Annotated in this window: 56 protein-coding genes and 1 pseudogene (2 of these 57 only partly in view); 31 read left to right on the top strand and 26 right to left on the bottom strand. The window is 71.8% G+C overall.

Going from position 1 to position 55,781, the window contains the following annotated elements; genetic code table 11:
- Positions 1-928, top strand: the 3' portion of a protein-coding gene (locus tag AB0M93_RS16645) for a GGDEF domain-containing protein (protein WP_364274055.1). Its footprint begins 377 nt before the window's first position; only the last 928 of its 1,305 coding nucleotides appear in the window; its start codon lies beyond the left edge, outside the window; the stop codon is at positions 926-928.
- Here the strand turns inward: AB0M93_RS16645 and AB0M93_RS16640 are convergent.
- The 4 genes from AB0M93_RS16640 to AB0M93_RS16625 form a co-directional block, all read right to left on the bottom strand.
- On the bottom strand, positions 925-2,619 hold the full coding sequence (locus AB0M93_RS16640) for a DUF262 domain-containing HNH endonuclease family protein (RefSeq protein ID WP_364274053.1): 1,695 nt from the start codon (positions 2,617-2,619) through the stop codon (positions 925-927). The genes AB0M93_RS16645 and AB0M93_RS16640 overlap by 4 nt on opposite strands.
- 92 nt (positions 2,620-2,711) lie before the next feature.
- Entirely contained in the window at positions 2,712-5,027 is a 2,316-nt protein-coding gene (locus tag AB0M93_RS16635) for a [protein-PII] uridylyltransferase (RefSeq protein ID WP_364274050.1), read from the bottom strand.
- 10 nt (positions 5,028-5,037) lie between these two features.
- Positions 5,038-5,376 (bottom strand): P-II family nitrogen regulator, encoded by a 339-nt coding sequence (locus tag AB0M93_RS16630; RefSeq protein WP_086855863.1) that lies wholly within the window; start codon positions 5,374-5,376, stop codon positions 5,038-5,040.
- Positions 5,373-6,758: an ammonium transporter gene (locus AB0M93_RS16625; protein WP_364274047.1), complete on the bottom strand. Its 1,386-nt coding sequence runs from the start codon at positions 6,756-6,758 to the stop codon at positions 5,373-5,375. The genes AB0M93_RS16630 and AB0M93_RS16625 overlap by 4 nt, the downstream gene beginning before the upstream one ends.
- 173 nt (positions 6,759-6,931) lie before the next feature.
- Between AB0M93_RS16625 and AB0M93_RS16620 the strand changes: the two genes are divergently transcribed.
- Both AB0M93_RS16620 and AB0M93_RS16615 read left to right on the top strand, forming a co-directional pair.
- The gene (locus tag AB0M93_RS16620; protein WP_364274045.1) at positions 6,932-7,780 is read left to right on the top strand and encodes a putative RNA methyltransferase; all 849 of its coding nucleotides are present in this window, start codon (positions 6,932-6,934) and stop codon (positions 7,778-7,780) included.
- Between the two features lie 18 nt (positions 7,781-7,798).
- A complete protein-coding gene (locus AB0M93_RS16615) occupies positions 7,799-8,425 on the top strand; it encodes a (2Fe-2S)-binding protein (protein WP_364274042.1) in 627 nt (208 codons plus the stop codon).
- Here the strand turns inward: AB0M93_RS16615 and AB0M93_RS16610 are convergent.
- Together AB0M93_RS16610 and AB0M93_RS16605 are read right to left on the bottom strand one after the other, a co-directional pair.
- On the bottom strand, positions 8,422-9,276 hold the full coding sequence (locus tag AB0M93_RS16610; RefSeq protein ID WP_364274040.1) for a sigma-70 family RNA polymerase sigma factor: 855 nt from the start codon (positions 9,274-9,276) through the stop codon (positions 8,422-8,424). The genes AB0M93_RS16615 and AB0M93_RS16610 overlap by 4 nt on opposite strands.
- Positions 9,277-9,358: 82 nt before the next feature.
- Positions 9,359-10,267: a LysR family transcriptional regulator gene (locus AB0M93_RS16605; RefSeq protein WP_364274369.1), complete on the bottom strand. Its 909-nt coding sequence runs from the start codon at positions 10,265-10,267 to the stop codon at positions 9,359-9,361.
- Between the two features lie 71 nt (positions 10,268-10,338).
- On the opposite strand from AB0M93_RS16605, the gene AB0M93_RS16600 reads away from it, so the two are divergent.
- Complete coding sequence (locus AB0M93_RS16600; protein ID WP_364274037.1) at positions 10,339-11,190, top strand: SDR family NAD(P)-dependent oxidoreductase; 852 nt, start codon at positions 10,339-10,341, stop codon at positions 11,188-11,190.
- A 4-nt stretch (positions 11,191-11,194) separates the two neighbouring features.
- Here AB0M93_RS16600 and AB0M93_RS16595 read toward each other — a convergent pair whose 3' ends face one another.
- The gene (locus AB0M93_RS16595) at positions 11,195-11,632 is read right to left on the bottom strand and encodes a VOC family protein (protein WP_364274035.1); all 438 of its coding nucleotides are present in this window, start codon (positions 11,630-11,632) and stop codon (positions 11,195-11,197) included.
- Positions 11,633-11,742: 110 nt separating this feature from the next.
- On the opposite strand from AB0M93_RS16595, the gene AB0M93_RS16590 reads away from it, so the two are divergent.
- The 7 genes and pseudogenes from AB0M93_RS16590 (at position 11,743) to AB0M93_RS16560 (ending at position 17,667) form a co-directional block, all read left to right on the top strand.
- Entirely contained in the window at positions 11,743-12,099 is a 357-nt protein-coding gene (locus AB0M93_RS16590; protein WP_364274032.1) for a hypothetical protein, read from the top strand.
- The gene (locus AB0M93_RS16585; protein WP_364274029.1) at positions 12,096-13,415 is read left to right on the top strand and encodes a caspase family protein; all 1,320 of its coding nucleotides are present in this window, start codon (positions 12,096-12,098) and stop codon (positions 13,413-13,415) included. Before AB0M93_RS16590 ends, AB0M93_RS16585 begins: the two co-directional genes overlap by 4 nt.
- On the top strand, positions 13,408-14,784 hold the full coding sequence (locus AB0M93_RS16580) for a Clp protease N-terminal domain-containing protein (RefSeq protein ID WP_364274026.1): 1,377 nt from the start codon (positions 13,408-13,410) through the stop codon (positions 14,782-14,784). The genes AB0M93_RS16585 and AB0M93_RS16580 overlap by 8 nt, the downstream gene beginning before the upstream one ends.
- A 56-nt stretch (positions 14,785-14,840) precedes the next feature.
- Positions 14,841-16,127: an O-acetylhomoserine aminocarboxypropyltransferase/cysteine synthase family protein gene (locus AB0M93_RS16575; protein WP_364274024.1), complete on the top strand. Its 1,287-nt coding sequence runs from the start codon at positions 14,841-14,843 to the stop codon at positions 16,125-16,127.
- Positions 16,124-16,600 carry a CoA-binding protein gene (locus tag AB0M93_RS16570; protein ID WP_364274021.1) on the top strand — a complete coding sequence of 159 codons (477 nt, stop codon included), beginning with the start codon at positions 16,124-16,126 and terminating at the stop codon, positions 16,598-16,600. The genes AB0M93_RS16575 and AB0M93_RS16570 overlap by 4 nt, the downstream gene beginning before the upstream one ends.
- A gap of 48 nt (positions 16,601-16,648) precedes the next feature.
- A pseudogene (locus AB0M93_RS16565) lies at positions 16,649-17,391 on the top strand (MBL fold metallo-hydrolase).
- Positions 17,392-17,490: 99 nt separating this feature from the next.
- Entirely contained in the window at positions 17,491-17,667 is a 177-nt protein-coding gene (locus AB0M93_RS16560; RefSeq protein WP_364274020.1) for a hypothetical protein, read from the top strand.
- Here the strand turns inward: AB0M93_RS16560 and alc are convergent.
- Both alc and allB read right to left on the bottom strand, forming a co-directional pair.
- Positions 17,664-18,677 (bottom strand): allantoicase, encoded by a 1,014-nt coding sequence (gene alc / locus AB0M93_RS16555; protein ID WP_364274017.1) that lies wholly within the window; start codon positions 18,675-18,677, stop codon positions 17,664-17,666. The two genes, AB0M93_RS16560 and alc, sit on opposite strands and share 4 nt — an antisense overlap.
- A gap of 2 nt (positions 18,678-18,679) precedes the next feature.
- A complete protein-coding gene (gene allB / locus AB0M93_RS16550; protein WP_364274014.1) occupies positions 18,680-20,008 on the bottom strand; it encodes an allantoinase AllB in 1,329 nt (442 codons plus the stop codon).
- 128 nt (positions 20,009-20,136) lie between these two features.
- Between allB and AB0M93_RS16545 the strand changes: the two genes are divergently transcribed.
- The 6 genes from AB0M93_RS16545 (at position 20,137) to AB0M93_RS16520 (ending at position 24,627) form a co-directional block, all read left to right on the top strand.
- Positions 20,137-20,613 (top strand): helix-turn-helix domain-containing protein, encoded by a 477-nt coding sequence (locus tag AB0M93_RS16545; RefSeq protein ID WP_364274011.1) that lies wholly within the window; start codon positions 20,137-20,139, stop codon positions 20,611-20,613.
- Between the two features lie 55 nt (positions 20,614-20,668).
- Entirely contained in the window at positions 20,669-21,118 is a 450-nt protein-coding gene (locus AB0M93_RS16540) for a 2-oxo-4-hydroxy-4-carboxy-5-ureidoimidazoline decarboxylase (RefSeq protein ID WP_364274008.1), read from the top strand.
- Positions 21,115-21,432: a hydroxyisourate hydrolase gene (gene uraH / locus AB0M93_RS16535; RefSeq protein WP_364274006.1), complete on the top strand. Its 318-nt coding sequence runs from the start codon at positions 21,115-21,117 to the stop codon at positions 21,430-21,432. The genes AB0M93_RS16540 and uraH overlap by 4 nt, the downstream gene beginning before the upstream one ends.
- Before the next feature lie 2 nt (positions 21,433-21,434).
- Entirely contained in the window at positions 21,435-22,316 is an 882-nt protein-coding gene (pucL, locus tag AB0M93_RS16530; protein WP_364274004.1) for a factor-independent urate hydroxylase, read from the top strand.
- Positions 22,317-22,367: 51 nt separating this feature from the next.
- Positions 22,368-22,928 (top strand): TetR/AcrR family transcriptional regulator, encoded by a 561-nt coding sequence (locus tag AB0M93_RS16525; protein WP_364274367.1) that lies wholly within the window; start codon positions 22,368-22,370, stop codon positions 22,926-22,928.
- A 124-nt stretch (positions 22,929-23,052) separates the two neighbouring features.
- Positions 23,053-24,627: a ricin-type beta-trefoil lectin domain protein gene (locus tag AB0M93_RS16520; protein ID WP_364274001.1), complete on the top strand. Its 1,575-nt coding sequence runs from the start codon at positions 23,053-23,055 to the stop codon at positions 24,625-24,627.
- 1 nt (position 24,628) lies between these two features.
- Here AB0M93_RS16520 and pucD read toward each other — a convergent pair whose 3' ends face one another.
- From pucD to AB0M93_RS16500, 4 genes are read right to left on the bottom strand one after another with little or no spacing between them, the layout of a single operon-like run.
- Positions 24,629-26,887 (bottom strand): xanthine dehydrogenase subunit D, encoded by a 2,259-nt coding sequence (pucD, locus tag AB0M93_RS16515; protein ID WP_364273999.1) that lies wholly within the window; start codon positions 26,885-26,887, stop codon positions 24,629-24,631.
- Positions 26,884-28,224, bottom strand: a complete 1,341-nt coding sequence (locus AB0M93_RS16510) for an 8-oxoguanine deaminase (protein WP_364273996.1) — start codon at positions 28,222-28,224, stop codon at positions 26,884-26,886. The genes pucD and AB0M93_RS16510 overlap by 4 nt, the downstream gene beginning before the upstream one ends.
- Complete coding sequence (locus tag AB0M93_RS16505) at positions 28,221-28,703, bottom strand: (2Fe-2S)-binding protein (RefSeq protein WP_364273993.1); 483 nt, start codon at positions 28,701-28,703, stop codon at positions 28,221-28,223. Before AB0M93_RS16505 ends, AB0M93_RS16510 begins: the two co-directional genes overlap by 4 nt.
- Positions 28,694-29,557 carry an FAD binding domain-containing protein gene (locus AB0M93_RS16500; protein ID WP_364273990.1) on the bottom strand — a complete coding sequence of 288 codons (864 nt, stop codon included), beginning with the start codon at positions 29,555-29,557 and terminating at the stop codon, positions 28,694-28,696. Before AB0M93_RS16500 ends, AB0M93_RS16505 begins: the two co-directional genes overlap by 10 nt.
- 123 nt (positions 29,558-29,680) lie before the next feature.
- On the opposite strand from AB0M93_RS16500, the gene AB0M93_RS16495 reads away from it, so the two are divergent.
- From AB0M93_RS16495 to AB0M93_RS16485, 3 genes are read left to right on the top strand one after another with little or no spacing between them, the layout of a single operon-like run.
- Positions 29,681-31,015 carry a PucR family transcriptional regulator ligand-binding domain-containing protein gene (locus AB0M93_RS16495; RefSeq protein WP_364273987.1) on the top strand — a complete coding sequence of 445 codons (1,335 nt, stop codon included), beginning with the start codon at positions 29,681-29,683 and terminating at the stop codon, positions 31,013-31,015.
- Positions 31,016-31,019: 4 nt separating this feature from the next.
- On the top strand, positions 31,020-31,508 hold the full coding sequence (locus tag AB0M93_RS16490; RefSeq protein ID WP_364273984.1) for a MarR family transcriptional regulator: 489 nt from the start codon (positions 31,020-31,022) through the stop codon (positions 31,506-31,508).
- A 24-nt stretch (positions 31,509-31,532) separates the two neighbouring features.
- Positions 31,533-32,618, top strand: a complete 1,086-nt coding sequence (locus AB0M93_RS16485; protein WP_364273981.1) for a DUF2786 domain-containing protein — start codon at positions 31,533-31,535, stop codon at positions 32,616-32,618.
- Here the strand turns inward: AB0M93_RS16485 and AB0M93_RS16480 are convergent, their stop codons facing one another.
- Positions 32,619-32,840: a hypothetical protein gene (locus AB0M93_RS16480; RefSeq protein ID WP_364273978.1), complete on the bottom strand. Its 222-nt coding sequence runs from the start codon at positions 32,838-32,840 to the stop codon at positions 32,619-32,621. It abuts the gene before it with no gap.
- 312 nt (positions 32,841-33,152) lie between these two features.
- On the opposite strand from AB0M93_RS16480, the gene AB0M93_RS16475 reads away from it, so the two are divergent.
- Positions 33,153-33,494 carry a hypothetical protein gene (locus AB0M93_RS16475; protein WP_364273976.1) on the top strand — a complete coding sequence of 114 codons (342 nt, stop codon included), beginning with the start codon at positions 33,153-33,155 and terminating at the stop codon, positions 33,492-33,494.
- A gap of 59 nt (positions 33,495-33,553) precedes the next feature.
- Here AB0M93_RS16475 and AB0M93_RS16470 read toward each other — a convergent pair whose 3' ends face one another.
- Both AB0M93_RS16470 and aceB read right to left on the bottom strand, forming a co-directional pair.
- Positions 33,554-34,741, bottom strand: coding sequence for an aldolase (locus tag AB0M93_RS16470; protein ID WP_364273973.1), 1,188 nt, complete (start codon positions 34,739-34,741; stop codon positions 33,554-33,556).
- Entirely contained in the window at positions 34,742-36,319 is a 1,578-nt protein-coding gene (gene aceB / locus AB0M93_RS16465) for a malate synthase A (protein WP_364273970.1), read from the bottom strand.
- A 112-nt stretch (positions 36,320-36,431) separates the two neighbouring features.
- Between aceB and AB0M93_RS16460 the strand changes: the two genes are divergently transcribed.
- Positions 36,432-37,208 carry an IclR family transcriptional regulator gene (locus tag AB0M93_RS16460; RefSeq protein WP_364251433.1) on the top strand — a complete coding sequence of 259 codons (777 nt, stop codon included), beginning with the start codon at positions 36,432-36,434 and terminating at the stop codon, positions 37,206-37,208.
- A gap of 73 nt (positions 37,209-37,281) precedes the next feature.
- The gene (locus AB0M93_RS16455) at positions 37,282-37,581 is read left to right on the top strand and encodes a hypothetical protein (RefSeq protein WP_364273967.1); all 300 of its coding nucleotides are present in this window, start codon (positions 37,282-37,284) and stop codon (positions 37,579-37,581) included.
- Between the two features lies 1 nt (position 37,582).
- Here AB0M93_RS16455 and AB0M93_RS16450 read toward each other — a convergent pair whose 3' ends face one another.
- Positions 37,583-38,083 (bottom strand): GNAT family protein, encoded by a 501-nt coding sequence (locus tag AB0M93_RS16450; RefSeq protein WP_364273964.1) that lies wholly within the window; start codon positions 38,081-38,083, stop codon positions 37,583-37,585.
- A gap of 136 nt (positions 38,084-38,219) precedes the next feature.
- On the opposite strand from AB0M93_RS16450, the gene AB0M93_RS16445 reads away from it, so the two are divergent.
- A complete protein-coding gene (locus tag AB0M93_RS16445; RefSeq protein WP_364273961.1) occupies positions 38,220-38,693 on the top strand; it encodes a hypothetical protein in 474 nt (157 codons plus the stop codon).
- A 62-nt stretch (positions 38,694-38,755) separates the two neighbouring features.
- The gene (locus tag AB0M93_RS16440; RefSeq protein ID WP_364273958.1) at positions 38,756-39,562 is read left to right on the top strand and encodes a hypothetical protein; all 807 of its coding nucleotides are present in this window, start codon (positions 38,756-38,758) and stop codon (positions 39,560-39,562) included.
- Here AB0M93_RS16440 and ftsY read toward each other — a convergent pair.
- Positions 39,559-40,848: a signal recognition particle-docking protein FtsY gene (ftsY, locus tag AB0M93_RS16435; RefSeq protein ID WP_364273955.1), complete on the bottom strand. Its 1,290-nt coding sequence runs from the start codon at positions 40,846-40,848 to the stop codon at positions 39,559-39,561. The two genes, AB0M93_RS16440 and ftsY, sit on opposite strands and share 4 nt — an antisense overlap.
- 139 nt (positions 40,849-40,987) lie before the next feature.
- On the opposite strand from ftsY, the gene AB0M93_RS16430 reads away from it, so the two are divergent.
- The 4 genes from AB0M93_RS16430 (at position 40,988) to AB0M93_RS16415 (ending at position 44,640) form a co-directional block, all read left to right on the top strand.
- Positions 40,988-42,196 (top strand): anhydro-N-acetylmuramic acid kinase, encoded by a 1,209-nt coding sequence (locus AB0M93_RS16430; RefSeq protein ID WP_364273952.1) that lies wholly within the window; start codon positions 40,988-40,990, stop codon positions 42,194-42,196.
- A 15-nt stretch (positions 42,197-42,211) separates the two neighbouring features.
- Positions 42,212-43,777, top strand: a complete 1,566-nt coding sequence (locus tag AB0M93_RS16425; RefSeq protein ID WP_364273949.1) for a sodium:solute symporter — start codon at positions 42,212-42,214, stop codon at positions 43,775-43,777.
- Positions 43,778-43,860: 83 nt separating this feature from the next.
- Positions 43,861-44,361, top strand: coding sequence for a DUF3455 domain-containing protein (locus AB0M93_RS16420; protein ID WP_364273946.1), 501 nt, complete (start codon positions 43,861-43,863; stop codon positions 44,359-44,361).
- A 54-nt stretch (positions 44,362-44,415) separates the two neighbouring features.
- Positions 44,416-44,640: a hypothetical protein gene (locus tag AB0M93_RS16415; protein ID WP_364273943.1), complete on the top strand. Its 225-nt coding sequence runs from the start codon at positions 44,416-44,418 to the stop codon at positions 44,638-44,640.
- A 6-nt stretch (positions 44,641-44,646) separates the two neighbouring features.
- Here the strand turns inward: AB0M93_RS16415 and smc are convergent, their stop codons facing one another.
- Together smc and AB0M93_RS16405 are read right to left on the bottom strand one after the other, a co-directional pair.
- The gene (smc, locus tag AB0M93_RS16410; protein ID WP_364273940.1) at positions 44,647-48,249 is read right to left on the bottom strand and encodes a chromosome segregation protein SMC; all 3,603 of its coding nucleotides are present in this window, start codon (positions 48,247-48,249) and stop codon (positions 44,647-44,649) included.
- A 169-nt stretch (positions 48,250-48,418) separates the two neighbouring features.
- A complete protein-coding gene (locus tag AB0M93_RS16405) occupies positions 48,419-48,706 on the bottom strand; it encodes an acylphosphatase (protein WP_364273937.1) in 288 nt (95 codons plus the stop codon).
- Between the two features lie 175 nt (positions 48,707-48,881).
- Here AB0M93_RS16405 and AB0M93_RS16400 point away from each other — a divergent pair, with 175 nt between their 5' ends.
- Positions 48,882-49,484, top strand: a complete 603-nt coding sequence (locus AB0M93_RS16400; protein ID WP_364273934.1) for a hypothetical protein — start codon at positions 48,882-48,884, stop codon at positions 49,482-49,484.
- 45 nt (positions 49,485-49,529) lie between these two features.
- Here the strand turns inward: AB0M93_RS16400 and AB0M93_RS16395 are convergent, their stop codons facing one another.
- The gene (locus AB0M93_RS16395) at positions 49,530-50,171 is read right to left on the bottom strand and encodes a helix-turn-helix domain-containing protein (RefSeq protein ID WP_364273931.1); all 642 of its coding nucleotides are present in this window, start codon (positions 50,169-50,171) and stop codon (positions 49,530-49,532) included.
- A gap of 65 nt (positions 50,172-50,236) precedes the next feature.
- Between AB0M93_RS16395 and AB0M93_RS16390 the strand changes: the two genes are divergently transcribed.
- A complete protein-coding gene (locus AB0M93_RS16390; RefSeq protein WP_364273929.1) occupies positions 50,237-51,376 on the top strand; it encodes an acyl-CoA dehydrogenase family protein in 1,140 nt (379 codons plus the stop codon).
- Here the strand turns inward: AB0M93_RS16390 and AB0M93_RS16385 are convergent.
- The 5 genes in view from AB0M93_RS16385 to kdpB are tightly spaced (at most 21 nt apart) and all read right to left on the bottom strand, a layout consistent with a single transcriptional unit that may run on beyond the window.
- Positions 51,373-51,591 carry a hypothetical protein gene (locus tag AB0M93_RS16385; RefSeq protein ID WP_364273926.1) on the bottom strand — a complete coding sequence of 73 codons (219 nt, stop codon included), beginning with the start codon at positions 51,589-51,591 and terminating at the stop codon, positions 51,373-51,375. The genes AB0M93_RS16390 and AB0M93_RS16385 overlap by 4 nt on opposite strands.
- Before the next feature lie 21 nt (positions 51,592-51,612).
- On the bottom strand, positions 51,613-52,311 hold the full coding sequence (locus AB0M93_RS16380) for a response regulator (RefSeq protein WP_103350156.1): 699 nt from the start codon (positions 52,309-52,311) through the stop codon (positions 51,613-51,615).
- On the bottom strand, positions 52,308-54,854 hold the full coding sequence (locus tag AB0M93_RS16375) for a DUF4118 domain-containing protein (protein ID WP_364273923.1): 2,547 nt from the start codon (positions 54,852-54,854) through the stop codon (positions 52,308-52,310). Before AB0M93_RS16375 ends, AB0M93_RS16380 begins: the two co-directional genes overlap by 4 nt.
- A gap of 4 nt (positions 54,855-54,858) precedes the next feature.
- Complete coding sequence (locus tag AB0M93_RS16370; RefSeq protein ID WP_364273920.1) at positions 54,859-55,449, bottom strand: potassium-transporting ATPase subunit C; 591 nt, start codon at positions 55,447-55,449, stop codon at positions 54,859-54,861.
- Positions 55,450-55,453: 4 nt separating this feature from the next.
- Positions 55,454-55,781, bottom strand: partial view of a potassium-transporting ATPase subunit KdpB gene (gene kdpB / locus AB0M93_RS16365; protein ID WP_364273917.1) — the final stretch only. The gene runs 1,718 nt beyond the window's last position; only the last 328 of its 2,046 coding nucleotides appear in the window; its start codon lies beyond the right edge, outside the window — the gene reads right to left on this strand; the stop codon is at positions 55,454-55,456.

Below are 55,781 nucleotides of genomic sequence, written 5' to 3'. Positions count from 1 at the left end.
GCGGAGCCTCGCGCGGATCAAGCGCGTGCCGCCGTTCCGGATCGCTCTCAACGCGACGCTGGTCGTCGTCACCTGCTACTCCGCCGACCTGGTGCTCGCGTGGACGGGGATCGGGGACATGCCCGCCGCGCTGACGGCGGGCTGGCGCGGCGTCACCGCGATCGCGCTTGCGGCGGGAACGTACTTCCTGGTCGCCGCAATCACGATCCTCCCGGCGCTGACCATCACGACCCGCTCGGTGAAGGCGTTCTTCGGCGGCCTGGGCGACAACCTCCTCGAGGTCGCGACGCTCTGCCTGGGCATGCTGACGGCACTGACGCTGGCGACGCTGCCCGCGCTCGCCGTCGCGATCGTGCCGCCGCTGCTGGTGCTGCACCGGGCGGTGCTGATCAAGCAGCTGGAGATCGCCGCGACGACCGACGAGAAGACCGGCCTGTTCAACACGACCGGCTGGCACCTGCTCGCCTCACGCGAGCTGGCGAGGGCGCAACGCAGCTCGCGGAGCACGTTCGGCGTGCTGATGATCGACCTGGACCACTTCAAGCTGATCAACGACCAGCACGGCCACCTGGCGGGCGACACGGTCCTGCGCGCGGTCGCGGCGACGATCAAGAGCGCGGTCCGCGACTACGACTCGGTCGGCCGCTTCGGCGGCGAGGAGTTCGTGGTCCTGCTCCCGGACATCGGCCCGGCGGCGGTCCTGGCGGTGGCCGAGCGCATCCGCTCGGCGATCGAGGCGCTGAAGGTCGAATACGAGGACGGCATCGACATCCGGATGATCGCGAACCTGTCGGCCTCGATCGGCGTGGCAACCTACCCGGACGGCGGAACGGCCGTCGACCGCCTGCTGCAGGCCGCGGACAAGGCCCTGTACCGGGCCAAGGACGCGGGCCGCAACCAGGTGGTCGACGGCACGGCGACCGCTTAGGAGGCCGCCGCCTCCAGCCGCCAGAGGTCACCGAGCACCTTCAGCAAGGTCTCCTGCCGCTCCTCGAGGACGGCCGGGGTCCAGACGTCGCTCGCGGCCACCTGGGAAGTCAGCACGAACGGCGCCCAGCTGGTCTTCTCGAAGTACTTGGTTTTCTTCGCCTCGAACTCGAGATTGCTCGCCGCGGAGTTCTTCCTCTTCGAGAGCAGAACCAAGTTCGCCAGGCGATGCACCCAGTAGGCCCGCTCCTGCGCGGTGAACTCCGTGGTCCACCCGCTGCCCGCTGCCGGGTTCTGCGGCAGGACGTGCTCGACGCTGATCGACGGGTAATCGTCGTAGCTCGCCCCGCCATCCGACAACGCCGAGTCCAGACGTTGAAGCACGTAGAGCCGGACGCGAAGCACCGTGTAGATCTCGGCGTCCAGCTTGCCGAGAGTCTCGTTCTGCTCGGCGGCGGACAGTTGCAGCGGCGACTCCGCCGAGTAAAGATCGCGGTCGTTCTCCATCCAGTCGAGCACGCGTCCGTAGCGCTCGATCCGGCGGGTGATGTCCACACGGCGGATGAGCATGCTGCCGGCGAGCCGTTCGAGGTCGGTCAGGAACCGGAGAAGAGACGCCGAATCGGCCGTCGGACGGCTGAAGCAGCTGATTGCCGGCGGGATCCAGTCGGTGTTGCCCAGCTGGTTCAGCCAGCCCAGCAGCCGGTTGATCGCTTTGGCGTCCGGTCCCCCGGCGTAGCTGGCCCGCGTGACCACCTCGAAGGCATCCGAGAAGGGGACGAGCACGTCGTCGATGAACTTCTTGCCGTCAGGAACCTTTTGCAGCACAGAGGCCCGGAACTCCTTGAGGATCGACTCTCGGGCTTTGGTCTTCGCGTACACCATCCGGATGTGGGAGAAGAGGTCGCCGAAGCCGTCGCGTCGGAGATCGTTCTCCTCCTGCTCCCACTTGGTGGTGTAAGCCTCCTTGTCGGCTTCCGGGATCTTGCCGATGATCTCCGACTTCAGGATGTCGGTGTGGGTGAGATCCAGGCCGCGTTCGTTCAGGACCGAGAAGATCCGGTACGCGGACTCGAAGTCGGCGGTCGTCACGACAACGAGGTAAGTGTTGCGGTAGATGAACGAGACCAGTCGCTCGCGGTCTGTGCCCGGTAAGGCGCTCACTCGTGACTTGAGCAGCAGCGCGTTCTCGAGCAGCCGGAGCTGGCTGTCGGGGGTCACGTTTTGCAGAGCCGGCAACTCGTCGTTGCCCGAACGCTCCTGGATGTACTTCTCGAAGAACCCTTGGTCCTGGTCCCGCAGCCGGAGCCGCGGCTGATCGGCGGTGCCCTTGACTAGGTCGCCCTGTTGGAAGATGCGTTTCTCGAGCGATGCGGCGAAGCCCGGCGAGACGTATGCGCGGAGGATGCCCAGGAGAATCGTCAAAGTCGTGAGGCGTTGTTGTCCGTCGACCACCTCCGACAGCGGTTGCTTCTCCGCCTTGACGAGGACGATGCTCCCCAAGAAGTAGGGATCCGATTCCGCGATCGAGTCCTTGGCCCGGGAGGCGGCGAGGAGATCGTCGAACATCTCTCCTGTCTGCTCCGTCGTCCAAGCGTAGGGACGCTGGTAGGGAGGGATGGTGAACTGGTAGGCGTCGTCGAAGATCTCCTCGACGGCGTGCTCCGCTGCTTGGATTTTGGTCCCGGCCATGTGCATGAACTCGCCGGAAGAGGATCACTTGTTACAGCAGTTACCGCATCGTTCGAAGCCGCGGGAGCGGCCCCGCGGCTTCGAACGATCACCTAGGAAGCCGCCGCCAGGACGGCCTGCTCCACCTCTCGGCGCCAGCCCGGCTCGATGCGGCCGCTCCGGGGTGTCACCGCGAACGAGTCCACCACCGCGCCGCCCAGTGTTGATGCCTTGGCCCAGCGGACCTCCGCATCGCACCTGCGCAATGCGCCCGCCACGCGGAACAGCAAGCCGATGCGGTCGGCTGCGCGTAGTTCCAGGACCACCGTGTCCGGGCCCGTTGTCTCGTCGTCGAACCACAAGACCTTCGGGGCCACCGGGGCCATGGCTGGTGTGCCGTAGTCGCGTTCCTTGGCCGCCAGGCGCTGGGTCAGGGGCAGTGTTCCCGCCACCGCTCGGGCGAACTGCTCTCGCAACAGCGTCGCGTCCGGCAGGGAGCCGAACTTCGGGGAGGCCGTGAACAGGCCCGCGCGGCCGCCGTTGTGGCCGCGCAACACCGCCGAGTGAACCTCCAGGGAGTTCAGGGCCAGCACTCCCGCCGCCGGGGCCAGCAGCTCCGCCCGGGCCGGGACCGCCAGCAGGACCGTGACCACCTTGCCGTGCGAGCTGATCCGGATCTCGCCCGTGCCCGACGCCACCGCCGCAGCGACGAGCTCGCGTTGTTCGTCGTCCATCGGTGATGGGGCCGTGAAACCCTTGCCCCGCAGCACTTCCTCGCAGCCGGAGACGAGCTCGGCCAGCAGGCGTGCCTTCCAGTCCGTCCAGACGCCGGGGCCGGTGGCCAGCGAGTCGGCCTGGGTCAGTGCGTGCAGGAGCTCGACCAGGACGATGTCGCTGTCCAAGGTCTTCACCACCCGCGCCACCGTGGCCGGCTCGCTGATGTCGCGCCGCGTTGCCGTGTGGGCCAGCAAAAGATGATGACGCACCATCGCCGACACCGTCGCCGCGTCGGCCGGGGTGAGGCCCAGCCTGGTCGCGACCTGGGCGGAGATCTTCGCGCCCAGCTCCGAATGGTCGGCGTCGCGGCCCTTGCCGATGTCGTGCAGCAGCGCGCCGATCAGCAGCAGGTCCGGCCGCGGGACCGTGGTCGTCAGCTTCGCCGCCTCGACGCAGGTGCGGACCAGGTGGCGGTCGACCGTCCACTGGTGCACCGGCGAGCGCGGCGGCAGGTCGCGGACCGCGCCCCACTCCGGGAACAGCCGGGACCACAGGCCGGTGCGGTCGAGCGACTCGACCGCGTCGACCAGGCCCTCGCCCGCACCCAGCAGCTCCACCAGCGCGTTCAACGCCTCGGCCGGCCACGGCGTGCGCAGCTCCGGTGCCGACTCGGCCAGTGCCTTGAGCGTGCCGAGCGCGATCGGCTTGCCCGTGCGGGCCGACGCCGCGGCGACCCGCAGCAGCAGCGCCGGGTCCTTCGCCGGGACGGCGTCGCGGGCCAGCGCGACCTCGTTCCCGTGCAGCACCACGTTTTCCGCCAGCGGCGTCCGCGCGGGACGCCGTCCGAACCGGGCCCGCGGTGGCTCCACAGTGGACCGCAGCGCGACGTCCAGCGCGTACGCGATCGTGCGGCCCGCTCCGGACAGCTTGCGGGCCAGCGTGAACCGGTCGCCGAAGCCCAGCTCGGCGGCGACCAGCTCGGCTTCCGGCGCGGACAGGATGTCCCGTTCACGCCGGATCTCGCGCCGCAGCTCGGTGCGGACGTCGAGCAGGAGCCCCTTGGCTTCCAGGAGTTCCTCGCCCGGACGCGCGGTGAGCTGCGCCGCCGCGAGGGCTTCCAGGACGGCGAAGTCGCGCAGGCCGCCCCGGCCGTGCTTGAGGTCGGGTTCGGCGGACTGCGCGATCTCGCCGCTGCGGGCCCAGCGCTGCCGGACCGACGCCGTCATGTCCGGGATCTGCTTGCGCGCGGTGCGGCGCCACTGGTCCCGCGCCGCGGACACCAGGCGGCCGCTCAGCTCGGCGTCCCCGGCGAGGTGCCGGGCGTCGAGCAGGCCCATGGCCACGCGCAGGTCCTCCGAAGCGACCTTCAGCGCTTCGCCGGGCGTGCGAACCGAGTGGTCGAGCCCGACTTTCGCGTCCCACAAGGGATACCAGAGCGCGTCCGCGATCTCGCCGACGCCGCTGTTGCCGTTGTGCACCAGCAGCAGGTCGAGATCGGAGAACGGCACCAGCTCCCGTCGGCCGAGCCCGCCCACGGCGACCAGCGCGACACCCGGTTCCGCGGTGTCGACGCCGGCCGCCGAGGCTCCCCTGCCCAGCCAGAACTCGTAGAGGTCGACCAGGGCCGCCCGCAGTGCGGACGACCCCAGCCTCCCGTGCCTGCCCTCGAGCAAACGCTCGGTGGCCTTGACCAGTTCGCCCCCGTCGGCCATCCCAGACGCCTTATAGAGCGTCCGTGCCGCGCTCGCCGGTCCGTACCCGGATGACCGTCTCGACCGGCGTCACCCACAGCTTGCCGTCGCCGATCTTGCCGGTGTGCGCCGCCGTGGTGATGGCCTCGAGGACCTTCTCCACGTTGGTGTCGTCGGTGACGACCTCGATCTTCAGCTTGGCCACGAAGTCCACCGAGTACTCGGCACCGCGGTAGACCTCGGTGTGGCCCTTCTGCCGCCCGTAGCCCTGGACTTCGCTGACCGTCATGCCCAGCACGCCCAGCTGCTCCAGCGCGGAGCGGACGTCGTCGAGCGTGAACGGCTTCACAATCGCCGTGATGAGCTTCATGCCTTGCTCTCCTCGAGTTTCGCGGCCGGGGTGGACTTGACCGGGATGGTGTTCGGGTGGCCGAGGCCACCGCCCGTCCCGGTGAAGTCGTAGGCGCTCTCCGCGTGCTGGGCTTCGTCGATGCCGCCGACCTCGTCCTCGGTGCTGACGCGGAAGCCGCCGGCCTTCTTGATCACGAAGCCGATGATGAAGGACAGCACGAAGGAGTACGCGAGCACCGCACCGGCGGCCGCGGCCTGGCGACCCAGCTGGGTGAACCCGCCGCCGTAGAACAGGCCGTCCGCGCCGAGCGAGTTGACGCTCGTGGTGCCGAAGAAGCCGATCAGCAGCGTGCCGACGATGCCGCCGACCAGGTGGACGCCGACGACGTCGAGCGAGTCGTCGAAGCCGAACTTGAACTTGAGCGAGATGGCGAGCGCGCAGACCGCACCGGCGATCAGGCCGATCGCGATGGCGCCGAGCGGGCTCACGAAGCCACACGCCGGGGTGATGGCGACCAGGCCGGCGACCGCGCCGGAAGCCGCGCCGAGCGTGGTCGGCTTGCCGAACTTGATCTGCTCGATCAGCAGCCAGCCCAGCACCGCTGCGGCAGTGGCGACGGTGGTGTTGGTGAACGCGACGGCGGCGAGGTCGTTGGCGGCCAGCGCGGAACCGGCGTTGAAGCCGTACCAGCCGAACCACAGCAGCGACGCGCCGAGCAGCACGAACGGCACGTTGTGCGGGCGGCCGGTGTCCTTCGGCCAGCCCTTGCGCTTGCCGAGCACGATCGCCAGCGCGAGACCCGCGGCACCGGCGTTGATGTGGACCGCGGTGCCACCGGCGAAGTCGAGCGCCTTGAGGTTGTTGGCGATCCAGCCGCCGACGGCGTTTTCGCCGATGAAGCCGTTGAACGAGAACACCCAGTGCGCGACCGGGAAGTACACGACCGTCACCCAGATGACGACGAACAGCGTCCAGCCCCAGAACTTCGCGCGGTCGGCGATGGCGCCGGAGATCAGCGCGGGCGTGATGATCGCGAACATCAGCTGGAACATCACGAAGGCGAGGACGGGCAGGCCGTCCGAGCCGGGCCAGGCGACCGCCGGCGAAGTGTCGGTGGCGGCGACCGCGAAGCCGGCGAGCTTCCCGAAGGTGTTTTCGAGGCCGGCGAAGTGGAAGTTGCCGAGGAAACCTCCGAAGGCGTCATCGCCGAAGGACATCGAGAAGCCGTACAGGGCCCACAGCACCCCCACGACGGCCAGCGCGATGAAGTTCATCATCAGCATGTTCAGGACGCTCTTCGCGCGGACCATGCCGCCATAGAAGAACGCCAGTCCTGGGGTCATGAGCATGACCAGCGCGGCGCTGGCCAATACCCACGCGGTGTCTCCTGCGTTCAGCACATCGTCCTCCCGTGCCCTGGGTTGGTGCGATGGCAGTTTTGGCGCGCGGTGTTTCACGGGGCGGCTCGCGAGGTTTCGCCCGCGTGAACTGTCCGCGCCCGGTTGTTACGGCCAGGTTTCCCGACCCCCCGGGTGCGGTGTCCGGTTGTGAAACGTCATGGTCGAATATCCCCATGACACCGGCCGACCACGGGAATGACCCACTGCCACCCCCGGTCGTCGCGGCACTGCGGTGTTCGGTGTGCGGCGACCCGATCGGAGCAGCGGGTCGCACGCTGCGTTGCGGGAACCGCCACTCTTTCGATCTAGCGCGCCAGGGTTACGTGAACCTGTTGCACGCGCGAATTCCGGCCGGGACGGCCGACACCGCACCGATGGTCGCGGCCCGCGCCGGCTTCCTCGCGTCGGGTGCCTACGCACCGCTGGCGGACGAGCTGGCCCGCGTGTGCGCCGAGGCGGACGGCTTGGTGATCGACGCGGGTGCGGGCACCGGTTACTACCTGGCGCGGGTGCTGGAGGAGTCGGCGGCGTTCGGTCTCGCGCTCGACGTCTCGGCGGTCGCGCTGCGGCGCGCGGCACGCGCTCACCCGCGGCTGGGTGCGGCGGTGTGGAACCTCTGGGAGCCGTGGCCGGTCGGCGACGGGGTGGCCTCGGCCGTGCTCAACGTCTTCGCGCCGCGCAACGGGCCGGAGTTCCACCGCGTGCTGCGCCCCGGCGGCCTGCTGGTGGTCGCGGCCCCGGCACCGGACCACCTGCGCGAGCTGGGCGATCTCGTCCTGGCCGTCGACGAGCGCAAGGACGAGCGCCTGGACGCCACCCTCGGCGAGTACTTCACGCGCACGGACCGCACGGAGATCCGGCGCGCGGTGGAGCTGACGCCACAGCAGGTCCGCCAGGCGGTCGAGATGGGCCCGGCGGCGTTCCACCTGGACCGGGACGGCCGCCGGGAACGGCTGGACGCGCTGAGCGAGCCGCAGGTCGTCACGGTGTCGTTCACGGTCTCGGCGTACCGGCGGCGCTGAGTCTGGGAGGGTGAAGGGGTGAAGCCCGACTGGACCGCGTCCGCGACCCGGCTCGCGGACCCGGAGTGGGTGCGGACCCGCATCGGCGGCGCGGCCAAGCTGTACGGCTGCGCGCGGCCCGAAGTGCTCGGCACGATCTGGTGGTACTCGCTGTCGTCGGTGCTGGTCGCGCCGGCGGTCGAAGGCCTGGTGGCCGGGAAGCCGGTCGATCCGTCGCTGGACGCGGTGGAACTCGACCTCGTCGCCGACGGGCGGTTCCTCGGCGCCCGGTCCACCCGCCCGCTCGCCGGCGGCCTCCCCGAGCTGGGCGCCGCCCTCACCGGCGCCCTCGGGACCGCGATCACGACCATCGCCGCGGTGAGCGGGGCTCGGGAGCGCGCGCTCGGCGCCATCGCCACCGACTCGATCGGCAACCGGCTGCTGTGGACACCCGATCCGGAGCGTGCGATGGCTCTCGCCGAACCCCTGGTCGCCGCGATCGACCTGGGCCTGCCGAAGCCGCGCTTCGTCCGCGTCGGACGCACTCCCGCCGTACGGCGTGCTTCGTGCTGCCTGATCTACGAAGCCGGCAACCCGAAGTGCGCGAGCTGTCCGCGTCAGACGCCCGAAGAGCGCGACGCACGCCTTCGCGCGGCCCTGGGTTAGAGGACCGTCAGCTCCAGCGCGGCGAGCCGCTCCGGGTCGGCGATGACCTCGATCCCGGTGATCCGGTCGCCGTCGACGCGGAACGCCAGGACGACCGCCGGCCGCCCCTCGCGCGCCATGAGCAGCCCGGGTGCGCCGTCGACCAGCACGAGTTCGCTCGCACGGGCCCGCTCGGACGCCAGGATCGCGCCCCGGCGGACACTCTCGACGCCGCGCAGCTCGATCGGCGCCGCGCTCGGGCCGACGAACCGGTCGGCGTGCAGCACCACGTCCGGGTCGAGCAGGGCGAGCAGCGCCTCGAAGTCGCCGCCGCGGGAGGCCGCCAGGAACGCTTCGACGACCTTGCGCCGCCGGGGCAGGTCCGCGTCCACCGCGGCGCCGCCCTTCACGCGGCGGCGGGCGCGGCTGGCCAGCTGGCGGGTGGCGGCCGGGGTCTTGCCGATCACCGGCGCGATCTCGTCGAACGGCACCGCGAACATGTCGTGCAGCACGAACGCCACCCGCTCGGCCGGGCCCAGCGCGTCGAGCACCACCAGCAGCGCCAGCCCGACCGTGTCGGCCAGCTCGGCCTCCTGCCCCGGGTCGCGGCGGTCGTCGTCCGGCTCGGGCTGCCCGTCCAGGGGCTCTTCGCGGTGGTTGCGGCGGGTCCGCAGCAGGGAGAGGCAGACGCGGGCGACCACGGTCGTCAGCCAGGCGGGGACGTTGTCGATCTCCCCGGCGCCGGTGCGGTGGAACCGCAGCCACGCCTCCTGGACCGCGTCGTCGGCTTCGGCCGCCGAGCCCAGCATCCGGTAGGCGACCGCCCGCAGCCGCGGCCGCTCCTGCTCGAACCGCTCGGTCAGCACGTCCACTGTGTCCTGTTCCTTCCGCCGGGGGTCGTAGCAGTAGACCCCGCCGGAGCCAGCGATGTGACCGGAACCGGGGTGATCCCCGTCATCCCGCCGCGGTGCGGCGCAGGACGTCGGCGAGCAGCGCCGCGGGTTCGGTCAGCGGTCCCGGGAGCCGCGCGAGCACCACCCGCCGCCGCTCCGCCGGCCCGCCGCGCACCGTCACCACCCGCACGCCGGGCGGGACGGCGTCCGCCAGCGACGCCGGCAACGTGGTCAACCCGCAGCCCGCGGCGACGAGGCTCAGCTTGGCCAGCCAGTCGCGGGCGGTGTGGGCGATCTCCGGTCGTTCGTCGAGCCCGGGCCACACGCCCATCAGCGTGTCCGCCCCCGCCTGCGGCCCGGCGATCCAGCGCTGCCCGCGCAGGTCGGCGACGTCGACCGGGCCGGCGCCGGCCAGCGGGTGCCCCGCGGGCACCGCGAGGCAGAGGCTGCGCTCGGCCAGCGTCTCCAGGCGCAACGCCGGCGTCTCGGCGTCCGGCGGCCGGAACGGCGGGACCGAGCCGAGCACGGCGAGGTCGATCGTGCCCGCGCGCAGCGCCCGGACGAGCACCGGCGTCGTGCCTTCCCGGGTGACGACGGTGACGCCCGCGTGCGTGCGCCGCAGTTCGGCGACCGCGCGCGGCACCAGCACCGCGCCCGCGCTGGGGTACCAGCCCAGGCGCACCGTCCCGGCGTCGGCGGGCAGGCCGGCCAGCTCGCGCCCGGCGGCGTCGATCTCGTCGAGCACCGCGACGGCGTGCCGCAGCACGATGGTCCCGGCGGCGGTGAGGCGCACGCCGTCGGGCCGTCGCTCCAGCACGGGTGTCCGGGCCACCCGTTCGAGGGACGCGATCTGCCGCGACACCGCGGACTGCGTGTAGCCCAGCGCCGCCGCGGCCGCGGTGAGGGTGCCGCGTTCGGCGACCTCGCGGAACACGCGCAGGGCGACCAGGGAGACGTCACCGAAGTCCATGACGTTCACGCATACCAGGGATGCCGGATTCTCGCTTTCCGCATGGCCGCGGCAGACCTAGCGTGGCCGGTATGACACGTATCGCCGTGGTGACCGGGGCCAACCAGGGCCTCGGCTTCGCCCTCGTCCGCGGCCTCGCCGCCCGGCTCGCTCCGGAAGACCTCGTCCTGCTCACCGGCCGCGACGCTGGGCGGGTGGCTTCGGCCGCCTCCGCCGTCGCCGCCGATCCGGCGACGCGCAGCCGGGTCGAGGGCCGCGTCCTCGACGTCTCCGACGCGGATGCCGTCGCCCGCTTCGCCGAGCCGGCCGACATCGTGCTTTCGAACGCCGTCGGCCCGCTCGACCCGGACCGCCCGCAGGCCGAGCAGGCCGACGTGTTCCTCGACGTCGCCAACGGCGGCACCCACGCGGTGCTGCGGTCCTTCGGGCCGGTCCTGCGGCCGGGCGGGCGGCTGCTGGTCGTGGCCAGCTCGCTCGGCACCCTCGGCCACCTGCCCGAGCCGCTGCGGCCGCGCTTCGACGACGTCTCGCTGGACGACGTCGAGAAGGCGGTCGAGGACTGGCGCGCGGCGATCCACGACGGCACGGCCGCCGCGCAGGGCTGGCCGGAGTGGATCAACGTGCCGTCCAAGGTGGCCCAGGTCGCGGCGGTCCGCGCGGTGGCAGCCCGGCGGAGGGACGCGGACCTCGCGGACGGCACCCTGGTGGCGGCGGTCTGCCCCGGCCTGGTCGACACGCGGGCGTCGCGGCCGTGGTTCAGCGACTTCAGCCAGGCCCAGACCCCGGACGAGGCGGCGCGGAAGGTGCTGGACCTGGTGTTCGCGGACGCTGACCCGGCGACCTACGGCGAGCTGGTCCGGTTCGGGCAGGTGCTGCCGTGGCGAAGCGGCAGCCCGCGCCGGTACGAGGACCTGATCGGCTGACCTTTCAGAGCACGCAGAACTCGTTGCCCTCGGGATCGGCCATCACGAAGTGGTCGGGGCGGCCGTCCAGCTCGTCCTGCCGCAGGACCGTCGCGCCCGCGGCGGTGAGCCGGGCGACCGCTTCGACCACCCGCTCCCAGCGCGTCTCCCACGGCACTTCGCGGCCGCCGCCGGCCTGGACGTCCAGGTGGAGGCGGTTCTTCGCGACCTTTCCTTCGGGCACCTTGAGGAAGCTCAGGCTGGGCAGCACGCCTTCCGGATCGGTCAGATAGGCGCCGTCGTCCCACTCCGGCTCGGGGATGCCGTGCCGGGTGAACCACGCTTCCCAGCTCGCGAACCCCGCCGGCGGCGGGCGCTCGATGTAGCCGAGGGCCACCGACCAGAACCTCGCCAGCGCGCGGGGTTCCGCGCAGTCGATCGTCACGCTCCAGCGCACCGTCACGGACTGGAGCGTAGCCGCGAAAGGCGACGGGCACCGCCCGTAACAAGACGGAATGTCCGTACGACATCCCCGGCACGTTGCACCGGCCGAGAGGGTGGGCGAGCATTCGCATGGACATCGCCGTTTCCGTGGACGACCCAGCGCTCCAGGAGTCGTTGTTCGACTGGCTGCGCGGCGACCCCGAGCTCAGACCTGCGGTGAAGAACCGCCACGCGGCCCCAAAGCCGGGCGAACTCGGGACGATCGCCGACGCGATCATGATTTCGGTCGGCAGCGGCGGCGCCCTGACCGTGCTCGCCTCCGCGTTGAAGGCCTGGGTCCAGCGGCCCCGCGGCAAGCACGTCGTCCTCCGGGTAAGCCGCGGGGAAAACGGTGAGCAGACCACGGAGATCGAGGCCGACCGGGTCGGCTCGGAGGACATCGAAGCGATCCTCGACCGCTTGTTCCGGGAGGGCGAATCGGCATGACGTCCGGTGTCCGGGACGAATCGCGCGTTGTCCTCATCGGCACGTCCCAATACACCGACGAGCGCCTTCCGCCCATTCCCGTCGTCGAACAGTGCTTGCACGACATGCGGGACGTCTTCACGGATCCGGACCACGGCCTCGTCCCGGCCGAGCACTGCACGGTCTTGCTCGACGAACCGGACATCGCCCAGCTGGGACGGCGGATCCGCGAGGCGATGGCGGGCGCGACGGGTCTCCTGGTCGTCTACTTCGTCGGCCACGGCATCATCGGCCGCCGGCACGAGCTGTACCTGGGCCTGCCCGACAGCGATCTCGAGCACCCCACGTTCGGGTCTCTGTCCTACGACGCCCTGCGCGACCAGATCCTGGACAGCCCGGCGCGCACGAAAGTCGTCATCCTGGACTCTTGCTACTCGGGCCGGGCTATGGGAGAGACGCTCGCGGACCCGGTCGGAGCGGTCGTCGGCCAGCTCGACATCGACGGCACCTACCTGATGACGTCCGCCCAGCGTGACCAAGTCGCCTTGGTGCTCGACGGGGAGCCGCACACCGCCTTCACCGGCCGGCTGCTGCGGGTGTTGAAGACGGGGATCCCGGAAGCGGGTGAATACCTGACGGTCGACGACGTCTACCAGCACCTGTCGGCCTTGATGACGGCCGCCGGCCTGCCCAGGCCGCAGAAGCGCGGGAGCCAGAACTCGGGCCGGTTCCGGATCGCGCGCAACCACGCCATCTCGGCCGAGAGCGAAGAGGACCTCGACAAACGAATAGCCGACATCGTCTGGCGAGGCCTGACCTGGAGCTGGGCAAGACAGCTGACCGATCTGCAGAACGTCCTTGCTCGCCAGCAGGCGATTCTCGGCGACCGACACGTGAAGGCTTGGCGTACCGAGCAGCTCATCGCACACGCGATCGGGGAAGCTGGTGACCCGGCGGAGGCGGTCGAACGGCTTCGAAAGCTCCTCGCCCGGCAGTCCGCCGAACTCGGGGACGAGCACGCCGACACGCTGCGGTCGCGGCGCCTTCTCGCGGTGAACCTCGGTGAGTCCGGGTTGCGTGAGGAAGCGATCTTGCTGCTTCGTGCGCTTGTGCCCGACGTCCGCCGCATCTTGGGCTATCTCGACCCGGCGGGTTGGCGGGCTCAGCACGTCCTCGCCGTCAACCTCGCCCTCACCGGCGAGACCGAGGAGAGTGCCGCTCTCATGAAGGAGTTGCTGGTGGCTCAAAAGAAGCACGCGGGAGAAGACGCATCGCAGGGCGCACGAGTACAGCGCGACCTGGCGCTCCTCTCACAGGAGGTCGCCGAACATGTTTGAACGCTTCACCGATCGAGCGCGGCGAGTCGTCGTCCTGGCCGAGCAGGAGGCCAGGACGCTGAACCACAACTACATCGGAACCGAGCACATCCTCCTCGGTTTGTCACACGAAGGTCTCGGTGTCGCCGCTCGATCGCTGGAGTCCGAGGGCGTGACCCTCGGGGCTATTCGCCGCCAGATCGAGGAGCTGGTCGGGCCGGGCACCAAGGCACCGAAGGCACGTATCCCTTTTACCTCAGGCACGAAAAAGGTGCTGGATCAGTCGTTGGAGGAAGCCGCTCGGCTCGGCGACGACTATGTCGGAACGGAACACCTCCTGCTGGGCTTGCTCGGCGAAAGCGACGGTGTTGTCGCCGACGTACTCGTCCGGCTGAAGGTCCCTCGGGAGCGGCTGCAAGGCCGTGTTCAGAGCTGGTTGCGACACCCGAAAGCACCAGCCCCCCAACAGAGTCGGCCGCGTGCCGAAACCGACGCCGCACCGACACCGGGTCAGCCGTCACCGCTGGACCGACTGGGCCGCAATCTTATCAAGCTCGCCCGGGAAGGTGCGCTGGATCCCACGGTGGGAAGAACCAAGGAGATCGACCGACTCGTCCAGGTTCTCTCCCGCCGGACGCGACACAACCCGGTTCTGGTCGGCGAACACGGCGTCGGCAAAACTGCGGTATTCGACGGGCTGGCCCGGCGGATCGCCGCCGGTACGGTACCGGACCGACTCAGAGGAAACGAGGTGCACGCCCTCGATCACGGTGGCCGTGAGGGCAGCGAGCGCCTGCGCGAGGCACTGGCCGAAGTCCGGGCCCGCGACGACGTGATCCTGCTGCTCGACGACATCTCGGACCTGCTGCACGGCAACCACGCCGAGACTCTGAGCGCGGCAGTTCTTCGGGGCGATGTCCTCGTCGGGTGCACCGCCACCCCGGAGAGCTATCGCCGCGTCATTGCCGAAAGCCCAGCACTGACGCAGTTCTTCCAGCCGATCCAAGTGACCGAGATGTCCGCCGAAGCGGCGATCGAGGTGCTGCGCGTCATGCGCAGCAGGCTCGCCGACCACCACCATCTCGTCATCGAGGACGAAGTTTTGACCAAGGCCGTCGAGCTGGCGTCGCGGTACGACCGGCAGCACCACCTACCGAGGAGCGCCATCGATCTCATCGACGAGGCCTGCGCCCGAACCGCCGGATCGCCGAACCTGGGCGAGGCGGATCTCAGCCGCACCATGCAGGACCTGCGCAACGAGTGGAAGGTCGAAGCAGAGCTCCTGGGCAGGATCGAACCGACCTACCGCGGGCGATCGGTGCGGCCGGCGCCGGAGGCGTTTCTGAAGATCTACGGCGGGGTCGACACCGAAATCTGGCGGATCGGCTGAGCCCACCCGCTGGAACCGATGGCGACGCCGCGGGGCCGCGGTTACCGTGGGCTCCGATGAGTGAACGCAGCTGGGGCTTCCGGACCCGCGCCCTGCACGCGGGCGGTACCCCCGACCCGGCCACCGGTGCGCGGGCCGTGCCGATCTACCAGACCACGAGCTTCGTCTTCGAGGACGCGGCCGATGCGGCGAACCTGTTCGCGCTGCAGAAGTACGGGAACGTCTACAGCCGGATCGGGAATCCGACCGTGGCCGCCTTCGAAGAGCGGATCGCCAGTCTCGAAGGGGCCATCGGCGGGGTCGCCGCCGCCAGCGGGCAGGCCGCCGAGTTCCTCACCTTCAGCTCGCTCACCGAGGCCGGTGATCACATCGTGTCCGCGAGCGGCCTCTACGGCGGGACCGTCACCCAGCTCACCGGCACGCTTCGGCGCTTCGGCGTCGAGACGACCTTCGTCAGCGGGGGCATCGACGACTACGCCGCCGCGATCACCGACCGGACCCGGCTGCTCTACACCGAGGTCGTCGGCAACCCCGGCGGCGGCATCGCCGACCTCGCCGCGCTGGCGGACCTGGCGCACGCCCACGACATCCCGCTGGTCGTCGACGCCACGCTGGCGACGCCGTACCTGTGCCGCCCGATCGAGCACGGCGCCGACATCGTGCTGCACTCGGCGACGAAGTTCCTCGGCGGCCACGGGACCACGCTCGGCGGGATCGTCGTCGAGTCGGGGAAGTTCGACTGGGGCAACGGGAAGTTCCCGCGGATGACCGAGACCGTCGACAGCTACGGCGGCCTGAAGTACTGGGAGAACTTCGGCGAGTACGCCTTCTGCACCCGGCTGCGCGCCGAGCAGCTGCGGGACATCGGCGCGGTCCTGTCGCCGCACTCGGCTTTCCTGCTGCTGCAAGGGGTCGAGACACTCCCCCAGCGGATGGACGCGCACGTCGCCAACGCCCAGGCGGTCGCCGAGTACCTCCAAGCCGACCCGCGCGTGGCCTGGGTGTCCTACGCAGGGCTGCCGTCGCACCCGCACCACGAGCTGGCGCGGAAGTACCTGCCCGCGGGGCCGGGTGCGGTGTTCTCCTTCGGCATCGACGGCGGCCGCGCCGCGGGCGAGAAGTTCGTCGACTCCGTGGAACTGCTGTCGCACCTGGCGAACGTCGGGGACGCGCGGACGCTCGTCATCCACCCCGCGTCGACCACGCACGCCCAGCTCTCGGAGGCGCAGCTGGCGGCCGCCGGCGTCGGGCCCGACCTGATCCGGCTGTCGGTCGGCCTGGAGGACGTCGACGACATCCTCTGGGACCTCGACCAGGCGCTGGGCAAGGCGGTGGCCGGGTGACGCACGACGTCGGCGCCGTCGAACGGCGCGCGATCCTGAACCGGACGAAGACGGTGACGCTGGTCGGCGCGTCGGCCAACCCGGCGCGGCCCAGCTACTTCGTCGCGACCTACCTGCTCTCGTCGACGCGCTACGAGGTCAACTTCGTGAACCCGCGCCTGGACACGCTGTTCGGGAAGCCGGTGTACGCGTCGTTGAAGGACGTCCCGGGCTCACCGGACCTGGTCAGCGTGTTCCGCAGGCACGACGACCTGCCGCAGGTGGCCGAGGAGGTCATCGACGCCGGCGCGCGGACGCTGTGGCTGCAACTCGGGTTGTGGCACGAGCCGGTGGCCGACCGGGCGCGGGCAGCGGGGCTGGACGTCGTGATGAACCGGTGCGTCAAGATCGAGCACGCGCGGTTCGCCGGCGGGCTGCACCTGGCCGGGTTCAACACCGGCGTGATCAGCTCGCGGCGGCCGTCGGCGCCCTGAGCCCACGGGAAGAGAACGGCCGTTCCCGCTGTTGGCCCCGGTATGACGATGGGGATCACGTTCTCCGGCGGCCCGACCGCCCTCCTGGAACTGGGCGGCGTCCGGCTGCTCACCGACCCGACGTTCGACGCACCGGGCGACCACCCGGTCGGCGAGCGCGTGCTCGTCAAGACCGAGGAATCGGCGTTGACCGAAGAGGCGATCGGGGCGGTGGACGCCGTGCTGCTGTCCCACGACCAGCACCCCGACAACCTGGACGACCGCGGCCGCGCGTACCTCGCGACGGTGCCGCTGACGCTGGTCACGCCCAGCGGGCGGAACGGCTCGGCGGGACCGCCCGCGGCCTGGCGCCGTGGGAATCGACGCAGGTCGGGCCGCTGACCGTCACAGCGGTTCCGGCGTTGCACGGACCGGAGGGCGCTTCGCGGCTCACCGGGGACGTCACGGGCTTCGTGCTGACCGGGGACGACCTGCCGACGGTGTACGTCAGCGGGGACAACGCGTCGGTGGAGCTGGTCCGGGAGATCGCGGCGCGGTTCCGCGTCGACATCGCGGTGCTGTTCGCCGGGGCGGCCCGGACGAAGTTCTTCGACGGCGCTCCCCTGACGCTGACCAGCGTGGACGCGGTCGAGGCGGCGAAGGTGCTGGGCGCGGCGAAGGTGGTCCCGCTGCACTTCCGGGGCTGGCAGCACTTCAGCGAGGGGCCGGACGTGCTGCGGAAAGAGTTCGACGCGGCCGGGCTGGCCGACCGGCTCGTGCTGCTCGAGCCCGGGGAGCGCGCGAAGGTCTGACGCCCGGTCGTGAGTGGCAAGGCGAGTTCTAACTCGCCTTGCCACTCACGAGCCGGGGGACAGCGCGGGTCCGGTGCAAGGCCGTGAGAGGCTGGCGGCATGGCCAAGCCGACCCCGCTGCAGTTCCGGAACATCCTCGTCGCCGTCCTCGCGGCGGCGGGCTTCGTCTGGAGCGTCGTGGCCGGCCTGCCGTGGTGGGTGAGCGCGATCGTCGGCTGCGCCTGCGTCCTGTCGCTCGCCTCCGCTTACCTCAACCGGCCCGGCGCGAACGGCTAGCGCGTCTTCGCGAACCTCGCCTTGAGGTTCGTGCGGCCCGCCTCCGTCAGGCGGCCGAACAGCCGCAGCCGGGCCAGGCCGCCGTCCGGGTAGATGTCGAGGCGCGCCTCCGACACCTCCGGGCCGTCCGGGACCGCGAACCGGTGGCGGGTGTCCGGCTGCAGCCGCGTCTTCGGCAGCAACGGAACCCACTCGCCGTACGTGTCGCGGCCGCTCACCGACGCCCAGCCCGGGGCGTTGCCCTTGAGGTTGCTCGTGTCCAGCTCCACGAACCGGACGATCCCGGCGCCCGCCAGGCGCAGCGTCACCCAGTCGTTGCCGTCGTCGCGGCGGCGGGCCGTCTCCCACCCCTCCGCCTGGTGCGCCGCCAGCCCCGGCGACAGGATGTTGTTCGGCGACGAGTAGAACCGGTTGCTGCAGCCCGTGACGATCGCGCCGTTCTCCAGGGCCGCCAGGTCGAGCGCGTCCAGGTCGAGCAGGGCCGGGTCCGGGATCGGCGCGCCGTGCACGCGCAGGCGCGCCACGCCGCCGTCCGGGTGCTGTGTCAGCCGGACGTGCGTGTACCGCCGCGATCCGTTGACCGCGTAGAAGTTCTCCGTGTGACCCGAAGCCGGGGCACGGTCGACCAGGACGTCCCAGTCCGCCGCAGCCACCTCCGCCGCCGACGGGTAGCCCGGCAGCGACGTCGCCTCGACCGAGACGAACGGCGGGTAGTTGCCCTTGAAGAACGCCGTGTCGACGATGACGCCGGTGATGGTGCCGGCCAGGCCGAGCCGGACGATGGCCTGGTCGTCGCCCGGTTCGCGGTGGCGGCGGGTCTCCCAGCCGTCGTAGACCTGGCCCTTCGGGCCGAACGTCTCGGCCCGGTGTGCCGGCACCCACGGGTTGACGAGGTTCTCCTTCTCGGCGAACAGCTCGTCGGTCGCCCACATCACCGTGCCGCCGAAGCGGCGGGACGCCAGGTCGGGCAGTTCTGTCCACTCCGGACGGTCGGACACCAGAGCCTCCATTTTCAGCAGTTCCCCCGGGTCAGCAGCGCGCCGCGCGGCTCGTCGCCGGTGATTTCGGTGCCCCGCAGCCACGTCGATCGCACGACGCCGGCGAGCGGGCGCCGGTCGTAGGCGCTGACCGGGTTGCGGTGCTTCAGTTTCGCGACGTCGACCACGAACGCCTCGTCCGGCGCGAACACGCAGAAGTCGGCGTCGTAGCCCACCGCGAGGTGCCCCTTGCGGCGCATCCCGGCCTGCGCGGCCGGGCGCTCGGCCATCCAGCGCACGACGTCGGCGAGCGCGAACCCGCGCTGCCGCGCCTGCGTCCAGATCGCCGGCAGCCCCAGCTGCAGGCTGGAAATCCCGCCCCACGCCTGGCCGAAGTCGCCGCTGTCGAAGCGTTTCAGCTCCGGCGTGCACGGCGAGTGGTCGCTGACGATCGTGTCGATGACGCCGTCGGCGAGGCCCTGCCAGAGCTGTTCGCGGTTGGCCGCCTCGCGGATCGGCGGGCAGCACTTGAACTGCGTTGCGCCGTCGCGGATTTCCTCGGCGACGAAGCTGAGGTAGTGCGGGCAGGTTTCCGCCGACAGCCGGACGCCGTCGCGGCGCGCCGCGGCGATCAGCGGCAGTGCGTCCGAAGAGGACAGGTGCAGGATGTGGGCCCGGGCCGAGTTGCGGCGGGCCGCCTCGATGACGTGCGAGATCGCCAGGTTCTCGGCCTGGCGCGGCCGCGACTGCAGGAAGTCGACATAGCGACCGCCGTGCGGCTCGGGTGCTTCGTCGATCTCGTGGGCGTCCTCGGCGTGGACGATCATCAGTGCGTCGAAGGAACTCAGCTCCCGCAACGCTTCGTCGAGCCCGGCCGGGTCGAGCGGCGGGAATTCGTCGACACCGGAGTGCAGCAGGAAGCACTTGAAGCCGAACACCCCGGCGTCGTGCAGGCCGCGCAGCTCCCCCACGTTGCCCGGGATGGCACCGCCCCAGAAGCCGACGTCGACGTGCACCCGGCCGGCCGCCGCCTTGCGCTTGACCTCCAGGGCCGCGACGTCGACGGTCGGTGGCAGGCTGTTCAGCGGCATGTCCACGATCGTGGTCACCCCGCCCGCCGCGGCCGCGCGGGTCGCCGTCTCGAAGCCCTCCCACTCGGCGCGGCCGGGGTCGTTGACGTGGACGTGCGTGTCGACCAGCCCGGGCAGCAGCACGACGTCGTCGCCGAGGTCGAGGACGCGATCGCCGGGCAACTCGACGCCGCCGGGTTCGACCGCGACGATCCGCCCGCCGTCGATGCCGACGGTGGCCGGAACTTCACCGTCGGCCGTCACGGCCCGGGCGGCACGCACCACAAGATCCATCCGAAACCCTTCGTCGGGAGGAATGACACCGCCGATTTCACAGACCGGAAAGACGGTTTCGCACAACGACAGTAACCACGGCCCGCGCCGCTCGTCAACGACGGCCGTGGCGCGTTACGGTCATCCTTGTGCGGCTAGAAGCGGAGTTCACCAGCGAACCGTTCCACGGCGAGGGTTCGCCGCCCGAACACGCCGTCGCCGCCCGCGATGCCGCCGAGGAAGCCGGGCTGGACACCGATTTCGGCCCGCTCGGCACCCTCGCCCGCGGCGAGGCGAAGGAGTTGCTCGAAGCGCTCCCGGCGATCGCGAAGGCGGCCCTGGACGGCGGCGCCACGCGGGTCACGCTGCAGCTGCGGCGGGCCGACGACCCGGGCAGCGCGCCCGTCGTCGAGCTGAACGACGCGCTGGCCCGGCTGATCGCCGACGTCGAGCGGGAACTGGGCGCCAAGCTGGGCGAACTCGACCGCGGGGGCAAGCAGCGCGCGGTGCGGCTGCTGCGCGAACGCGGGGCCTTCGGCCTGCGGAAATCGGTCTCGTCGGTGGCCGACGCACTGGGCGTCACGCGGTTCACCGTCTACAACTACCTCAACCGGGAAGCCGACTGACCAGCGCTTTCAACAAAATGTTGACGGAACTCGGGCGCCGACGTACGGTCAGCCCGTGCTGCTCACCGAGTTCAACACCACCGACGTCCGGCCGCTGCTGACGGAGTGCCTCGCCGTGCCGCGGTGGGTCGACGCCGTGCTGGCCGGGCGCCCGTACGCCGATCTCGACGCGTTGAAGGCGGCCGCCGACCTGCCGCTGAGCAGCGACGAGATCCGGCAGGCGATGGCCGCGCACCCCCGGATCGGCGAAAAGCCGGCGGGCGGCTGGGCGCGCTCCGAACAGTCCGGTGTGGACAATCCGGACGCGTTCGCCGCCGCGAACGCCGAGTACGAAGCCAAGTTCGGCCACGTCTACCTGGTCTGCGCGAGCGGCCGCAGCGGCGCCGAACTGCTGACGATCCTGCGCGAACGGCTGCACAACGACCCGGCCACCGAACTCGCCGTCGCCGGCCGCGAGCTGCTGAAGATCGCCGAACTCCGACTCGCGAAAGCGGTGACCGCGTGAGCCTCGTGACCACCCACGTCCTCGACACGGCGAAGGGACGCCCCGCAGCGGGGATCGCCGTCCGCTTCGAGACCGCCGGGGGGAAGCCGATCGCCGAAGGCCGCACCGACGACGACGGCCGCATCCGCGAACTCGGCCCGGAAACCCTGGAGCCGGGCGCCTACCGGCTGATCTTCGACACCGGCGCCTACCTGGGCCCGGACGCCTTCTTCCCGGAGGTCGCGCTGACGTTCCGGATTTCCGACGGCACCGCGCACCACCACGTGCCGCTCCTGCTCAGCCCGTTCGCCTATTCGACCTACCGAGGGAGCTGACCGTGGCCATCACCCTGGGCCCCAACCAGTACGGCAAGGCGGAGGTCCGCCTGGTGACGGTGCGCCGCGAAGGCTCCGTGCACCACCTGAAGGACCTCACCGTGTCGACGTCGCTGCGCGGCGAGCTGGCCGCGACGCACCTGACCGGCGACAACGCCGGCGTGCTGGCGACCGACACGCAGAAGAACACCGTGTACGCCTTCGCGAAGGAGGCGCCGGTCGGCGAGATCGAAGACTTCGGCCTGCGCCTGGCCCGGCACTTCACCGGTACGCAGGACAACATCACCGGTGCGCGGATCAAGATCGACGAGCACGGCTGGGACCGCATCCCGGTCGGCGGCGAGCCGCACGACCACGCGTTCAGCCGGTCCGGCGACGAGCGGCGCACCACCGCCGTGACGGTCCGGGACGGCCGCGCGTGGGTCGTGTCCGGCATCGACGGCCTGACGCTGCTGAAGTCGACCGGTTCGGAGTTCCACGGCTTCCCGCGCGACCAGTACACGACGCTGGCGGAGACCGACGACCGGATCCTCGCCACGGCCGTCACGGCGCGGTGGCGCTACCAGGGCGAGGGCCATGACTGGGCCGGAAGCCACCGCGAAATCCGGCGGGTGATGCTGGAGACGTTCGCGACGAAGCACAGCCTTTCGCTGCAGCAGACGCTGTACGCGATGGGTGAGGCGGTGCTCGAGGCGCGTCCGGAGGTGGCCGAGGTGCGGTTGTCGCTGCCGAACAAGCACCACTTCCTGGTGGACCTGAGCCCGTTCGGGCTGAAGAACGACAACGAGGTGTTCTACGCGGCGGACCGGCCGTACGGGCTGATCGAGGGCACGATCCTGCGCGACGACGCCGAGGACCCCGGGCCCGCCTGGGACATCCACTGAGTTGATAGAACGCTCTATCATCGAGGGGTGGCAGGGACCAAGGAACGCATCATGGCCGCCGGCGCCGAGCTCTTCCGGCGCAACGGCTACGCCGGCACCGGGCTGAAGCAGATCGTCTCCGAGGCCGGCGCCCCCTTCGGCTCCCTGTACCACTTCTTCCCCGGCGGCAAGGAACAGCTCGGCGAGGAGGTCATCCGCACCTCCGGGCTGGCCTACATCCAGCTGTTCGACCTCTTCATCGCGCCCGCACCGGACGTGATCAGCGGCATCGAAGCCTTCTTCGCCGCCGGGATCGCCACCCTGGAAACCACGGACTACGTCGAGGGCTGCCCGATCGCCACCGTCGCGCTCGAGGTCGCCGCCACCAACGAACCGCTGCGGCAGGCCACGGCCGACGTCTTCACCGCCTGGATCGACGCCGGTACCGAGAAGTTCGCGCGCTTCGGGCTCAGCCGGGACGACGCGCGGACGCTCACCATCACCGCCGTCAACAACCTCGAAGGCGCCTTCGTGCTCTGCCGCTCGCTGCGGGACACCGAGGCGATGGCCGTCGCCGGGGCCGCGACCGTCGACGTCGCGCGGCGACTCCTCCAGGAGCGCACACAACTTTAGTCGGATATCCAACACGAATCACCAAAGTGGCGCTTGACCGCGCAGCATCCGACACGGAAGCTGCTCAGTGGTCAAACAATGGTCTAGTCCTCCTGCCTCACACCGCCGTCCGGTTGGAGCCGCCATGCGCCGATTCCTCGCCGTCCTCGCCGCCGCCGTCACGACCGCCGCGATCTTCAGCCCGCCCGCCCAGGCCCTCGAAAACGGCCTCGCCCGCACGCCGCCGATGGGCTGGAACACCTGGAACACCTTCGAGTGCAACATCAACGAAACCCTCGTCAAGCAGACCACCGACCTGATGGTCAGCTCCGGGATGCGCGACCGCGGCTACACCTACGTCAACCTCGACGACTGCTGGATGACCCGCAGCCGTGACGCCGCCGGCAACCTCGTCGCCGATTCCGCGAAGTTCCCCAGCGGCCTCAAGGCGCTCGGCGACTACATCCACGCGCGCGGCATGAAGTTCGGCATCTACGAAAGCGCGGGCACCGAGACCTGCCAGCACTACCCGGGCAGCCTCGGCCACGAACAGGCCGACGCGAACCTGTTCGCGAACTGGGGCGTCGACTACCTCAAGTACGACAACTGCGGCAGCCCGGCCGGCGAAACCCAGCAGGACTACGTCCGCCGCTACTCCGCGATGCGCGACGCGCTCAAGGCCGCCGGCCGCCCGATCGCCTACAGCATCTGCGAATGGGGCAACTTCAGCCCGTCGACCTGGGCACCCGACGTCGGCAACCTGTGGCGCACCACCGGCGACATCACCAACAACTGGGGCAGCATCGACTCGATCTACCACCAGAACGTCGGGCTCGCGGCCGCCGCGAAGCCGGGGGCCTGGAACGACCCGGACATGCTCGAGGTCGGCGACGGCATGGACTTCCAAGAGGACCGCGCGCACTTCACGCTGTGGGCGGCGATGGCCGCGCCGCTGATCGCCGGCGCCGACCTGCGCTCCGCCAGTGTCGCCACCTTCTCGACGTACCTGAACTCCGACGTCATCGCCGTCGACCAGGACGCCCTCGGCAAGCAGGCCCGGCGGATCGCGACCGGGAACGGGCTGGACGTCCTCGCGAAACCGCTCCAGAACGGCGACGTCGCCGTGGTGCTGCTCAACGAGAACAGCACCACGAAGACCGTCTCGACGACGGCCGCCGCGGCCGGGCTGCCCGCCGCGTCGAGCTACCGGCTGACCAACCTGTGGTCGAAGGAGCTCACCACGAGCACGGGCACGATCAGCGCCGCCGTCCCGTCGCACAGCACCGTGATCTACCGCGTCAAGGCGAACGCGTCCGGCACCAGTATCGGCGCCACCCAGCCGATCCAGGGGGCGTCCTCGAGCCGCTGCATCGACATCAACGGCACCGCCCCCACGCCCGGCCCCCAGGTCGACATCTGGGACTGCGACGGCGGCGGCAACCAGGACTGGACGTTCACCGCCGCCGGTGAGCTGAAGGCGGACGGGCTCTGCCTGGACGCCAGCGGCGGCACCAGCGCGGCCGGGACCAAGCTCGTCGCGTGGACCTGCCACGGCGGCGCGAACCAGAAGTTCAAGCTGGAGGCCGACGGCTCGATCACCCAGGCGGGGCTGTGCGTCGACGTCACCGGCGGCGACAAGCCCGCCGGCAACGTCAACGGCGTCCAGCTCGAACTGTGGAACTGCAACGACGACGCCAACCAGAACTGGCAGCTCAGGTAGCTCAGGTGCCGGTCAGGTGCTCCGGCCGCACCGGGACGCGGGTGAGCGCGAGCCCGGTCGCGGCCCGGATCGCGGCCACGATCGCCGGGGTCGACGAGATCGTCGGCGGCTCCCCCACCCCGCGCAGGCCGTAGGGCGCGTGCGGGTCCGGGCGCTCCAGGACGTCGATGCGCATCGGCGGCATGTCCAGGACCGTCGGGATCAGGTAGTCGGTGAAGGAGGGGTTCCGGATCTTCCCGCCGGAGGTCTGGATCTCCTCCATCACCGCGAGCCCCAGCCCCTGCGCCGAGCCGCCCTGGATCTGGCCCAGCACGGCCTGGGGGTTCAGTGCCTTGCCGACGTCCTGGGCGCAGTCCAGGGCGACCACCTTGACCAGGCCGAGCTCGGTGTCGACGTCGACGACGGCCCGGTGCGCGGCGAAGGCGTACTGCACGTGCGCGGTCCCCTGTCCCGTCTCCGGGTCCAGCGCGGTCGTCGGCCGGTGCCGCCACTCCGCGGTTTCGTCGTAGACGTCGTCGCCGAGGACGTCCGCGAGGTCGGCGACCACCTGGCCGTCGGCCGCGACGAGCTTGCCGCCGGCCACGCGCACCCGCTGGTCGAACCGCGACAGCAGCCGCGCCCGCACCGCGGCGCACGCGGCCTGCACCGCACCGCCGGTGACGTAGGTCTGGCGCGACGCCGACGTCGAGCCGCCGTTGCCGATCGAGGTGTCCATCGGCAGCACCGTCACCTGGTCGACGCCCAGTTCGGTGCGGACGATCTGCTGCATGATCGTCACCAGGCCCTGGCCGACCTCGCAGGCCGCGGTGTGCACGGTCGCGGCCGGTTCCCCGCCGACGAGCTGCAGCCGCACCCGCGCGGTCGAGTAGTCGTCGAAGCCCTCGGAGAAGCAGACGTTCTTGATCCCGACGGCGTACCCGACGCCGCGGACGACGCCTTCGCCGTGCGTCGTGTTGGAGACACCGCCCGGCATGTGCCGCAGGTCGAACGGCCGCTCCGGCGGCAGCGGCATCTCCCGGACGCGGGTCAGCAGTTCCGCGACCGGCGCTTCCGCGTCGACGACCTGGCCGGTCGGCATCAGGTCGCCTTCGCTCATCGCGTTGCGGACGCGGACCTCCACCGGGTCCAGGCCGCACGCCTCGGCGAGCTTGTCCATCTGGGACTCGTAGCCGAACGCCGCCTGCACCGCGCCAAAGCCGCGCATGGCGCCGCACGGCGGGTTGTTGGTGTAGGTGCCCCAGCAGTCCACCGCCACACTGTCCACTTTGTACGGTCCGACGCCGAGGGTCGCGGCGTTCGCGACCACCGCACCGGTCGAGGACGCGTACGCGCCGCCGTCGAGGAAGAGCCGCGTCTTCACGTACACGAGCCGGCCGTCGCGCGTGGCGCCGTGCTCGTAGTACATCTTCGCCGGGTGGCGGTGCACGTGGCCGTAGAAGGACTCTTCGCGGTTGTAGACCATCTTCACCGGCTTGCCGGTGTGCAGCGCCAGCAGGCACGCGTGCACCTGCATCGACAGGTCTTCGCGGCCGCCGAACGCCCCGCCGACGCCGCCGAGCGTCAGCCGCACCTTCTCCACCGGCAGGCCCAGCGCGGCGACGATCTGCTGCTGGTCGACGTGCAGCCACTGCGTCGCGACGTACAGGTCGACGCCGCCTTCGGTGTCCGGCACGGCCAGCCCGGACTCCGGGCCGAGGAAGGCCTGGTCCTGCATGCCGACCTCGTAGACGCCCGAGACGACGACGTCGGCGGAGACGTCCTGCGGGCCACGGCGGATCTTCACGTGCCGGACGACGTTGCCGCCTTCGTGCAGCGAAGGCCCTTCGCCCGCGACGGCCGCTTCGGAGTCCGTCACCGGAGAAAGCTCTTCGTAGGTGACGTGGATCCGCTTCATCGCGCGGCGCGCGGTTTCCGGGTGGTCCGCGGCGACCAGTGCCACCGGCTCGCCCTGGTACCGCACGACGTCCGAAGCGAGCACCGGCTGGTCGGCGTGCTCGAGGCCGTAGCGGTTGAGGCCCGGCACGTCCTCGTGCGTCAGCACCGCGTAGACGCCCGGGACCGCGAGGGCTTCGGCGATGTCGATGCCGGTGATCCGCGCGTACGGGTGCGGGCTGCGCAGGGTCACGCCCCACACCATGTCCTCGTGCCAGAGGTCCGAGGAGTAGGCGAACTCGCCGCGCACCTTCACCGTGCCGTCGGGGCGGCGCGGCGAAGCGCCGATGCCGTTCGCAGTCGGCGTGGTGACGGACGTGGTGGTCATCGGTCCTCCCGCAGTCTCGCGCTCGCGGCGGCCAGCTCGCGGGCGATGGCGGCCTCGTCGGCTTCGCGCAGGGTGCCGTCCTCGACGACGGCCTTGCCGCCGACGAACAGCCGGCGCAGCGGCGGCGTGGTGCCGAGCACCAGCGCCGCGACCGGGTCGGCGATGCCGGCGTGGTTCAGGCCGGTGAGGTCCCAGACGGCGAGGTCGGCGAGCTTCCCGGGTTCGAGGGAGCCGAGGTCGTCGGCGCGGCCGAGGCAGCGCGCGCCGCCCATCGTGCCCATCCACAGCGCTTCGCGCGTGGTCAGGCCGTGCGGGCCGCCGCGCTGGCGGGCCTGCAGCAAAGACTGGTGCAGCTCTTCGCCGAGCCCACCGGACTCGCTGGAGGCGGCCCCGTCGACCCCGAGGCCGACCGCGACCCCCGCGTCGAGCAGGTCGCGGACCGGGGCGATGCCGGCGCCGAGGCGGCCGTTGGACGTCGGGCAGTGCGCCGAGCCGGTGCCGGTGGCGCCGAAGCGGCGGATCGCCTGCGGCGCGAGGTGGACGGTGTGCGCGAGCCAGACGTCGTCGGCGAGCCAGCCGAGCTTGTCGGCGTACTCGGCCGGGGTGCAGCCGGCCTCGGCGAGGCACTGGCGCTCTTCGTCGAGCGTCTCGGCGAGGTGGGTGTGCAGGCGGACGCCCTTGCGCCGGGCCAGCTCGGCCGCGCCGGACATCAGCCGCTCGGTGACCGAGAACGGCGAGCACGGTCCCGCCGCGATCTGCAGGTGGGCTCCCGCCGAGTCGTCGTGGAAGCGGTCGATGGCCGCTTCGGTGCCGGTCAGGGCGTCCTCGGTCGACTCGACGAGGTTGTCCGGCGGCAGGCCGCCGTCGGACTCGCCGCGGTCCATCGACCCGCGCACGACGTGCAGCCGGACGCCGATCCGCTGGCGGGCCGCGGCCAGCGCCGCGAGCTGGTCGCCGCCGTCGCGCGGGAAGACGTAGTGGTGGTCGGCGACGGTCGTGCAGCCGGTCAGCGCCAGCCGCGCCATCCCGGCGGTGCCGGCGGAGTGCGTGATCTCGGCGTCGAGGCGGCCCCAGACCGGGTAGAGCGCGACCAGCCACTCGAAGAGCGTGTGGTCGGCGGCCATCCCGCGGGTCGCCCACTGGTAGAGGTGGTGGTGGGTGTTGATCAGGCCCGGCGTGACCAGGCACCCCGAGGCGTCGACGCGCTCGTCGAACTCGCCGGTGTACACGCCTTCGCCGACTTCGGCGATCCGGTCGTTCTCGACGACGACGTGGCCGTTCGCGTACTCCTCGCCGGTGACCGTGGCGACGGCGGCTCCGCTGATGAGCGTCCTCACGCGACTGTGTCCTTTCCGGAAGCGCCCGCCGCGACGGCGCGCACGGCGTCGAGGATCTTCTCGTAGCCGGTGCAGCGGCAGAGGTTGCCGGCCAGCGCTTCGCGGATCTCCTCGTCGGAGGGGTCGGGGACGCGGTTCAGCAGGTCGTGCGCGGCCACGACCAGGCCCGGCGTGCAGAACCCGCACTGCACCGCACCCGCGTCCACAAAGGACTGCTGGACCGGGTCCAGTGCGTCGCCGTCGGCCAGTCCTTCGACCGTCCGCACCACGCGGCCCTCGGCCTGCCCGGCCGCGACCAGGCAGGCGCACACCGGGACGTCGTCGAGGTAGACCGTGCAGGACCCGCATTCGCCCTGCTCACAGGCGTTCTTCGAGCCTGGCAGCCCCAGCCGCTCGCGCAGCACGTAGAGCAGGCTTTCGCCTTCCCAGACGTCGTCCGCCTGCCGCGGCTCGCCGTTGATGGTGACATTCAGGCGCATGCGCGCTCTCCCGTCCGGTGTTCGTCCCAGGCCCAGGTCAACGTACGCCGCGCGAGTACCCCCAGCGCGTGCTTCCGATACGCGGCACTGCCCCGGACGTCGTCGATCGGCTGGGCGGCCGCGCCGGCCAGCTCGCCGAAGCGGCGCTTCAGGGAGTCCGCCAGCGGTTCCGATGAGCCCCACGGCAGCTCCGCGGCGAGGAACTCCTCGGCTTCGCGGGCGCGGCGCGGAGTCGGGGCGGCGGAGCCGATCGCGGCGCCCACCTCGCCCTGCCGGAGCGAAATCGCGAACGAGCAGACCGCGATGACCATGGCGTTGCGCGTGCCGACCTTGGCGAACTGCTGCGGCCCGGCGTGCGCGGGCAGGTGGACGGCGGTGATCAGCTCGTCCGGCGCGAGGGCGTGGCGTTTCACGCCGACGTAGAACTCCTCCGCGCGGAGGAGGCGGGTCCCCCGCACGGAGGCCACCTCGACCTGCGCGTCCAGGGCGAGCAGCACCGGGTGGGTGTCACCGGCCGGGGAGGCGGCGCCGAGGTTGCCGCCGACCGTGCCGCGGTTGCGGATCTGCGGGGACCCGACCGTGCGGGACGCCATGGCCAGCGCCGGGACGGCTGCACCCAGTTCGGCGATGACGCGGCTGTACGGGACACCGGCGCCGAGCCGGACCGTGCCGTCCGATGTGGACCACGCGGTCAGCTCGGCCACCCGGGTGAGGTCGAGCAGGGCCGCCGGGCGCCGGTGGTCGAAGTTCAGTTCGACCATGACGTCGGTGCCGCCGGCGATCGGCACGGCGTCCGGCCGCGCGGCCTTGAGGGCCAGGGCCTCCGCGAGCGTCGCAGGACGCAGGAACTCCACGGGCGTGCTCCTTCGTGAGGGCGATAGACCAGTAGACGACGGATCACCGCCGGGCGGCAACGGCACCACGCATGAAACGCACAGGAGCGGATCCGGGTGCGTTTGTGCTTTCCTACAACCCTGATGACGACCGTGAAAACTCTGCTGGGCCTGCCCGGGCTGCGGCTGCGCCCGCGGGCCGGGACCGACCTGCTCGACCGGCCGGTGACGCGCATCTACGTCACGGAGCTGCCCGACCCCGGACGGTACCTGTCGGCCGGTGAGCTGGTGCTGTCCGGCCTGCTCTGGTGGCGCGCGCCGGGGGACGCCGAGCCGTTCGTGGCGGCGCTGGCCCGCTCGGGCGCGGCGGCGCTGGCCGCGTCCGGCGCCGACTCCGGCGGCATCCCGGACGACGTGGTCGACGCCTGCGTCCGGCACCGGATCCCGCTGCTGGAAGTGCCCACGGACCTGTCGTTCTCGGTGATCACCGAACAGGTCGTGCTCGCGCTGGCGGCGGCGTCCGACAGCGCCCGCAAACGTTTGCAGGCCGCGGCGGAAGCGCCGGTCGAGACGCTGCTGGAGCGCGCGTCGGCGGAGCTCGGGCTGCCCTGCTGGGTGCTGTCGGGACTGGGCCGGGTGATCGCCGGGACCGCGCCGCTGCCGCTGCCGGCCGAGGACGTCGTCCGGCGGTACGCGGCGCGCGAGCCCGGGCCGCTGACGGTCGTCCCGGTCGAGGGGCGGCACGCGGTGCCGTGGCTGGTCGCCGCCGGCGGGCCGCTGAGCACCGGCCAGGCCGAGCTGACCGAGGAACTCGCGGGCCTGGTCGGGGTGACGCGGGCGCGGGCCTCCCGGATCGAAGCGCCGCTGCCCGACGACGTGTGGGTGGTGGCGCTGCGGACCGAAGGCAGCAACGAGAGCCGGGACGTCCTGAGCGAGTGGCTCCCGGACGCGGTCGTGCTCGAATCCGCCGGGGACACGGCGTTCGCGGCGACCGCTGGCCGGCCGCCGACGGCCGAACTGTCCATTGTGGAACCACTGCTGCGTGCCACGCGGATCCTCTGCGGCGTCAGCGATCCCGGCCCGCGCGACGAGGCCACGGAGAGCGCGCGGTACGCCGTGTCGGTCGCGGCGCGGCGCCCGGGCCGGGTGGTGGCCGTCCCGGCGGGCGAGGTGGACGTGCACGAGCTGCTGCTGGCCGGCGCGCCGGACGGGCTGCGCGCGGCGCTGCGGCGCCGGGTCCTCGGCCCGCTGCTGGCCTACGACGCCGAGCAGCACACGGATCTGGTGCACACGGTCCGGGTGTTCCTCGAGTGCTCGGGCTCGCCGACGCGCGCGGCGAAGGCGTTGCACGTCCACGTGAACACGCTGCGCTACCGGATCGGCCGCGCGGGCGAGCTGCTGGGGGCGGACCTGACGGAGTTCACCGACCAGCTCGACGTCTACCTCGCGTTGCGCGCCGGCGAGCAGGCGGGAGGATGAGGGGGTGGACCCCGAAATCACTTCGGCCCGGCAGGCGGCGAACGACGCCCGCGTGCAGGCCTTCGGGCGGCTGCAGGGCGCGGCGAACCGGCTCGAATACCTGCTCGGCCGGGCGCTGGAGCGCGAGTGCGGGATCACGCACCTGGTGTACGAGGTGCTGCTGATCGTGGGCCGCGCCGGCGAGGACGGGCTGACCATGCGCTCGATCGCCCAGGAGCAGGTGCTCACCACCGGCGGCGCGACCCGGCTCGTCGACCGCATGGAGGCGCTCGGGCTGGTGACCCGCACCGCCGACCCGCGCGACCGGCGCGTGCAGCTGGTGCGGCTGACCGCCCTCGGCGAGGAGACCACCGTGCGAGCGAGCCGCCTGCACGTGGAGAACATCGAGCAGTTCTTCTTCCGCCCCCTGCCCGAGGGCCACCGCGAGCGGTTCGCCGAAGACCTGCGGACGCTGAGCCACTTCGCCCGCGACGCCCTCCCCCGGCTGCGCTGACCGGCCTGCGGCAGACTCGGCGAGGTGGGCAAACAGAAACGCGCACCCCGCGGTCCGCTGCCGGCGACGGCCGAGGGCTTCGCCGGCGCGCTGCTGACCGCCGCCCAGGCCGGGGACGACGGACGGTGGCTCGCCCCGGGCTTCGAGCTGCCTGCCGAGCTGGCCCGGGGCGCGGAGCTGGCCGCCCAGCCCCTGCTCGGCCGGGTCCGCCGGGGCGGCTGGCCGCCCGAGGACCTGCGTCAGGCCGCGACCCGCCGCCTCGACGAGTTCGCCGCCTCCTACGTGCTCGACGCCCTCGCCGAGGAGGGTGGCGTCCGGTGGTGGACCGGCGCCGAGCCGCACCTGGTGCAGTGGGCGGCGAAGCACATCCTCACGCCGGCCGAAGCGGTGACGGCGGTGGTCGAAGCCCTGGGCCTGCTGCTGACCCTCCCGGTGACGGCAGCGCAGCCCCGGCCGGCCGCGCACCACGGCGTCGACGACAAGAAGCTGAGCCGGGTCCGGGCGCTGCTGGCGAAGGCCGAGTCGACGTCGTTCCCGGAGGAGGCCGAGGCCCTGTCGGCGAAGGCCCAGGAACTCATGACCCGGCACGCCTTGGACCGCGTGCTGCTGGAGGCCGCGCCCGAGCTGCCTTCGTCCCGCCGGATCTGGCTCGACACGCCGTACACCGACGCGAAGTCGCTGCTGGTGCACGTGGTGGCGAAGGCCAACCGCTGCCGCGCGGTGTACGACCCGCGCTGGGAGTTCGTGACGGTGGTCGGCGACGAGGCGGACCTGGACGCGGTCGCGCTGCTGACGACGTCCCTGCTCGTCCAGGCGACGCGGGCGATGATCGCGGATCCGGCCGGGCGGTCCCGGCCGTTCCGGAAGTCGTTCCTGGTCTCCTACGCCACCCGGATCGGCGAGCGCCTGGAGCAGGCAGCCGCGGCGACGCTCACGGAGATGCCCGACACCGACCGGCTGCTGCCGGTGCTGGCCTCGCACGAGCTGAAGGTGAACACGGCGTTCACCACGCTGTTCCCCGAGGTGGTGGGCAAGTCGGTGGCCGTGCGCAGCGCCGAGGGCTGGCACGCCGGCCGGTCGGCCGCCGACCGGGCGCGGCTCGGCGAGTGACTAGAGGAAGATCTTCACCAGCTGGTCCCGGCCGTCCTGGTCGCGCACCAGGACCTGCTTGCCCGCCTTGAGTTCGGCGTCGACGAACTCGTAGACCAGCAGGGCCCGGTTGACGAGGTCGACCTTCTTCAGGCCGGTGCGCTCCTGCAGCTTCGCCAGCGCATCGGCCGCTTCGGCGATCAACGCCACGTTGACCCGGCCCACCGGGTTGTCTTCAGCCACGACGCAATGATGGCAGGAACGCCACCGAAATCCCACCTTTTTTGCAGCAAAGCGGTGTTGCATCCGCCCGGGCCGGCCCTCTACAGTCGAAGGCGCCTGCTGCGAACCCGTTTTCATGCGAACGGGCCGGGAAGCCGGACCACGCTTCCGCACAGCAGGGAACCGGATGGCGGAGTGCGGCCCTGCGAGGGGAAGGCGGCGCATCGCCGGCCGGTAACCGGCCGCGGCGCGAGCCGCGGCCACGAAAAGTGGTCCCCGGCCGGCGTGCCGCCGCGGACGCCCGGCCGGGCCCGGAAAGGAACGGGCACGAGCATGGGTGCCGAAATGGAGCGTGCGGATCCGTCCGCACCTCACGAAGGGGAGCCGGCGCGGGACGACCTCCCGACCCGGTTCGCACACGTCCGGATCGAGACGTCGGAGGTGAAGGCGGAGATGGCAGTGCCGTCGAGCCAGACCCGCCGGCTGCTCACCACGGTCCTGGACGTGCTGGTGGTGCTCGGCGCGGTCCTCGGTCCGACGCTGACGTCGAGGGCAGCTTCGGCCGCTCTTCCGGCGTGGGCGGCCGCCGGGACGATCGCCGGTCAGCTCGCCTTGCTGACGGTGGTCGCCGTGATCGCGCACCGACCGGAACACCCCGGCCGGTTGCCGTCCTGAAACCGGCCGTGACCAGCGGCTGAGGGGGCGCTCCCGGCGAGCGCCCACTCAGCCGCTGGTCACGCGAGCCGGTGCGCGTACTTCTCCAGCTCCGGCCGTCCGAACGTCAGCTCGCCCTCGTCCAGCGCCCCGCAGTCCAGGCCCCGCAGCAGGTACACCGCCAGCGCCTGCGCCGTAGCCGGCTCGTCCAGCACACCTCCGGCCTTCTTCTCCGCGTACGCGCGCAACCGCTCCACCGCCTCCGGGAACCCGGACCGGTAGAACGTGTACGTCGCCGCGAAGCGGGTCGGCAGCTGGTGGGGGTGCAGGTCCCAGCCCTGGTAGAAGCCGCGCTCCAGCGACCGGCGGACCAGCCGCAGGTGCTCGGCCCACGCCGCCGGCAGCGCGTCGCCGATCGGGAGGCGGTTGGTCGAGCCGTCCGAAAGGCGGACTCCGGTGCCCGCCGCCGCGACCTGCATCAGGCCCTTGGCCAGGTCCGCCGCCGGGTGCTCCATGCTCTGGTACGCCGCCGCGATGCCGAGGCCCGCGCTGTAGTCGTACGTCCCGTAGTGCAGCCCCGAACACCGGCCCGCCGCGGCCTGCGCGATCCGCGCCACCGCCAGCGTCCCGTCGACGTCCACAATGGACTGGGACGTCTCGATCTGGACCTCGAAGCGCAGGGTTCCCGAGGTGAGCCCGTACGCGGATTCCAGGCGCGCCAGCACTTCCGCCGCCACCGACACCTGCTCGACCGCCGTCACCTTCGGCAGCGTGACGACGAAGCCGGGCGGCAGCGGCCCGTTGTCCAACAGCCCGGTGAGGAACAGGTCCAGCGTGCGGATGCCCCGCCGGCGCGTCGCCGCTTCGAAGCTCTTGAAGCGGATGCCGCAGAACGGTGTCCCGCCGGTGGTCGCCAGGGTCTGGCCGGCCGCCAGGGCCGCCGCGTCCTCGACGTCGTCGGGCACGCGGCCGTAGCCGTCCTCGAAGTCGATCCGGAGGTCCTCGATCGGCTCGGTGAGCAGCTTCGCCCGCACGCGTTCGTAGCCGCCGTCGTCGAGGCCGAGCAGGTCGCCGTGCTCGATGAAGACCCGCATCGCCTGCTTGCCCCAGTCGGCGACCAGGCGCGTCCGGTACTGCGACGCCGGGACGTACACCGTGTGCACCGGCTGCCGTCCCGGCCGATCCCCCGGGTACGACGCCGCGACGCGCGCGTCGGCCGCAGCCAGGCGCGCGTCGGCGGCGTCGTAGACGTCCTCGGGCAGCCGCACCTACTTGATCCGCTCGTAGGCCGGCAGGGTCAGGAAGTCCGGGAACTCCTCGGCCAGCGCGACCTGCTCGAACAGCTCCACGGCCGGCTCCAGCAGCTCCGGCTTGAGCTCGCCCGCCAGCTCGCCGCGGACGTCCGCGAGCACCCCGCGCACAAGCTCCGACGTCACGACGTCGCCACTGTCCAAAGTGGTCCCGTTCTTGACCCACTGCCAGATCTGCGAGCGCGAGATCTCGGCGGTCGCCGCGTCCTCCATCAGGTTGTGGATGGCCGCCGCGCCGTTGCCGCCCAGCCAGGACGCGATGTACCGGACGCCGACGTCGACCGCGGCGCGCAGGCCGGCCGCCGTCGCGCCGCCCGGCGTCGAAGCGACGTCGAGCAGCTGGTCGGCGGTGACGCTGACCTCGTCGCGGGTGCGGTCGAGCTGGTTCGGCTTCTCGCCGAGGACCTTGTCGAACTCCTCCTTGCAGAGCTCGACCATGCCCGGGTGCGCGACCCAGGAGCCGTCGAAGCCGTCGCCGGCCTCGCGCGACTTGTCCGCGTGGACCTTCTCGAAGGCACCCTTGTTGACCTCGGGGTCCTTGCTCGGGATGAACGCGGCCATGCCGCCGATCGCGAAGGCACCGCGCTTGTGGCAGGTGCGGACCAGCAGCTCGGTGTAGGCGCGCATGAACGGCGCGGTCATGGTGACGGAGTTGCGGTCCGGCAGCACGAACTTCTCGCCCGCGTCGCGGAAGTACTTGATCACGCTGAACAGGTAGTCCCAGCGGCCCGCGTTGAGGCCCGACGCGTGTTCGCGCAGCTCGTAGAGGATCTCCTCCATCTCGAACGCGGCCGGGATGGTCTCGATCAGCACGGTCGCGCGGACGGTGCCGTGCTCGATGCCGAGGGTCTTCTCGGCGTGGGTGAAGACGTCGTCCCAGAGCCGCGCTTCGAGGTGGCTCTCCATCTTCGGCAGGTAGTAGTACGGGCCCTTGCCCCGCTTGAGCAGCTCGGCCGCGTTGTGGAAGAAGTGCAGGCCGAAGTCGACGAGCGCGCCGACACCTTCGCGGTCACCGAACTTCAGGTGGCTCTCGGGCAGGTGCCAGCCGCGCGGGCGGACCACGATCGTGGCGTGCTCGACGTCGTCCTTGAGCGCGTAGCTCTTGCCGCCGCTCTCCAGCGTGATCGTCTCGCGGATGGCGTCGTACAGGTTGACCTGGCCGGACACCACGTTGTGCCAGTGCGGGGTGTTGGCGTCCTCGAGGTCGGCGAGCCAGACCTTCGCGCCGGAGTTGAGCGCGTTGATGGTCATCTTGCGGTCGGTCGGCCCGGTGATCTCGACGCGGCGGTCGCGCAGCGCGGGCGGCGCGCCGGCGACCTGCCAGTCGCCTTCGCGGATCTCCTCGGTCTCGGGCAGGAAGTCGAGCCGGCCGGTGGTCCGGGCCTCCTCGCGGCGCTTGCCGCGCGCCTGGAGCAGCTCGTCGCGGCGGCCGGCGAAGGCGTCGTGCAGGCCGGCGAGGAAGGCGAGCGCCTCCGGCGTGAGGATCTCGTCGCCGCGCTCGACCGGGTCGCCCAGCACCTGGACTTCAGAAGACATGGGGAAACACCTCGAGGGTTCGGATCTTTGGATAACGGCCCTACGGTTTTCTACCAGCCGGACTATAGTTTCTGCATAGCGGAAGCTCAACGCCGACGTAAGGAGGGCCACCGTGCCGGCGGAGAAGAACGGTCGCGACGGCGGCGTCCAGTCCCTGCAGCGCGCCTTCGAGCTGCTGGAACACCTCGCGGACACCGGCGGCGAGGCCAGCCTGTCGGAGCTGGCGACGCTGTCCGGGCTGCCGATGCCGACGATCCACCGGCTGATCCGCACCCTGGTCGACCTCGGGTACGTCCGCCAGAACACGAACCGCCGCTACGCACTGGGCGCCCGCCTGATCAGGCTGGGCGAGAACGCGAGCATGCAGTTCGGCGCGTGGGCCCGCCCGCTGCTGGCGGAACTGGTCGAGGAGGTCGGCGAGACGGCGAACCTGGCGGTCCTGGAGCGCGACGAAGTCGTGTACGTGGCCCAGGTGCCGTCGAAGCACTCGATGCGGATGTTCACCGAGGTCGGACGGCGGCTGCTGCCGCACGGGACCGGCGTCGGCAAGGCGATGCTGGCGCACCTGCCCGATTCGGAGGTCCGCGAGCTGCTCGGCCGGACCGGGATGCCGGCGTACACCGAGCACACGTTCACGGATCCGGACGCGCTGGCGGTCGAGCTGTCGAGGATCGCGTCGCAGGGGTACGCGCTGGACGAGGCGGAGCAGGAGCTGGGCGTCCGGTGCGTCGCGGTGGCGGTGCCGGGCGCGCCGGTGCCGGCGGCGGTGTCGGTGTCCGGGCCGTCGGGACGGCTGACCGCCGAGGCGGTGGCGCACATCGCCCCGGCGGTGCAGCGGGTCGCGGACGCCCTCGGCGCTAGCCTGTCCCAGGCCGTCGCGCAAGTGTGACAGCGGGTGAACCTAGGTGACACAAAGTGACCCCCGTGCGGCGAGCGAGCCGGGCGCCGGTAAAGTCGGCGGCATGGCAAGCCTCGAAGACCTCGAAGCCCGCGTGACCGCGTTGGAGGAACAGGTGCAGCAGTCCCGGCACGACGCCGCGGCAGCCCGCATTCTCGCCGGCACGGCGGATCGTGATGTCTCCGACTTCAAGCAGACCCTGAACGGCCACACCCAGGTGCTGAACGCGCTGCGCGAGACGCAGATCGAGCAGGGCAGGGAGATCGTCGACCTCAGGCCCGAGATGCGCAGCGGGTTCACCAAGATCAACGTCAGCGTGGAGCAGATGAGCCGGCTGCTTCAGCAGGTCATCGACAAGGACTGACTCAGCTCAGCTCCCCCGCCAGCAGGTCCATCAGCAGCCCGTCGTGCCAGGTGCCGTCCGGAGCTCGTTCGTAGTCGCGCAGCACCCCCACCGGGCGGAAGCCCACCTTCGTGTACACCCGGATCGCCGTCTCGTTGGACGCGGCCGGGTCGATCGTCAGCCGGTGGTGGCCCTGGGCGAACAGGTGCCGGGCCAGCGCCCGGATCGCGTCCGTGCCGATGCCGCGGCCGTGGAAGGCCGGGTGCACGGAGATGTCGATGCCCGCGTGACGGTACTGCGGGTCCAGCTCCTCACAGCTCTGGATCAGGCCGACGACTTCGCCGCCGGATTCGATCACGTAGACGGTGTAGCCCTCTTCGACCTCGTACAGGCCTTCGGTCTCCCGGTCCGGGTCGCCCCACCAACGGGCGACCTCCGGGGTGGCCAGGACTTCACGCATCCGCGCGCGGTCCGCTGCGCCGATCGGGCGCAGCCGCACCCGGTCGCCGTGGATGGCGGTCATGATGGGTCCTCTCTCGTAGCGAACGACGGCTTCGGAGCGTCTGTCACGAGGAGGGGCACGCGAGCGTCAACCGGGCATGCCCGGATTCTGCGCTCGTGCGCCCGCCGCCGTCATCCGAATATCGCCGGAGGACCGCATGGACCCGCACACCGGCGGCGCACTGACCTGGTTCGCCCAGGGCGCCGCTTCGAACCTGCTGGACCGGCTCGTGGACCGCGCGCTCGACGGCTCGCCGCAACCCCCCACGTGGCCGCGTCCGGCGAAGAGCGCGCCGGGAACGGTCGAAATCATGGTCCGCCACCACACCGCCGCGAAGGTGCGGACGCCGGTGATCCTGACGCTGCAGGAAGACGGCAGCCGGACGGGCACGGCGTTCTCGGTGGTGCTGGGCCACACCGCGCGCATCACCGTCCCGGGCGGCCGCTACTTCGGCGCGGCGATGGTGGTGGACCCGGCCCGCCGCACCCTCCAGGGCATCGGCTGGTCCCGGCTCACGGTGGCGGCCCACGGAACGTCCCCGTGCCTCATCCCGGCGGGACGGCCGTCGGCGCCGGTGATGCTGCAGCTGGGCCTGCGGAGGCCCGACGGGACGCCGCTGTTCCGGATTTAGGTATCAAACCGCGGGCCGGGAGCGTCTGTCTGCACAGCACGTGCCTGAGGAGGGGAGACGAAGTGCCCGAACCGTTCACCATGTCGCTCATCTGGCTGGGGCAGACGGCCGGCGCCGCGATCGTAGGACGGCTCGCCGAGCGGGGGATCGACCGGCTGCTCGACGGGCCCCGGCAGGTGGTCCTGCCGCCGCTCCCGCCGCGGGCCGAGCCGCGGCGGCACCGGCTGGGCGACGTCACCAGCGACGTCGACATCACCGTGCGGGCCACGCTCGCCGGACGGCGGCCGGTGCTGCTGGCGTTCCAGACCGCGCCGCGCGAAGGCGAGCGCACGGCGGGCGTGACCGTGCCGATGGTGCTCGGCGAGACCGCGCACCTCACCCTGCCCCGCGACGACTACCTGATCAGCGCCCTGGTCCTCGACCCGCCCGCGGAGCTCGGCGGCAAGCCGGTGCTGCACGGCGTCGGCTGGGTCCGCCACTGGGTCGCGAGCAGCGGGCTCGACCGGCTCACCATCGCGACCGAGGCACCGACGACGAAGCTCCTCCGGAAGCTCGGGCTGCAGGCACCGGACGGCACCAGCCCGTTCGTGCCGGCCCCGCCGGGCACGACCCCGCGGCAGCTCCCGGCCGCCCCCGGCGGCGCGATCCCGGCCGCGCTGACCGCCAGGCTCGCCGCCCACGCCGCCCACCGGAACGCGGCCGGATTCCCGCTCGGCTCGAAGTGCCGGGCCGCGATGTCCCGCTTCGGACCGCAGTGCGCCTTCCCCGTCAGCGCGTTCGGCAAGAACGGGTTGTGCATGACCCACTCCAACGCCTTGAAGCGAGGTTCGGCGGTCTACGAATGGCCGAGCCGGCGGCGGATCACCTAGCCGAGCAGGGCGTCCACGAAGGCACCCGCCTCGAACGGCGCCAGGTCGTCCGGGCCCTCGCCCAGGCCGACCAGCTTCACCGGCACCCCCAGCTCCTTCTGGACCTGGAACACGATGCCGCCCTTGGCCGTGCCGTCCAGCTTCGTCAGCACGATCCCCGTCACGTCGATGACCTCGGCGAACACCCGGGCCTGCATGAGCCCGTTCTGGCCCGTGGTCGCGTCGAGGACCAGCAGCACCTCGTCGACCTTCGCCTGCTTCTCCACGACGCGCTTGACCTTGCCGAGCTCGTCCATCAGGCCCGTCTTCGTGTGCAGGCGGCCCGCGGTGTCGACCAGGACCGCGTCGACGCCGGTGTCCACGCCGCGCTTGACCGCGTCGAACGCCACCGCCGCCGGGTCCGCGCCCTCCTTGCCGCGGACGACCTCCGCGCCCACGCGCTCGGCCCACGTCTGCAGCTGGTCGGCCGCCGCCGCGCGGAACGTGTCCGCCGCGCCCAGCAGCACCGTGCCGCCCTGGGCGACCAGGACGCGGGCGAGCTTGCCCGTGGTCGTCGTCTTGCCCGTGCCGTTGACGCCCGCGACCAGCACCACCGCGGGCTGCTTCTTGCCGTCGACGATGTGCGGCAGCGCGCGCACCGCGCGGTGGCCGTCGGTGGACAGCTGCGCCGTCAGCACCTCGTGCAGCACTTCGCGCGCCTCGGCCGACGACCGCACCGCGCGCCGGGAAAGCTCGTCACGCAGGCGCTCGACGATCTGGTTCGTGGTGGCCGCACCCAGGTCGGCCATCAGCAGCGTGTCTTCGACGTCCTGCCAGGAGTCCTCGTCGAGGTCGCCCGCGCCGAGCAGGCCCAGCAGGCTCGTGCCGAACATCGAGCGCGACTTCGTCAGGCGGCCGCGCAGCCGCTCCATGCGGCCCGCCGCCGGTTCGATCTGCTCGGCGACCGGGGCCGGTTCGACGACCTCGGCGTCCGGCAGCTTGACGTCCCGGACCGTCCGCTGCGCCGAGTCGCGCGGCACCGCCGCGTCGTCGCCGACGGCCGGCTGGCCGTCGACCTCGGGCCGGTCCTCGACCGGGTGCTCGGCCACGGGGGCCTCGGCTGTGCCGCCCGGCGCGAGCGCGATGCCCCCGCTGGCGGCGTACGAGCCGCCCTTCGGTTTGTCCTCGACCTCGCGCTGGGCGTCCAGGCTGATCCGCCGCCTGCGGGCGACCAGCAGGCCGGTCACCAGCAGGGCGACCAGCACGACGACGGCGACGACTACGAACAGGAACCAGGTGCTCGACACGGACCCATCCTTTCATCCGCGCCCACCCGCACCGGACACCCCGTCCGCACAGGCAATTCATCACCACTTCGATCCCGATTGGGCCAAGACTTCACCACGTGGGTTGCGTCACAGGCAACGCTCCACTAAACCCCTCCGGATGGGGAAAAGCGCGAGCCACGGCTTCCGGGTGATCGGGCTCATTTCGGGCACGTCGCTCGACGGGATCGACGTGGCCGCCGCCGACCTGCACGCCGAGGACGGCACGATCGTGCTCACCCCGCTCGGCGAGCTCGACGTCCCCTACCCCGAACCGCTGCGGGAAGCCCTGCTCGCCGCGCTGCCGCCGAACCCCTGCACCGCCGGGGAGCTGACGCGGCTGGACACCGGTGTCGGGCAGGCGTTCGCCGACGCGGCCGTCCGCGGCGCCGCAGACCTCGCCGGCGGCTCCGCCGATCTCGTCGCGTCGCTGGGCCAGACGGTGTTCCACTGGGTCGAAGACGGCGCGGTCCGCGGCACCCTCCAGCTCGGGCAGCCCGCGTGGATCGCCGAACGCACCGGGCTGCCGGTGTGCGCCGACCTGCGTGCCCGCGACGTCGCCGCGGGCGGCCACGGGGCCCCGTTGGCGAGCACCCTCGACCAGCTGTGGCTGCGCGGCCTCGCGGAGGAGGCCGGCCACCCGGTCGCCGCGCTCAACCTCGGCGGCATCGCGAACATCACCGTCGTCGCCGCGGGCGCGCCGGCGATCGCCTTCGACACCGGGCCGGCCAACGCCCTGCTCGACCTCGCGGCCCACCGCGTCACCGGGCGGCACAGCGACGTCGACGGCCGGCTCGCGCTCGGCGGCTCGGTGCGCCGGGACCTGCTCGACCGGCTGCTCGCCGACCCCTACTTCGCCGCCGCGCCGCCGAAATCCACCGGCAAGGAGCACTTCAACGCGCCCTACCTCGACGCCGCCCTCGCCGGCCTGACGCCGTCGGCGCCCGGCGACCTGCTCGCGACGCTGACCGAGCTGACCGCCGTCACCGTGGCCGGCCAGTGCCGCCGGCACGGCGTCGCGACCGTCGTCGCTTCCGGCGGCGGGGTCCGGAACCCGGCGCTGATGGCGGCGCTGGCCCGGAACCTAAGCGGGTCCGTGCTGAAGACCAGCGACGACTTCGGGCTGCCGGGCGCCGGCAAGGAGGCGTACCTCACCGCGTTGCTGGGGTGGCTCACCTGGTGCGGCGTGCCGGGTACGGTTCCGTCGGCGACCGGTGCGCGCGGGCCGCGGCTGCTCGGCGCGCTCGTCCCGGGCGCCGGGCCCCTGATCCTTCCCGCCCCGCTGGGGGGCACCGTGACGCGGTTGCGAGTCGCGGAGAAGACCGGATGACGGTAGGAGAGATCCATGCGCGGTGTTGACCTCGCCATCATCGTGATCTACCTGGCGGCGATGCCGCTGATAGGCGTGCTCGTCGGCCGGAAGCAACGGTCGGCGGCCGACTACTTCGTCGGCGAGCGCAGCCTCCCGTGGGGCGCGGTGATGCTGTCCGTGGTGGCCACGGAGACCTCGACGCTGACCGTGATCAGCACGCCGGGGCTGGTCTTCGGCAACGCCTTCCTGTTCCTGCAGCTGGCGTTCGGCTACATCATCGGCCGGACGATCGCCGCGTTCGTGCTGCTGCCGCGGTACTTCCGCGGCAACCTCGTCAGCGCGTACGCCTTCCTGGGCAAGCGGTTCGGCTCGGGGCTGCAGGGCACGGCGTCGGTGACGTTCGTGATCACGCGGCTGCTCGCCGAGGGCGTGCGCCTGTTCGCCGGCGCGATCCCGATCAAGGTGATCCTGGGGCACTACAACGTCCACCTGGACTACTGGGTGATCGTGGTGATCCTGACCGCGCTGACGCTGATCTACGCCTACATCGGCGGGATCAAGGCGGTCGTCTGGGTCGACGTCATCCAGCTGTCGCTCTACCTCGGCGGCGCGGCGGTGGCCGCGATCGTGCTGCTGAACAAGCTGCCCGCCGACTGGGCCACGCAGGCGTCCGCGGACGGCAAGTTCATGCTCGTCGACTTCACGAAGAACCTGCTGACCAGCCCGTACGCCTTCGTCACGGCGGTGCTCGGCGGCGCGGCGCTGTCGATGGCCTCGCACGGCGCCGACCAGCTGATCGCCCAGCGGCTGATGGCCACCCGCAGCCTGCGCGACGGGCAGAAGGCCCTGATCGGCAGCGGCATCATCGTCACCATCCAGTTCGCGCTGTTCCTGCTGGTGGGAGCGATGCTGTGGGTGTTCAACGGGCGCAAGTCCGTGGCGCAGCTGGGGCTGCAGAGCCCGGACGACGTCTTCTCGCGGTTCATCATCGACGACCTGCCGGCCGGCGTTTCGGGCCTGCTCATCGCCGGTGTGCTCGCCTCGACGATGGGGGCGCTGGCCTCGGCGCTCAACGCGCTTTCGACGTCCACCGTGGCCGACCTCTACCAGCGGTTCACCAAGCGCGCCCCGGAGGATTCGAAGCTGCTCAAGCACGGTCGCATGTGGACGCTGATCTGGGCCGTGGTGTTCGCTGTGTTCGCGTCGCTGTTCTCCACCACGAAGAACTCGGTGATCGAGCTCGGCCTGGCGATCACCGGCTACACCTACGGCGCGCTGCTCGGCTCGTTCCTGCTCGGCCTGCTGATCAAGAAGGCCCGGCAGGCCGACGCGATCATCGCGTTCGTGACCACCGTCGTGGTGATGGCGTTCGTCATCCTCGGGGTGAAGTTCAGCGCGAAGACCGGCGGCCTGATCGGCATCGACTTCTCGAAGGCGGCCGGGGACCGCGTGGCCCTCGCGTACCCCTGGTACACGCTGCTGGGCGTGGTGATCACGCTGGTCGTGGGCGGGGCGCTGGCCCTGCGCCACCGGACGCCGGATCCGAAGGCCGCCGAGGCCGAAGCCGCGGGCACGACCGAAGAGGTGGCCGCCGCCTGATTCTTCTGAACCGTTCCCGGCAGGCTCCCGTGTGGATGGCGGGAGCCCGCCGGAGAGCGGCGGGAGGAAGCGAAGGTGGGACCATGAAACGGATGACGATGGCGCTCGCGGTCGGCGCCCTGCTGGTCGGCGGCGCGGCGACGGCTTCGGCCAGCCCGGCGCACTCGACGGTGCCGGACGCGATCAAGGTGCCCGACGGCAACCGGCACCTGGCCACTTACCACGGCGAGGGCGTCCAGATCTACGGCTGCACGAACGGCGCGTGGGCGCTGATCCAGCCCGCGGCCGTGCTGTCGAAACACGGGAAGCCGGTGGCCATCCACAGCAAGGGCCCGGTCTGGACGTCCACTGTGGACGGAAGCACGGTCGGGGCCGCGGCGGCGGCGAACGCGCCGCAGCCCGACGCGATCCCGCAGCTGCTGCTCAAGGCGAACCTCAACACCGGAGACGGCGTCTTCGGCAAGGTGACCTACATCCAGCGCCTCGGCACCCGCGGCGGCGTGGCCCCGGCGGGGACGTGCGCGGCCGGGGCGCAGACGGCGGTGCCGTACTCGGCGGACTACGCCTTCTGGGTCGCCGGATAAGCGGATGTGGTGCCCCTCCCGGCCGCGTACCTTGGGGATCGGGAGGGGATGCCCATGGGGTTCTTCATCGGTCTCGGCGTGGTCTTGGCGGTGGTGCTGGTCGTCGCGCTGATCGTGGACCGGTCCGACCGCAAGCGCGGGGTCAAGCACGGCATGCTGCGGCCGCGCGGGCGCCGGCCGCAGCTGGGCGACGTCGGCCACATCGGCAACGACCTGAGCACCTACGAACCGCCCGTGCGCGGCGAGGACCGGCGTGCGCCGCGCGAAGACGAGATGTGAGCCGCCTCAGCCGACCGCGACCGGTTCGTCGTCGGCCGTGCGCAGGCGCTGCGAGATCACCTTCGTGATGCCGTCGCCCTGCATGCTCACGCCGTAGAGCGCGTCGGCGATCTCCATCGTCGGCTTCTGGTGGGTGATGATGATCAGCTGCGACGAGTCGCGCAGCTGCTCCAGCAGGCCGATCAGGCGTCGCATGTTGGTGTCGTCGAGCGCTGCCTCGACCTCGTCCATCACGTAGAAGGGTGAGGGCCGGGCGCGGAAGATGGCGACCAGCATGCCCACCGCGACCAGCGACTTCTCGCCACCCGACAGCAGCGACAGCCGCTTGACCTTCTTGCCCGGCGGGCGGGCTTCGACGTCGACGCCGGTGGCCAGCAGGTCGTCCGGCTCGGTGAGGACCATCCGGCCCTCGCCGCCCGGGAACAGCACGCTGAACACCGTCTCGAACTCGCGGGCCACGTCCGCGTAGGCGCCGGCGAAGACCTCGAGGATCTTCTCGTCGACCTGCTTGATGACCGCTTCGAGGTCCTTGCGGGTGTCCTTGAGGTCCTCCAGCTGCGTGGAGAGGAACTTGTACCGCTCCTCCAGCGCCGCGAACTCCTCCAGCGCGAGCGGGTTCACCTTGCCCAGCAACGACAGGTCCTTCTCGGCGCGCTTGGCGCGGCGGGCCTGGGTGTCGCGGTCGTAGGGCATCGGCGGCGGCGGGGTGACGTCCTCGCCGCGGGCCTTGGCCGCCTCGTACTCGGCCATCTCGCCCGCGCTCGGCGGGACCGGGACGTCCGGGCCGTACTCCTGCACCAGGTCGGTGAGGCCGATGCCGAAGTCCTCGGCGATCTTGGCTTCCAGGGTCTCCAGCCGCAGCCGCTGCTCGGCGCGCAGCACCTCGTCGCGGTGCACGGCGTCGGTCAGCTTCTCCAGCTCGCCGGTGAGCTCGCGGACCTTGGCGCGGACGCCGGTCAGCGCCTGCTCGCGGCTTTGGCGGCGGGACTGGACCTGGTCGCGTTCGGCGGCGGCGCGCTGCACCGAGTGCTCGATGCGTTCCAGCGCGAGCTCGCCGGCGTTGACGACGGCGTTCGCGATCCCGGCGCCGCGTTTGCGGGCCGCGGCGGCGCGCTCGGCGCGTTCCCGGGCCTGCTGCTCGGCGTGCGCGGCGCGGCGGAGGCCTTCGGCCTTGCCCGCGATGCTGCGCGCCCGCTCTTCGGCGGTGCGCTGCGCGAGCCGCGCTTCCATTTCTTCCTGCCGGACGACCGCCAGCTCTTCGACGGCGGCGTCGCGCTCGGCGGTGTCCGGGTCGTCCTCGACGGGCTGCTCGGCGACGGCGGAAAGGCGTTCCTCCAGTTCGGCGAGCTGGGCCAGCGCCTGCACGCGGCTCTGCTCGACCTTCGCGCGCTGCCCGGTGAGCCGCTCGACCTCGGCCTGCGCCTGGCGGGCGGCCTGCTGCATCCGGTTGAGCCGCTCCGACGAGCGCGCCTTGCGGACCTTCGCTTCGCCGAGGGCGTCCTTGGCCTGCGACACCTCTTCGCGGCGCGCCTGCTGCTCGGCGCGGGCACCTTCCAGCTCGGCCGCGTACCGCTCCATCGAGCGCTCGGCCAAGCGGAGCCGCTCGGCGGCTTCGTCGACGGCGGCCTGGACCTCGATCACGCTCTCGCGCTTGCCGGAGCCGCCGATCGCCCAGCGGGCGCCGAAGACGTCGCCCTCGGCGGTGACCGCGCGGACGTCCGGGTGCACCGCGACCAGGTGCCGGGCCGCTTCGAGGTCGCGGACCAGGGCCAGCTTGTCGAGGGCCTGCTCGACGGCCGGCCGCAGCTGCGCGGGCGCGGTGACGACCTCACGGGCCCAGCGCGCGCCTTCCGGCAGCGACGGCCACGAGTAGGTGTCCACAGTGGACTCCGGGCCGCCGAGCAGGATGCCCGCGCGGCCGGAGTCGGTTTCCTTCAGGTACTTCAGCGCGCGCAGGGCGTCTTCGCCGCCGGTGACGGCGACCGCGTCGGCCACCGGGCCGAGCGCCGCGGCCAGCGCGACCTCGTACCCGGGCTCGACGGTGAGCAGCGCGGCGACCGAGCCGAGCAGGCCCGGCAGCTCGTGCGACGCACCGAGCAGCGCACCCGCGCCGTCCTTGCGCCGCAGGCCCATCGACAGCGCCTCGACACGCGCCTTCTCCGACGCGATCTCACGCTCGGCGGCGCGCTCGGCCTTGACCAGCTCTTCGACGCGCGCCTTGGCCGCGTTGTTGGCCTCGACCGCGCGGTCGTGGCGGTCCATCAGGCCGGCGTCGTCGGACTCCTCGACGCCGCCTTCGGCCTTCGCCATCTCCAGCTCTTCGACGGCGATCTCGGCGCGCTCGGCGGCCTCCTCGAGGGAGACGCTGAGGCGGTCGATCTCGTCGGAGGTGGCGCCGTTCTTGCTGCGCAGCGCCTCGACCTGGCCGGTCAGCTTGGCCATGCCCTCGCGGCGGTCGGCGATCGCGCGGACGGCGGCCCAGTGCGCCCGTTCGGCGGCCTGGACGCGCTGTTCGAGGTCTTCGCGCCGCAGGATGGTCTGGGCGAGCAGCTCGCGGGCCTCCATGACGGCCTCGTTGAGCTCTTCTTCCTGCTCGGCGACGCGTTCGGCCTCTTCGAGCAGCTCTTCGGGGTCGCGGCCGCCGGTCGACGTCGAGACGTCGGCCGACAGGTGCCGCTGGCGCTCGATCGCGAGGCGGACGGTGCCGCGCAGCCGTTCGGCCAGCGCCGACAGCTTGTACCAGGTCTCCTGGGCGGTCTGCAGCAGCGGCGCGTCCTCCGCGAGGGAGGCTTCCAGCTCGGCTTCCTCGGCGGAGACGAGCTCGAGGTGCTGTTCGACCTCGGCGCGGCGCTGGCGGGCGGTGCGCTCGTCGGCCTCGTCGCGCGCGATGGTGTCCCGCTGGGTGACCAGGTCGTCGGCGAGCAGGCGGAGGCGGGAGTCGCGCAGCTCGGACTGCACCGACTGGGCCTTGCGGGCGATCTCGGCCTGCTTGCCCAGCGGCTTGAGCTGGCGGCGCAGCTCGGTGGTGAGGTCGCCGAGGCGGTCGAGGTTGCCCTGCATGTTGGCCAGCTTGCGCAGGGTCTGTTCCTTGCGCTTGCGGTGCTTGAGGACGCCGGCGGCCTCTTCGATGAAGGCGCGGCGCTCTTCGGGCTTGGACTCGAGGATCGCCGAGAGCTGGCCCTGGCCGACGATGACGTGCATCTCGCGGCCGATGCCGGAGTCCGAGAGGAGTTCCTGGACGTCCATCAGGCGGCAGCGGTCGCCGTTGATCTCGTACTCGCTGGCGCCGTCGCGGAACATCCGGCGGGTGATCGACACCTCGGAGTACTCGATGGGGAGCGCGCCGTCGGCGTTGTCGATGGTGAGGGTGACCTCGGCGCGGCCGAGCGGGGCGCGGCCCGCGGTGCCGGCGAAGATGACGTCCTCCATCTTGCCGCCGCGCAGGTCCTTGGCGCCCTGGGTGCCCATGACCCAGCGCAGCGCGTCCAGCACGTTCGACTTGCCGGAGCCGTTCGGGCCGACCACGCAGGTGATGCCCGGCTCGAAGCGCAGCGTGGTGGCCGAGGCGAAGGACTTGAAGCCCTTGAGCGTCAGGCTTTTCAGGTGCACTGGGTGCTGACCCCTCTGGCTGCCGGTACTGGCGTTTCAATCGTCCCAGGCTACCTGGGGGCCTCCGGGTACCGCCGGACGCGCCCCCTCCTCGGCGCGCCTTAGCACACCCGGTCACGCACCGGCAACACCACGAACCACACCGGCCCCGGACGGAGCAAGCCGTCCGCTACCGTTCGACGAACCCCGAGAGTCCCCCTTTCGGGTCGGACCAGCGCTCGGCGACGTGCTCCACACTTCCGGGTGATTCTCCGGACCGTAACGCGGACAACAGCCGCTGACAGTGGTCACGGCTACCCTCCGCGATGACCTCGACACGGCCGTCGGCGAGATTGCTCGCGCTGCCGACGAGGCCGAGTTCCAGTGCGCGGCTGCGGGTCCACCAGCGGAAACCGACGCCCTGCACCCGGCCGCGCACCCACGCCGTCAGCCGGGTGTGCGTTTCTTCCTCACTCACACGTTTCCTCCCGTCCGGGTCAACTGACCGCGCACAGTAACGGATCAAGGCCACTACCTGGGGGAATACCCGCACGCCGGTGATAACCTCGCCGCCGAGGTCGCTTCCCCCGCGGTGGCGTTGCCCCGATCCACGACCTCACCCGCGCCTCCCCGAATTCCCCAAGGAGCCCCGTATGCCCCGCCCCGCCGGGTCGGATTCGAGCTCTCGGATCACCAGGATCGACACCGCGCCGCCCAAGGGCAGCAAACCGAACCGCACCGGGTACGTCGTGCTCGGCGTCGCCGGGCTGGTCGTCGCGACCGCGTTCGCGGCGGTGGCCGAGCTCGCCGGGCCGGTCCCCGCCACGACGGCGGGCGGCACGGGCGGTCCCGGCGGTCAGGCGGCCGTGCCGGCCGGCGTCCAGTCGCCGCCGGCCACGCCGTCCTCCAGCGGCCCGTCGACCGTCGGCGGCATCCCGACCACGTCGACTCCCACGTCCTCGAGCGCCCCGACGACGGTGGTGTCGGTGAGCCCGGACGGCAAGACGACCACGACGGTCGTCACCCAGGCCCCGCCGCCTCCCCCGCCCCCGCGCAACGACACGGGCGACAGCTCCCCGCCGCCGGTCCACTCGTCGGTGAGCCCCCCGCCGAAGACGACGACCCCGACGCCCACCCCGACGCCGACGACCCCGACCACCCCGCCGACGACCACCCCGACCGAGCCGAGCGGCGGCGGTTCGAGCTCGGCCGGCGCCCCGTCGTCGAGCACGACCGGAACCAGCACGATGGCGTAGGACCACTGCCGAAGGCCACCGCTGCGGCGGTGGCCTTCGGCGTTCCTAGGCCAGGACGGCCGCGACCGCCGCGTCGCGCAGGAACCGCCCGTAGCGCTCCGGGGGCCAGCCGCGCTCGAGGCAGAGCAGCTCGTACTGCTCGGGGCGGTGGTAGGTCCAGAGGATGTCGCGGACGTCGTCGGCCGTCAGGTCCGGCTTCACCTGGCCGGTGGCCATCAGGTCGGCCGAAAAGTACGTCATCGCCGTGAGCATCTCCTGCCGCATCTGCGCCCACACCTCGGCGGCCGCGGGGTCGACGGCGGCCGCGTCCCGGGCGAGCAGCTGGAACGGCGCCACCGTCGGCGCGCCCGCCGCGAGGTGGTCCAGGTACATCGTGATCTTGCGGGCGGCGTCCGGCTCGGCCTGGATCGCGGCGATGAACTCGCGGCCGGCGATCGGAACGTCCTCGTCGTCGCCGGCGACCGTCACGTCGAAGACGGCCTTGAGCAGCGTCGCCTTGTTCGCGAACGCCTTGTAGACGGTCTGCACCGAGACGCCCGCCGCCTTCGCCACCTCGGGCATCGCAGTGCCCGCGTACCCCTTCTCCCGCAGCAATGCCGACGCCGCCGCCAGGATCCGGCGGCGGTTCTCCCGGGCTTGCTCCTGGCGCCGCGAAGTGTCGTACCGGCGCTTGACAGGGCCGTCCATTTAGGTAGAGACTCCTCTATCGAATAGATGTCCATCTATCATGACACCCTGAGGGGGCGCTGACCATGATGGAACAAGCCACGACCGACGCCGTCACCGCCGCGCGGGACCTCGCGCCCGAGCTGGGCGCGCGGGCCGTCGAAGCCGATCAGCTGCAGACCCTGCCGCGCGACCTCGTCGAGCGGGCCCGCGAAGCCGGGCTCTTCCGCCTGGCGACCCCGCGCACGCTCGGCGGGCTGGAGCTGCCGCCCGCCACGATCGTCGAGACGATCGAGGAACTCGCCCGCGCGGACGGCTCCGCGGGCTGGACGATCACCATCGGCAACGGCTCGGCGTTCCTCGCCTGGCTCGACCCGGCCGTCGCGGCGGACCTCGTGGCCGGCACCCCCGACCCGATCGGCGGCGGCGTGTTCGCCCCGATGGGCCGCCTCACCCCGGACGGCGACGGCAAGTTCGCCCTCGCCGGCCGCTGGGGGTTCTGCAGCGGCAGCCCGCACACGGACCTGTTCTTCAACGGCGGCTTCGCCGGTGGCGACCCGCGGGACTGGCGGCTCGCCGTCGTGCCGGCCACGGCGGTGCGAGTGGTCGAAAACTGGGACGTCAGCGGCCTGCGCGGCACCGGCAGCCACGACGTCGAGATCGACACAGTCGTGCGCGAGGAGCACACGATTTCGCCGTTCACCAACCCGGCGCGCCACGACGGCCCGTTGTGGCGCTTCCCGTTCTTCACCTTCATCGGCACGCTGATGGCGGGCGTCCCGCTCGGCATCGCCCGGCGCGCGCTGGACGAGTTCACCGGGTTCGCGCCGGCCAAGTTCCGCCCGCCGGGCCCGGGCCCGATCGCCGAGGACGGCGACGTCCAGATCGCGCTGACCCGCGCCGAAGGACGGCTGCGGTCGGCGCGGGCGTTCGTCTTCGAGTCGCTCGGGCAGTTGTGGGAGACGGCGTGCGCGGGCGACGTCCCGGACGTCCGGCAGCGCGGCCAGTTCCTGCTGGCGACGCAGCAGGCGATGCAGGCGTCGCTGAGCGCGGTGAACCTCGCGTCCGGCTACGCGGGCGCGGGTGCGCTGCACGCGGACCAGCCGATGCAGCGCTGCTTCCGCGACCTGCACGCGGCGGCCCAGCACATCTACTTCTCGGCGGCGGCGTCGAAGCGGTACGCGAAGCTGCGGTTCGGGATCGAGCAGCCGACCTTCTGGTTCTAGGCCGGCCCGTCGCGCCGGTGCCGGCCGAACCAGAACTTCGCGAACGCACCGCCGAGGAACGGTCCCAGGTCGACCACGCCCTGAGACCACGGGTCGGGCCGGTCCAGCAGGGCGGCGATCCCGACCCCGGCCAGGTAGACCAGAGCCGACAGCAGGAGCAGCCACAGCGCTTTCCGGCTGCGTCGCTTCGATTTTGCGGTTTCCCCCTCAGTCACCCACCCGGGGTACCCACCGGGTCAGACCTCGAAGCGGTACCCCATCCCCGGTTCGGTCAGCAGGTGCCGGGGCCGGGAGGGTTCGAGTTCCAGCTTGCGCCGCAGCTGGGCCAGGTACACCCGCAGGTAGTGGGACTCCGTCTCGTAGGAGGGGCCCCACACCTCGTGCAGGAGCTGCTTCTGCGCCACCAGCCGGCCGCGGTTGCGGACGAGCAGCTCCAGCACGCCCCACTCGGTCTTCGTCAGGTGGACCTCGACGCCGTCGTGGCGGCGGACCTTCTTCGCCGCCAGGTCGACGCTGAACGACGCCGTGTCCACCACCGCGTCCGCGCCGTCCGCGCCCGCCACCGCCGAGCGGCGGACCGCCGCCCGCAACCGGGCCAGCAGCTCGTCCATGCCGAAGGGCTTCGTCACGTAGTCGTCGGCGCCCGCGTCGAGGGCCTCGACCTTGTCCGCCGAGTCGACGCGGGCGGACAGCACGATGATCGGGACCGTCGTCCAGCCACGCAGGCCGGCGATCACCTCCGTGCCGTCCAGGTCCGGCAGGCCGAGGTCCAGCACCACCACGTCGGGCTTGGTCTCGGCCACCGCCTTCAACGCGGCCGTGCCGTCGTGCGCGGTGATCACCCGGTAGCCACGGGCGGTCAGGTTGATCCGCAGTGCCCGCACGATCTGCGGCTCGTCGTCCACCACCAGCACGGTGGCGCCCGGGTCGCTCATCGCACCCCCTCCTGTTCGAACTCCACACTGAACGCGGGCAGCGAAACCACGATCGTGAGCCCGCCGCCCGGGGTGTCCTCGGCGCGGATCGTGCCGCCCATCGCCTCGGTGAACCCCTTCGCCACCGACAGCCCGAGCCCGACGCCCGGTGTCGTGTCCCGGTCGCCGCCGAGCCGCTGGAACGGCGCGAACGCCGAGTCGGCGGCTCCCTTGCGCAGCCCCTTGCCGTGGTCGACGATCCGCAGCTCGACCTGGCCGGAGTGGGTGCTGGCCCGGGCCGACACCGGGCCGCCGCCGTGGCGCAGGGCGTTGTCCAGCACGTTCGCCACCACCCGTTCCAGCAGGCCGGGGTCGGCCAGCACCGAGGGCAGCTGGTCGTCCACCGCCACCAGCACCGCCGCCGAATCGTCCACTGTGGACAAGGCGTGCGCGACGACCTCGTCGTAGCCCACCGGGCGCAGGTGCGGCCGGACCGCCCCGGTCGCCAGCCGCGACGAGTCCAGCAGGTTGTCGATCAGGCCGGCCAGCCGGTCGGCGGACAGCTCGATCGCCTCCATCAGCTCCGCGACGTCCTCTTCGGACAGGGCCAGGTCGGCGGCGCGCAGGCTGCCGATCGACGCCTTGATCGACGTCAGCGGCGTGCGCAGGTCGTGCCCGACCGCCGACAGCAGCGTCGTGCGCAGCTCGTTCGCCTCGGCCTTGCGCTCGGCGCGGGCCGCGGCGGCGGCCGCGCGCTGCTGGCGCAGGGCCAGCAAAGCCTGCCCGGCCACGGCTTCCAGGACCTGCCGGTCGGCCGCGGGCAGCGCCCGCCCGCGCAGGGTCAGGTGCACGTCGGCGGTGACGGCGATGTCGACGTCCGCCTCGTCCGGGTCGGCGCACGGGCGCTCCCCCGCGGCCGCCACGCACTGCCACTGCCCCTCCTGCTTCTCCAGCAGCGTCACCGACGTCAGCGCGAAGTTCTCGCGGACCTTCGCCAGCAGCCGCTCGATCGGGTTCGTGTGGGTCAGCACGGTCCGCGCGTAGGACGCCAGCAGCGCCGCCTCCGTCCGCGCCCGCGCCGCCTGCGTCGCCCGGCGCGCGGCCTGGTCGACGACCAGCGCAACGAGCACCGCCACCACGACCATCGCGATCAGCGTCACGAGGTTCTGCGGCGTGTGCACGTTGAGCGTGTACAGCGGCGGCGTGAAGAAGAAGTTGAGCAACCCGGCGCCCAGCACGGCCGCGACCAGGGCCGGGCCGAGGCCGCCGACCAGGGCGACGACCACCGTGGCCAGCACGTAGGAGATGACGTCGGTGGCGAAGTCCAGCCCGCTCGGCACGAAAACGCCGACGAGCGTGACCAGCACCGGCAGCACGACGCTCAGCACCCAGCCCGCGACCAGCCTCGACAGCCCCAGCGGGCTCGTGGCCAGCCGCGCCCGCAGGCGCCCGGCCGCCTCGGAGTGGGTGACCATGTGCACGTCGATCGGCCCCGACCGGCGGACCACCGAAGCGCCGATGCCCTCGTCGAACAGCCGGGCCACGCGCGGGCGCCGCGAGGTCCCGATGACCAGCTGGGTCGCGTTGACGCCGCGGGCGAAGTCCAGCAGCGCGGTCGGCACGTCGTCGCCGACGACCGTGTGGAACGTGGCGCCGACCTCTTCGGCCAGCGTGCGGCAGCGGGCCATCGCCGTCGGGCCGATGCCGGCGAGCCCGTCGCCGCGCAGGATGTGCACCACCTGCAGTTCGGCGCCCGCCCGGGTGGCGATCCGGCTGGCGCGGCGGATGAGCGTCTCGCTCTCCGGGCCGCCGGTGATGGAGACGACCACGCGCTCGCGCGCCTCCCACGTGTCGGTGATCCGCTGCTCGGCGCGGTAGCGCTGGAGGGCGACGTCGACCTGGTCGGCCACCCACAGCAGGGCCAGCTCGCGCAGCGCGGTGAGGTTGCCGGGGCGGAAGTAGTTGCCGAGCGCGGCGTCGATCCGCTCGGCCGGGTAGACGTTGCCGTGGGCGAGCCGGCGCCGCAGCGCCTCGGGGGTGATGTCGACGAGCTCGAGCTGCTCGGCGCGGCGGACGACCTCGTCCGGCACGGTCTCCTGCTGGGTGACGCCGGTGATCCGCTCAACGACGTCGTTGAGGCTCTGCAGGTGCTGCACGTTGACCGTGGACAGCACGTCGATCCCGGCCTCCAGCAGCGCGTCCACGTCCTGCCAGCGCTTGGCGTTGCGCGAGCCCGGCACGTTGGTGTGCGCGAGTTCGTCGACGACGGCGACCTCGGGCGCGCGGGCCAGGACGGCGTCGAGGTCCATCTCCTCGAACTCGCGGCCGCGGTGCCCGGCCTGGCGCCGCGGGACGATCTCGAGGCCGTCGAGGAGCTCGGCGGTCTTGGCCCGGCCGTGCGTCTCCACCAGCCCGACGACGACGTCGGTGCCGCGGTCCAGGCGCCGGCGGGCTTCGCCGAGCATGGCGAAGGTCTTGCCGACGCCCGGAGCCGCGCCGAGGTAGATCCTCAGCTCCCCGCGGCGCGGCTTGGCGGCTTCTTGTTCGGACACTGCCGTGGTCACGGTGTCAGTGTGCTCCCCCGGCCGCCGCCTGCACGGCCGAGTTGAGCGGGAGCACAGTCACCCCGGCAACCCCGATCCCGGCTCCGCTCGTGTGCTGCTCGATCAGCTGCTTCACCCGGTCGAGCGACAGCCCCGTGTTCCGGGCCACCCGCTGCGCCTGCAGATCGGCATAAGCCACGCTGATGGCAGGGTCCAGGCCCGAGCCCGACGCCGTCACCGCGTCCGGCGGTACCTGATCGGGTGTCACGCCTTCGCGCTTCGCGACGGCGTCCTTGCGCTCCTCGATGGTCTTCACGAGACCTTCGTCGTACGGGCCCTTGTTGGACGCGCCGGAGGGCAGGCCGGGCCCGGCGGCCGAGGGCCGCGTGTGGAACCACGGGTCGTGCGCGGGGTCGGCGGGCACCGGGTCGACGCCGATCAGCGACGACCCCACGGCCTGGCCGTGCTGTGTCACGACCGAGCCTTCGGCGTTCCCCTCCAGGCCGGGGATGCGGGCGACGGCCCACACGGCCAGGGGGTAGAGGACGCCGAGCAGCACGGTCATCACGAGCAGGACGCGCAGCCCGGCCCAGGTCTGTTTGACGAGTGTGTTCACGGTTTCACCCGATTCCGGGGACGAGGCGCACGAGCAGGTCGATCAGCCAGATCCCGAGGAAGGGGCTGACGATGCCGCCGAGGCCGTAGACGAGCAGGTTGCGGCGCAGCAGGGCCGAGGCCGACGACGGCTTGTACCGCACGCCGCGCAGGGCGAGCGGGATGAGCACCACGATGATCAGCGCGTTGAAGATCACCGCGCTCAGGATCGCGGACTTCGGCGTGGCCAGGTGCATGACGTTCAGCCCGCCGAGCTGGGCGTAGATGCCGGTGAACATCGCGGGCAGGATCGCGAAGTACTTCGCGAGGTCGTTGGCGACGCTGAACGTCGTC

Source organism: Amycolatopsis sp. NPDC051102 (genome assembly GCF_040682815.1).
GTDB lineage: Bacteria > Actinomycetota > Actinomycetes > Mycobacteriales > Pseudonocardiaceae > Amycolatopsis.
This window is presented reverse-complemented; position numbering and strand designations above follow the sequence as displayed.

Bases quoted from the DNA above. Each gene is read 5' to 3' on its own strand.
- AB0M93_RS16640 (WP_364274053.1), bottom strand. From the start codon at position 2,619: ATGGCCGGGACCAAAATCCAAGCAGCGGAGCACGCCGTCGAGGAGATC.
- AB0M93_RS16635 (WP_364274050.1), bottom strand. From the start codon at position 5,027: ATGGCCGACGGGGGCGAACTGGTCAAGGCCACCGAGCGTTTGCTCGAG.
- AB0M93_RS16630 (WP_086855863.1), bottom strand. From the start codon at position 5,376: ATGAAGCTCATCACGGCGATTGTGAAGCCGTTCACGCTCGACGACGTC.
- AB0M93_RS16620 (WP_364274045.1), top strand. From the start codon at position 6,932: ATGACACCGGCCGACCACGGGAATGACCCACTGCCACCCCCGGTCGTC.
- AB0M93_RS16605 (WP_364274369.1), bottom strand. From the start codon at position 10,267: ATGGACTTCGGTGACGTCTCCCTGGTCGCCCTGCGCGTGTTCCGCGAG.
- AB0M93_RS16600 (WP_364274037.1), top strand. From the start codon at position 10,339: ATGACACGTATCGCCGTGGTGACCGGGGCCAACCAGGGCCTCGGCTTC.
- AB0M93_RS16590 (WP_364274032.1), top strand. From the start codon at position 11,743: ATGGACATCGCCGTTTCCGTGGACGACCCAGCGCTCCAGGAGTCGTTG.
- AB0M93_RS16585 (WP_364274029.1), top strand. From the start codon at position 12,096: ATGACGTCCGGTGTCCGGGACGAATCGCGCGTTGTCCTCATCGGCACG.
- AB0M93_RS16580 (WP_364274026.1), top strand. From the start codon at position 13,408: ATGTTTGAACGCTTCACCGATCGAGCGCGGCGAGTCGTCGTCCTGGCC.
- AB0M93_RS16575 (WP_364274024.1), top strand. From the start codon at position 14,841: ATGAGTGAACGCAGCTGGGGCTTCCGGACCCGCGCCCTGCACGCGGGC.
- AB0M93_RS16560 (WP_364274020.1), top strand. From the start codon at position 17,491: ATGGCCAAGCCGACCCCGCTGCAGTTCCGGAACATCCTCGTCGCCGTC.
- alc (WP_364274017.1), bottom strand. From the start codon at position 18,677: ATGGAGGCTCTGGTGTCCGACCGTCCGGAGTGGACAGAACTGCCCGAC.
- allB (WP_364274014.1), bottom strand. From the start codon at position 20,008: ATGGATCTTGTGGTGCGTGCCGCCCGGGCCGTGACGGCCGACGGTGAA.
- AB0M93_RS16525 (WP_364274367.1), top strand. From the start codon at position 22,368: ATGGCCGCCGGCGCCGAGCTCTTCCGGCGCAACGGCTACGCCGGCACC.
- AB0M93_RS16520 (WP_364274001.1), top strand. From the start codon at position 23,053: ATGCGCCGATTCCTCGCCGTCCTCGCCGCCGCCGTCACGACCGCCGCG.
- pucD (WP_364273999.1), bottom strand. From the start codon at position 26,887: ATGACCACCACGTCCGTCACCACGCCGACTGCGAACGGCATCGGCGCT.
- AB0M93_RS16505 (WP_364273993.1), bottom strand. From the start codon at position 28,703: ATGCGCCTGAATGTCACCATCAACGGCGAGCCGCGGCAGGCGGACGAC.
- AB0M93_RS16495 (WP_364273987.1), top strand. From the start codon at position 29,681: ATGACGACCGTGAAAACTCTGCTGGGCCTGCCCGGGCTGCGGCTGCGC.
- AB0M93_RS16475 (WP_364273976.1), top strand. From the start codon at position 33,153: ATGGGTGCCGAAATGGAGCGTGCGGATCCGTCCGCACCTCACGAAGGG.
- aceB (WP_364273970.1), bottom strand. From the start codon at position 36,319: ATGTCTTCTGAAGTCCAGGTGCTGGGCGACCCGGTCGAGCGCGGCGAC.
- AB0M93_RS16455 (WP_364273967.1), top strand. From the start codon at position 37,282: ATGGCAAGCCTCGAAGACCTCGAAGCCCGCGTGACCGCGTTGGAGGAA.
- AB0M93_RS16450 (WP_364273964.1), bottom strand. From the start codon at position 38,083: ATGACCGCCATCCACGGCGACCGGGTGCGGCTGCGCCCGATCGGCGCA.
- AB0M93_RS16445 (WP_364273961.1), top strand. From the start codon at position 38,220: ATGGACCCGCACACCGGCGGCGCACTGACCTGGTTCGCCCAGGGCGCC.
- AB0M93_RS16430 (WP_364273952.1), top strand. From the start codon at position 40,988: ATGGGGAAAAGCGCGAGCCACGGCTTCCGGGTGATCGGGCTCATTTCG.
- AB0M93_RS16425 (WP_364273949.1), top strand. From the start codon at position 42,212: ATGCGCGGTGTTGACCTCGCCATCATCGTGATCTACCTGGCGGCGATG.
- AB0M93_RS16420 (WP_364273946.1), top strand. From the start codon at position 43,861: ATGAAACGGATGACGATGGCGCTCGCGGTCGGCGCCCTGCTGGTCGGC.
- AB0M93_RS16415 (WP_364273943.1), top strand. From the start codon at position 44,416: ATGGGGTTCTTCATCGGTCTCGGCGTGGTCTTGGCGGTGGTGCTGGTC.
- AB0M93_RS16400 (WP_364273934.1), top strand. From the start codon at position 48,882: ATGCCCCGCCCCGCCGGGTCGGATTCGAGCTCTCGGATCACCAGGATC.
- AB0M93_RS16395 (WP_364273931.1), bottom strand. From the start codon at position 50,171: ATGGACGGCCCTGTCAAGCGCCGGTACGACACTTCGCGGCGCCAGGAG.
- AB0M93_RS16390 (WP_364273929.1), top strand. From the start codon at position 50,237: ATGATGGAACAAGCCACGACCGACGCCGTCACCGCCGCGCGGGACCTC.
- AB0M93_RS16380 (WP_103350156.1), bottom strand. From the start codon at position 52,311: ATGAGCGACCCGGGCGCCACCGTGCTGGTGGTGGACGACGAGCCGCAG.